Annotated in this window: 69 protein-coding genes (1 of these 69 running past the window's edge); 21 read left to right on the top strand and 48 right to left on the bottom strand. The window is 64.0% G+C overall.

Annotation, left to right across the window (positions count from 1 at the left end):
* The 6 genes from murA to ASE83_RS14060 all read right to left on the bottom strand — a co-directional run.
* Nucleotides 1–1,248: the 5' portion of a UDP-N-acetylglucosamine 1-carboxyvinyltransferase gene (gene murA, locus ASE83_RS14085; protein WP_055791441.1), read on the bottom strand. It extends 36 nt beyond the left edge of the window; 1,248 of the gene's 1,284 nt are visible here — the first part of the coding sequence; its start codon is at nt 1,246–1,248; the stop codon falls past the left edge of the window.
* 51 nt (nt 1,249–1,299) lie between these two features.
* On the bottom strand, nt 1,300–1,917 hold the full coding sequence (locus ASE83_RS14080) for a DJ-1/PfpI family protein (protein WP_055791437.1): 618 nt from the start codon (nt 1,915–1,917) through the stop codon (nt 1,300–1,302).
* Nucleotides 1,918–2,056: 139 nt separating this feature from the next.
* Nucleotides 2,057–2,500: a hypothetical protein gene (locus ASE83_RS18625; protein ID WP_055899670.1), complete on the bottom strand. Its 444-nt coding sequence runs from the start codon at nt 2,498–2,500 to the stop codon at nt 2,057–2,059.
* 22 nt (nt 2,501–2,522) lie between these two features.
* On the bottom strand, nt 2,523–2,873 hold the full coding sequence (clpS, locus tag ASE83_RS14070; RefSeq protein WP_055791430.1) for an ATP-dependent Clp protease adapter ClpS: 351 nt from the start codon (nt 2,871–2,873) through the stop codon (nt 2,523–2,525).
* A gap of 786 nt (nt 2,874–3,659) precedes the next feature.
* Nucleotides 3,660–4,454 carry a phasin family protein gene (phaP, locus tag ASE83_RS14065; protein ID WP_055791426.1) on the bottom strand — a complete coding sequence of 265 codons (795 nt, stop codon included), beginning with the start codon at nt 4,452–4,454 and terminating at the stop codon, nt 3,660–3,662.
* Between the two features lie 114 nt (nt 4,455–4,568).
* Nucleotides 4,569–6,308 (bottom strand): PHA/PHB synthase family protein, encoded by a 1,740-nt coding sequence (locus ASE83_RS14060; RefSeq protein WP_055791423.1) that lies wholly within the window; start codon nt 6,306–6,308, stop codon nt 4,569–4,571.
* Between the two features lie 75 nt (nt 6,309–6,383).
* Here ASE83_RS14060 and ASE83_RS14055 point away from each other — a divergent pair, with 75 nt between their 5' ends.
* The 3 genes from ASE83_RS14055 to ASE83_RS14045 all read left to right on the top strand — a co-directional run bounded on the left by ASE83_RS14055 (nt 6,384) and on the right by ASE83_RS14045 (nt 8,489).
* Nucleotides 6,384–7,595, top strand: a complete 1,212-nt coding sequence (locus ASE83_RS14055) for an LL-diaminopimelate aminotransferase (RefSeq protein ID WP_055791422.1) — start codon at nt 6,384–6,386, stop codon at nt 7,593–7,595.
* Between the two features lie 108 nt (nt 7,596–7,703).
* Nucleotides 7,704–8,102 carry an MAPEG family protein gene (locus tag ASE83_RS14050; protein ID WP_055791419.1) on the top strand — a complete coding sequence of 133 codons (399 nt, stop codon included), beginning with the start codon at nt 7,704–7,706 and terminating at the stop codon, nt 8,100–8,102.
* A 102-nt stretch (nt 8,103–8,204) separates the two neighbouring features.
* Nucleotides 8,205–8,489, top strand: coding sequence for a DUF2061 domain-containing protein (locus ASE83_RS14045; protein WP_082443355.1), 285 nt, complete (start codon nt 8,205–8,207; stop codon nt 8,487–8,489).
* A gap of 6 nt (nt 8,490–8,495) precedes the next feature.
* Here the strand turns inward: ASE83_RS14045 and ASE83_RS14040 are convergent, their stop codons facing one another.
* Entirely contained in the window at nt 8,496–8,966 is a 471-nt protein-coding gene (locus tag ASE83_RS14040) for a winged helix-turn-helix transcriptional regulator (protein ID WP_055791416.1), read from the bottom strand.
* Nucleotides 8,967–9,099: 133 nt separating this feature from the next.
* On the opposite strand from ASE83_RS14040, the gene ASE83_RS14035 reads away from it, so the two are divergent.
* Nucleotides 9,100–9,402 (top strand): CC_3452 family protein, encoded by a 303-nt coding sequence (locus tag ASE83_RS14035; RefSeq protein WP_156353187.1) that lies wholly within the window; start codon nt 9,100–9,102, stop codon nt 9,400–9,402.
* A gap of 52 nt (nt 9,403–9,454) precedes the next feature.
* Nucleotides 9,455–11,545 (top strand): RelA/SpoT family protein, encoded by a 2,091-nt coding sequence (locus ASE83_RS14030; RefSeq protein ID WP_055791410.1) that lies wholly within the window; start codon nt 9,455–9,457, stop codon nt 11,543–11,545.
* Nucleotides 11,546–11,835: 290 nt separating this feature from the next.
* On the opposite strand, the gene ASE83_RS14025 is transcribed toward ASE83_RS14030, so the two are convergent.
* A complete protein-coding gene (locus tag ASE83_RS14025) occupies nt 11,836–13,152 on the bottom strand; it encodes an MFS transporter (RefSeq protein ID WP_235513252.1) in 1,317 nt (438 codons plus the stop codon).
* A gap of 349 nt (nt 13,153–13,501) precedes the next feature.
* Here ASE83_RS14025 and ASE83_RS14020 point away from each other — a divergent pair, with 349 nt between their 5' ends.
* Together ASE83_RS14020 and ASE83_RS14015 are read left to right on the top strand one after the other, a co-directional pair.
* Complete coding sequence (locus tag ASE83_RS14020) at nt 13,502–15,268, top strand: sensor histidine kinase (protein ID WP_055791837.1); 1,767 nt, start codon at nt 13,502–13,504, stop codon at nt 15,266–15,268.
* The gene (locus ASE83_RS14015) at nt 15,265–16,557 is read left to right on the top strand and encodes a sigma-54-dependent transcriptional regulator (RefSeq protein WP_055791407.1); all 1,293 of its coding nucleotides are present in this window, start codon (nt 15,265–15,267) and stop codon (nt 16,555–16,557) included. Before ASE83_RS14020 ends, ASE83_RS14015 begins: the two co-directional genes overlap by 4 nt.
* Before the next feature lie 197 nt (nt 16,558–16,754).
* Here ASE83_RS14015 and ASE83_RS14010 read toward each other — a convergent pair whose 3' ends face one another.
* Nucleotides 16,755–16,982 carry a hypothetical protein gene (locus tag ASE83_RS14010; protein ID WP_055791404.1) on the bottom strand — a complete coding sequence of 76 codons (228 nt, stop codon included), beginning with the start codon at nt 16,980–16,982 and terminating at the stop codon, nt 16,755–16,757.
* Between the two features lie 120 nt (nt 16,983–17,102).
* Between ASE83_RS14010 and ASE83_RS14005 the strand changes: the two genes are divergently transcribed.
* From ASE83_RS14005 to ASE83_RS18600, 10 genes are all read left to right on the top strand, one after another.
* Nucleotides 17,103–17,375: a hypothetical protein gene (locus tag ASE83_RS14005; RefSeq protein ID WP_055791401.1), complete on the top strand. Its 273-nt coding sequence runs from the start codon at nt 17,103–17,105 to the stop codon at nt 17,373–17,375.
* Nucleotides 17,376–17,775: 400 nt separating this feature from the next.
* A complete protein-coding gene (locus ASE83_RS18620) occupies nt 17,776–18,150 on the top strand; it encodes a beta barrel domain-containing protein (RefSeq protein WP_156353185.1) in 375 nt (124 codons plus the stop codon).
* A complete protein-coding gene (locus ASE83_RS18615) occupies nt 18,147–18,317 on the top strand; it encodes a hypothetical protein (protein WP_156353183.1) in 171 nt (56 codons plus the stop codon). The genes ASE83_RS18620 and ASE83_RS18615 overlap by 4 nt, the downstream gene beginning before the upstream one ends.
* On the top strand, nt 18,314–18,709 hold the full coding sequence (locus ASE83_RS14000; protein WP_055791398.1) for a Lar family restriction alleviation protein: 396 nt from the start codon (nt 18,314–18,316) through the stop codon (nt 18,707–18,709). Before ASE83_RS18615 ends, ASE83_RS14000 begins: the two co-directional genes overlap by 4 nt.
* 178 nt (nt 18,710–18,887) lie before the next feature.
* Nucleotides 18,888–19,205 (top strand): hypothetical protein, encoded by a 318-nt coding sequence (locus ASE83_RS13995; protein ID WP_055791395.1) that lies wholly within the window; start codon nt 18,888–18,890, stop codon nt 19,203–19,205.
* Entirely contained in the window at nt 19,195–19,416 is a 222-nt protein-coding gene (locus ASE83_RS13990) for a hypothetical protein (protein WP_055791392.1), read from the top strand. Before ASE83_RS13995 ends, ASE83_RS13990 begins: the two co-directional genes overlap by 11 nt.
* Nucleotides 19,409–19,591 (top strand): hypothetical protein, encoded by a 183-nt coding sequence (locus tag ASE83_RS18610; protein WP_156353181.1) that lies wholly within the window; start codon nt 19,409–19,411, stop codon nt 19,589–19,591. Before ASE83_RS13990 ends, ASE83_RS18610 begins: the two co-directional genes overlap by 8 nt.
* The gene (locus ASE83_RS18605) at nt 19,588–20,484 is read left to right on the top strand and encodes a hypothetical protein (RefSeq protein WP_156353179.1); all 897 of its coding nucleotides are present in this window, start codon (nt 19,588–19,590) and stop codon (nt 20,482–20,484) included. The genes ASE83_RS18610 and ASE83_RS18605 overlap by 4 nt, the downstream gene beginning before the upstream one ends.
* A complete protein-coding gene (locus ASE83_RS13980) occupies nt 20,484–20,792 on the top strand; it encodes a hypothetical protein (protein ID WP_055791386.1) in 309 nt (102 codons plus the stop codon). Before ASE83_RS18605 ends, ASE83_RS13980 begins: the two co-directional genes overlap by 1 nt.
* Before the next feature lie 160 nt (nt 20,793–20,952).
* Entirely contained in the window at nt 20,953–21,126 is a 174-nt protein-coding gene (locus ASE83_RS18600; protein ID WP_156353177.1) for a hypothetical protein, read from the top strand.
* Nucleotides 21,127–22,254: 1,128 nt separating this feature from the next.
* Here the strand turns inward: ASE83_RS18600 and ASE83_RS18595 are convergent.
* The 39 genes from ASE83_RS18595 to ASE83_RS13815 form a co-directional block, all read right to left on the bottom strand.
* On the bottom strand, nt 22,255–22,416 hold the full coding sequence (locus tag ASE83_RS18595) for a hypothetical protein (protein WP_156353175.1): 162 nt from the start codon (nt 22,414–22,416) through the stop codon (nt 22,255–22,257).
* 9 nt (nt 22,417–22,425) lie between these two features.
* Nucleotides 22,426–22,656 carry an Acb2/Tad1 domain-containing protein gene (locus ASE83_RS13975; protein ID WP_055791382.1) on the bottom strand — a complete coding sequence of 77 codons (231 nt, stop codon included), beginning with the start codon at nt 22,654–22,656 and terminating at the stop codon, nt 22,426–22,428.
* Nucleotides 22,653–22,883, bottom strand: a complete 231-nt coding sequence (locus ASE83_RS13970) for a hypothetical protein (protein ID WP_055791378.1) — start codon at nt 22,881–22,883, stop codon at nt 22,653–22,655. Before ASE83_RS13970 ends, ASE83_RS13975 begins: the two co-directional genes overlap by 4 nt.
* Complete coding sequence (locus ASE83_RS13965; RefSeq protein ID WP_055791375.1) at nt 22,880–23,479, bottom strand: glycoside hydrolase family 73 protein; 600 nt, start codon at nt 23,477–23,479, stop codon at nt 22,880–22,882. Before ASE83_RS13965 ends, ASE83_RS13970 begins: the two co-directional genes overlap by 4 nt.
* Nucleotides 23,476–23,937 carry a hypothetical protein gene (locus ASE83_RS13960; protein WP_156353173.1) on the bottom strand — a complete coding sequence of 154 codons (462 nt, stop codon included), beginning with the start codon at nt 23,935–23,937 and terminating at the stop codon, nt 23,476–23,478. Before ASE83_RS13960 ends, ASE83_RS13965 begins: the two co-directional genes overlap by 4 nt.
* A gap of 21 nt (nt 23,938–23,958) precedes the next feature.
* Nucleotides 23,959–24,090: a hypothetical protein gene (locus tag ASE83_RS19045; protein WP_268794980.1), complete on the bottom strand. Its 132-nt coding sequence runs from the start codon at nt 24,088–24,090 to the stop codon at nt 23,959–23,961.
* Nucleotides 24,087–25,922: a right-handed parallel beta-helix repeat-containing protein gene (locus ASE83_RS13955; RefSeq protein WP_055791369.1), complete on the bottom strand. Its 1,836-nt coding sequence runs from the start codon at nt 25,920–25,922 to the stop codon at nt 24,087–24,089. The genes ASE83_RS19045 and ASE83_RS13955 overlap by 4 nt, the downstream gene beginning before the upstream one ends.
* 481 nt (nt 25,923–26,403) lie before the next feature.
* Entirely contained in the window at nt 26,404–29,487 is a 3,084-nt protein-coding gene (locus ASE83_RS13950) for a hypothetical protein (protein ID WP_156360201.1), read from the bottom strand.
* Nucleotides 29,488–29,739: 252 nt separating this feature from the next.
* Nucleotides 29,740–30,543 carry a hypothetical protein gene (locus ASE83_RS13945; RefSeq protein WP_055791363.1) on the bottom strand — a complete coding sequence of 268 codons (804 nt, stop codon included), beginning with the start codon at nt 30,541–30,543 and terminating at the stop codon, nt 29,740–29,742.
* Complete coding sequence (locus ASE83_RS19040) at nt 30,533–30,664, bottom strand: hypothetical protein (RefSeq protein WP_268794979.1); 132 nt, start codon at nt 30,662–30,664, stop codon at nt 30,533–30,535. Before ASE83_RS19040 ends, ASE83_RS13945 begins: the two co-directional genes overlap by 11 nt.
* Nucleotides 30,664–31,455 (bottom strand): hypothetical protein, encoded by a 792-nt coding sequence (locus tag ASE83_RS13940; protein WP_156353171.1) that lies wholly within the window; start codon nt 31,453–31,455, stop codon nt 30,664–30,666. The genes ASE83_RS19040 and ASE83_RS13940 overlap by 1 nt, the downstream gene beginning before the upstream one ends.
* A gap of 2 nt (nt 31,456–31,457) precedes the next feature.
* Nucleotides 31,458–31,895, bottom strand: a complete 438-nt coding sequence (locus ASE83_RS13935; RefSeq protein ID WP_055791356.1) for a GNAT family N-acetyltransferase — start codon at nt 31,893–31,895, stop codon at nt 31,458–31,460.
* Nucleotides 31,892–32,683, bottom strand: a complete 792-nt coding sequence (locus tag ASE83_RS13930) for a hypothetical protein (RefSeq protein ID WP_055791352.1) — start codon at nt 32,681–32,683, stop codon at nt 31,892–31,894. Before ASE83_RS13930 ends, ASE83_RS13935 begins: the two co-directional genes overlap by 4 nt.
* On the bottom strand, nt 32,680–33,096 hold the full coding sequence (locus ASE83_RS13925) for a hypothetical protein (RefSeq protein WP_055791349.1): 417 nt from the start codon (nt 33,094–33,096) through the stop codon (nt 32,680–32,682). Before ASE83_RS13925 ends, ASE83_RS13930 begins: the two co-directional genes overlap by 4 nt.
* The gene (locus tag ASE83_RS13920) at nt 33,096–34,529 is read right to left on the bottom strand and encodes a packaged DNA stabilization protein (protein ID WP_082443353.1); all 1,434 of its coding nucleotides are present in this window, start codon (nt 34,527–34,529) and stop codon (nt 33,096–33,098) included. Before ASE83_RS13920 ends, ASE83_RS13925 begins: the two co-directional genes overlap by 1 nt.
* The gene (locus ASE83_RS13915; RefSeq protein WP_055899667.1) at nt 34,480–35,118 is read right to left on the bottom strand and encodes a phage adaptor protein; all 639 of its coding nucleotides are present in this window, start codon (nt 35,116–35,118) and stop codon (nt 34,480–34,482) included. Before ASE83_RS13915 ends, ASE83_RS13920 begins: the two co-directional genes overlap by 50 nt.
* A gap of 253 nt (nt 35,119–35,371) precedes the next feature.
* Nucleotides 35,372–35,620 (bottom strand): hypothetical protein, encoded by a 249-nt coding sequence (locus ASE83_RS13910; RefSeq protein ID WP_156353167.1) that lies wholly within the window; start codon nt 35,618–35,620, stop codon nt 35,372–35,374.
* 66 nt (nt 35,621–35,686) lie between these two features.
* Complete coding sequence (locus ASE83_RS13905) at nt 35,687–36,589, bottom strand: phage major capsid protein (RefSeq protein ID WP_055791337.1); 903 nt, start codon at nt 36,587–36,589, stop codon at nt 35,687–35,689.
* A gap of 14 nt (nt 36,590–36,603) precedes the next feature.
* Nucleotides 36,604–37,182 (bottom strand): hypothetical protein, encoded by a 579-nt coding sequence (locus ASE83_RS13900; protein ID WP_055791334.1) that lies wholly within the window; start codon nt 37,180–37,182, stop codon nt 36,604–36,606.
* A 17-nt stretch (nt 37,183–37,199) separates the two neighbouring features.
* Nucleotides 37,200–37,658, bottom strand: coding sequence for a hypothetical protein (locus tag ASE83_RS13895; RefSeq protein WP_055791331.1), 459 nt, complete (start codon nt 37,656–37,658; stop codon nt 37,200–37,202).
* A 2-nt stretch (nt 37,659–37,660) separates the two neighbouring features.
* The gene (locus ASE83_RS13890) at nt 37,661–38,458 is read right to left on the bottom strand and encodes a hypothetical protein (protein ID WP_156353165.1); all 798 of its coding nucleotides are present in this window, start codon (nt 38,456–38,458) and stop codon (nt 37,661–37,663) included.
* Between the two features lie 72 nt (nt 38,459–38,530).
* The gene (locus tag ASE83_RS13885; RefSeq protein ID WP_055791323.1) at nt 38,531–38,998 is read right to left on the bottom strand and encodes a hypothetical protein; all 468 of its coding nucleotides are present in this window, start codon (nt 38,996–38,998) and stop codon (nt 38,531–38,533) included.
* Nucleotides 38,998–40,575, bottom strand: coding sequence for an SGNH/GDSL hydrolase family protein (locus tag ASE83_RS13880; protein WP_156353163.1), 1,578 nt, complete (start codon nt 40,573–40,575; stop codon nt 38,998–39,000). The genes ASE83_RS13885 and ASE83_RS13880 overlap by 1 nt, the downstream gene beginning before the upstream one ends.
* 3 nt (nt 40,576–40,578) lie before the next feature.
* Nucleotides 40,579–40,977, bottom strand: coding sequence for a hypothetical protein (locus ASE83_RS13875; protein ID WP_156353161.1), 399 nt, complete (start codon nt 40,975–40,977; stop codon nt 40,579–40,581).
* Nucleotides 40,970–41,281 (bottom strand): hypothetical protein, encoded by a 312-nt coding sequence (locus ASE83_RS13870; RefSeq protein ID WP_055791313.1) that lies wholly within the window; start codon nt 41,279–41,281, stop codon nt 40,970–40,972. The genes ASE83_RS13875 and ASE83_RS13870 overlap by 8 nt, the downstream gene beginning before the upstream one ends.
* A complete protein-coding gene (locus tag ASE83_RS13865; protein ID WP_055791310.1) occupies nt 41,256–41,510 on the bottom strand; it encodes a hypothetical protein in 255 nt (84 codons plus the stop codon). The genes ASE83_RS13870 and ASE83_RS13865 overlap by 26 nt, the downstream gene beginning before the upstream one ends.
* Entirely contained in the window at nt 41,507–43,498 is a 1,992-nt protein-coding gene (locus tag ASE83_RS13860) for a hypothetical protein (protein WP_055791307.1), read from the bottom strand. Before ASE83_RS13860 ends, ASE83_RS13865 begins: the two co-directional genes overlap by 4 nt.
* Nucleotides 43,498–45,072 (bottom strand): hypothetical protein, encoded by a 1,575-nt coding sequence (locus ASE83_RS13855; RefSeq protein WP_055791304.1) that lies wholly within the window; start codon nt 45,070–45,072, stop codon nt 43,498–43,500. The genes ASE83_RS13860 and ASE83_RS13855 overlap by 1 nt, the downstream gene beginning before the upstream one ends.
* Nucleotides 45,069–45,506 (bottom strand): hypothetical protein, encoded by a 438-nt coding sequence (locus ASE83_RS13850; protein WP_055791300.1) that lies wholly within the window; start codon nt 45,504–45,506, stop codon nt 45,069–45,071. The genes ASE83_RS13855 and ASE83_RS13850 overlap by 4 nt, the downstream gene beginning before the upstream one ends.
* 337 nt (nt 45,507–45,843) lie before the next feature.
* Nucleotides 45,844–46,005: a hypothetical protein gene (locus ASE83_RS18590; RefSeq protein ID WP_156353159.1), complete on the bottom strand. Its 162-nt coding sequence runs from the start codon at nt 46,003–46,005 to the stop codon at nt 45,844–45,846.
* Between the two features lie 3 nt (nt 46,006–46,008).
* Nucleotides 46,009–46,386: a hypothetical protein gene (locus tag ASE83_RS13845; protein WP_156353157.1), complete on the bottom strand. Its 378-nt coding sequence runs from the start codon at nt 46,384–46,386 to the stop codon at nt 46,009–46,011.
* 52 nt (nt 46,387–46,438) lie between these two features.
* Nucleotides 46,439–47,029, bottom strand: a complete 591-nt coding sequence (locus tag ASE83_RS18585; RefSeq protein WP_156353154.1) for a hypothetical protein — start codon at nt 47,027–47,029, stop codon at nt 46,439–46,441.
* Nucleotides 47,026–47,721: a ParB/RepB/Spo0J family partition protein gene (locus ASE83_RS13840; protein WP_055791294.1), complete on the bottom strand. Its 696-nt coding sequence runs from the start codon at nt 47,719–47,721 to the stop codon at nt 47,026–47,028. Before ASE83_RS13840 ends, ASE83_RS18585 begins: the two co-directional genes overlap by 4 nt.
* Nucleotides 47,721–48,578 carry a hypothetical protein gene (locus ASE83_RS18580; protein ID WP_156353152.1) on the bottom strand — a complete coding sequence of 286 codons (858 nt, stop codon included), beginning with the start codon at nt 48,576–48,578 and terminating at the stop codon, nt 47,721–47,723. The genes ASE83_RS13840 and ASE83_RS18580 overlap by 1 nt, the downstream gene beginning before the upstream one ends.
* Before the next feature lie 77 nt (nt 48,579–48,655).
* On the bottom strand, nt 48,656–49,009 hold the full coding sequence (locus tag ASE83_RS18575; protein ID WP_156353149.1) for an endodeoxyribonuclease RusA: 354 nt from the start codon (nt 49,007–49,009) through the stop codon (nt 48,656–48,658).
* Nucleotides 49,003–49,476, bottom strand: coding sequence for a hypothetical protein (locus ASE83_RS13825; RefSeq protein ID WP_156353147.1), 474 nt, complete (start codon nt 49,474–49,476; stop codon nt 49,003–49,005). Before ASE83_RS13825 ends, ASE83_RS18575 begins: the two co-directional genes overlap by 7 nt.
* Entirely contained in the window at nt 49,469–49,720 is a 252-nt protein-coding gene (locus tag ASE83_RS18570) for a hypothetical protein (protein ID WP_156353145.1), read from the bottom strand. The genes ASE83_RS13825 and ASE83_RS18570 overlap by 8 nt, the downstream gene beginning before the upstream one ends.
* Nucleotides 49,717–49,995, bottom strand: a complete 279-nt coding sequence (locus tag ASE83_RS13820; RefSeq protein ID WP_055791280.1) for a hypothetical protein — start codon at nt 49,993–49,995, stop codon at nt 49,717–49,719. Before ASE83_RS13820 ends, ASE83_RS18570 begins: the two co-directional genes overlap by 4 nt.
* Nucleotides 49,992–50,411, bottom strand: a complete 420-nt coding sequence (locus ASE83_RS13815) for a hypothetical protein (protein WP_055899655.1) — start codon at nt 50,409–50,411, stop codon at nt 49,992–49,994. The genes ASE83_RS13820 and ASE83_RS13815 overlap by 4 nt, the downstream gene beginning before the upstream one ends.
* A gap of 573 nt (nt 50,412–50,984) precedes the next feature.
* Between ASE83_RS13815 and ASE83_RS13810 the strand changes: the two genes are divergently transcribed.
* From ASE83_RS13810 to ASE83_RS13795, 4 genes are all read left to right on the top strand, one after another.
* Complete coding sequence (locus tag ASE83_RS13810) at nt 50,985–51,518, top strand: helix-turn-helix domain-containing protein (RefSeq protein WP_156353143.1); 534 nt, start codon at nt 50,985–50,987, stop codon at nt 51,516–51,518.
* A gap of 131 nt (nt 51,519–51,649) precedes the next feature.
* Nucleotides 51,650–52,156, top strand: a complete 507-nt coding sequence (locus ASE83_RS13805) for a DUF3251 domain-containing protein (protein ID WP_235515992.1) — start codon at nt 51,650–51,652, stop codon at nt 52,154–52,156.
* A 42-nt stretch (nt 52,157–52,198) separates the two neighbouring features.
* Nucleotides 52,199–52,582 (top strand): hypothetical protein, encoded by a 384-nt coding sequence (locus ASE83_RS13800; protein ID WP_235515991.1) that lies wholly within the window; start codon nt 52,199–52,201, stop codon nt 52,580–52,582.
* A gap of 52 nt (nt 52,583–52,634) precedes the next feature.
* Nucleotides 52,635–53,234: pentapeptide repeat-containing protein (locus ASE83_RS13795; protein ID WP_162236648.1), on the top strand; the 600-nt coding region annotated here is incomplete at its 3' end.

The following is a 53,234-nucleotide window of genomic DNA, read 5'->3' as shown; positions in this document are numbered from 1 at the left end:
CGCCTGCAGCTTTTCCTCCAGCCGTTCATAGCCGCGATCGAGGTGATAGACGCGGCTGACCGACGTCTCCCCCTCCGCCGCCAGCCCGGCGATGATGAGGCTCATCGACGCGCGCAGGTCGGTCGCCATCACCGGCGCGCCGATCAGCCCGGCGACGCCGCGCACCACCGCCGACCGGCCGGTGACGGTGATGTCCGCCCCCATCCGCGCCAGTTCGGGGACGTGCATGTAGCGGTTCTCGAAGATCGTCTCGGTCAGGACGCTGGCCCCGTCGGCGCGGGTCAGCAGCGCCATGAACTGCGCCTGCATGTCGGTCGCGAAGCCCGGATAGGGCGCGGTCGACAGGTTGACCGGGCGGATCGGGCCACTTGCCTCGACGAACAGCGACGTCGCTTCCTCACGCACCGCGACGCCCGCTTCGACCAGCGCGTCGATGGTCGCGCGCATGTCGCCGGGCACGACGTTCGCCAGTTCGACCGCCCCCCCGGTGATCGCGGCGGCACAGGCATAGCTGCCCGCCTCGATCCGGTCGGGCATGACGGCATAGGTCGCGCCATGCAGCCGGTCGCGGCCCTCGATGGTCAGCGTATCGCTGCCGATGCCGTCGATCACCGCGCCCATCGCGACGAGGCAGCGGCACAGGTCGACGATTTCCGGTTCGCGCGCCGCGTTTTCGAGGACGCTGGTGCCCTTGGCCAGCACCGCCGCCATCACCGCATTCTCGGTCGCGCCGACCGACACCACCGGGAAGCGGTAGCGCCCGCCGGGCAGGCGTCCGCCCGGTGCCGTCGCCTTCACATAGCCCGCCGCCAGTTCGATCTCGGCACCCAGTGCTTCGAGCGCCTTCAGGTGGAGGTCGATCGGGCGGTTGCCGATCGCGCAGCCGCCGGGCAGCGACACCGTCGCCTCACCGGCGCGCGCGACCAGCGGCCCCAGCACCAGGATCGAGGCGCGCATCTTGCGCACGATGTCATAAGGAGCAATGGTCGAGGTCAGCCGCTGCCCGCGCATGGTCATCACCCGGCCGAACTCGCTGGGGTGCGAACCCTCGATCGTGGTCGACACGCCGAACTGGTTGAGCAGATGGCCGAAGCTGTCGACATCCGCCAGGCGCGGCAGATTGCGCAGCGTCAGCGGTTCTTCGGTCAGCAGCGCGCAAGGCAGCAGCGTCAGTGCCGCGTTCTTGGCCCCGGAAATGACGATGCGGCCCGACAGGCGATTGCCGCCGCGAATGACGATACGATCCATGGAGCAGCTTCTAGTGTGTAGCGACACGCGCGCAAGGGGGCGCCGCCGCGATCAGGCCGCTACCGCCTGCGCCGCGACGAACGGTGCGATCACGCCCAGCGCGCGGTCGACATAGGTCACCTTTTCACCGACCGGCGCGACATAATGGACCGCCGCCTCCGCGTCGGCGAGCGAGGCACCGCGCGCGATCATCCATGCGGCCAGATATTGCGAGGCCATGCAGCCGCCGGCGGTCGCGACATTGCCATGCGCCACGAACGGCGCATCGATCACGTCGACCCCGGCCTCGACCACCCACGGCTTCGTCGTCAGGTCGGTGCAGGCGGGCAGGTCGCCGATCAGACCCAGCTTTGCCAGCAGCAACGTGCCCGAACATTGCGCGCCGATCAGCTGGCGCGCCGGGTCGAGCGCGAGTTGCGCCAGCAGCGCAGCATCGGTCGCGATCTCCCGCGTGGCGATACCGCTGCCGATCAGCACCGCATCCGCCTCTTGCGCGAAGGCGATCGGGCGCTGGCGGCGGACGGTCACGCCGTTCATCGACGTCACCTCTTCAGTGGGCGACGTGATCCACGCGTTCCAGCCCTGCGGCCGCATCCGGTTGAGGATGCCCGCCGCGATGAACGAATCGAGTTCGTTGAACCCGTCGAAGGTGAGGACCGCGATCTGCATGGGGAACGATCGTAGAGCGTGCGGACGGATGTGCAATCGGCGGCCGGACGCGCCGCCCCTGCATCCGTTCGGTATGCCGCCCGCCCCCTCCACCAGCCTGCGGCCGGTCCCCCTCCCCGTGCCGGGGAGGATTTGGGGATCAGCGACCGTTCAGAAAATCCGCCTCGCTATACGGTTCGAACGGGAAGGCCCGTCCTTCGGGTGAGCCGAGGTCACGCATGTAGGTGCGGCCATCGGCGCTGCGGTAGAAGGCCAGCCGCTGCACATCGCGAGCGATCCCTCCCTCCACCCGGACTTCATTGCCGACGATCGTGTAGCGGCCCTGCGGATTGCCCCAGCCGCTATAGACGATCCAGCTGCCGTCGGGGCGCAGGCACATTGGGCCGCCATCAGGCATGTAAGGCGGTGATTGCAGGCAGGACATCGCGACCCGCCGGATGTCGGCGGGCGTCATCGCCGTCAGACTGCGCGGATCGACAGGGGGTGCCGGCGGTGGCGGGGCAGTGTCGAACACGGCGAGCCTTGCCGGATCGTCCGGCGGATCGGGCTGGCAGGCGGTCAGGAGCAGTGGCAGCGCGCACATAGAAGCCGCGCCGCGCTTCACCTCACGCCTTCTCCAGCGTGCATTGCAGCGGGTGCTGATTCTGGCGGGCGAAGTCCATCACCTGCGCGACCTTCGTCTCGGCCACCTCATAGGTGAAAACGCCGCAGACGCCGACGCCGCGCTGGTGGACGTGCAGCATCACCCGCGTCGCCTCCTCCATGTTCATGCGGAAGAAGCGTTGCAAGCACAGCACGACGAACTCCATCGGCGTATAGTCGTCGTTGAGCATCAGGACGCGATAGGGCGTCGGCTTCTTGACGCGAGTCTGGGTGGCGACGCCGAGGCCGGTCGCGTGGTCGTCGTCATGGTCGCGGTCGTCACCGGCCGTCGGGATGCAGGGCTGTCGAGACATGTCGCCCCAAAATATGGCATTGCCGGGCAGTAGGGCAAGGGGGCGTCGAGGTTAACGCTTGGGTAGCCGTCGCATTGCAATGCAGCGCCCCTGCTTACCCACTTCGAAGAAAAATGATCGGGTGTTCGCGCGGAGGCGCGGAGGGCGCGGAGATGTCCCGCCCGAGGCGGCGCGGGTCCTTTCTTCTCGGGACGAAAGGAAGTAGGCTCTTGCGCGTCCCATTCGGCTCCGCTGCGTCCTCCGCGCGAACATGCGGTACCTTTTCGCTGTCAAGCTCGTCGCAGCGCTGGCGAATGCTGCTCTTCTTTCCCGCGCAGGCAGGAATCCGATAGCTGCCGACGCCCGCCTGCTGGGGAGTGACGACGGTAATGGGACGAAGCCCTGCGTGCAGCGAATCGATTGGTCGATCTGCCCTAGAGTTTGATCCATCTATGTGGAAACGTCACCCCAGCGAAGGTTGGGGTCTCCAGCGGCTCCTGCTGCGCGCTGCAACCGGAAGATCCCAGCCTTCGCTGGGATGACGCATGGTGCAAACGAGGTGGATCAAACTCTAGCGAGCGCGATTGCGGCTCGGCGGACCCCAGAACACGTCCGGGGCGACGATAGACCGGTGAAGTCGATTGGCCCCAGCCTTCGCCGGGAAGATCTGCGGCTCAGGGTCGATGGATCGGACCCCGTCCGGCTGCGGGACCGGAATGGCGATCGGCCGGGCAGCGCAACGGCCCACCAACGAAAGGGGCGGCCGCTTGCGCGACCGCCCCCTGTCCGTTCGGCTGAACCGGTCGCTTATGCGACGGTCTTTACCTTGTCGGCGGCAACCGCGACGCGGCTGCTGATCGGCTGCGCGGCGTCGCCGGCCAGCTTGATCATCATTTCGGTGGTCTTCGACGCTTCGGCGACGAACGAGTCGAACGACTGACGCACGAAATCCGACTGGAGCTTCATGAATTCGGTCGGCGACTTGACCGACGCCAGCGTCTTGGCGGTCGTGGTCGCGTGTTCGAACGACTTGCGGCCATATTCGGCCATTTCCTGGCCCAGCGATTCGAGGCCCTTGGCGGCGATGCGGCTGGCTTCGACCATCGCTTCGATGTTGCCCTTGGCCATCTCGTTCATTTCCTCGAAGCCCTTGGCGCCCTTTTCCATGGCGGCCTTGGCCTTCTCGTTCATGTCGGCCATCATCGCCTGCGCCTTGTTGGCGGCGTTCTGGGTGGTGGCGGTCGCTTCGTTGGTGACGTCCATGGTCTTTTCCTCGACTTGCGCGGTCACGGTGTCGACCGCCGCGGTGGTTTCCTCGACCGCGTTGTGCGCGGTTTCGACTACGGCTTCCGCCGCCTTGGCCACCGGTTCCGCGACGGGCGCGGGATCGACGGCGGGTAGTTCAACCTTGAAGGGCAATTCGCTTGGGCCAGCCTTTGGCTCGGCGACGAACGGCACCGGCGGTACATCCGCCTTTACCGGTTCGACGACCGGCGCGGCCGGCGCCGACACGGCAGCCTCCACCGGAGCGGTCGCGACCGGGCGGGTGGAACGGGAACTGGCGGGCTTGCGCGCGCCGGTCTTCGGACCTCTCGTAGCCACTCGGACTTCTCCATCTCTTGCTGCTGCGACGCACCAAATAGCGAAAGTCCGTGACCGTTTCAAGACGGATTTTGTGCAGCGCAACATAAATATGCTGCGCGTTTTTACCGGTACTTAGCGTGTTCGGACATACTCGCCTGGTGCGTCGCACAGCGCCGGCGCGTCGCCGCTACCCGGCACGCGCGCGCCGGTTGCCGGAACGGTCGCGCCATCGGCCACGGCGATCCACCGGCGCCAGTCCGGCCACCAGCTGCCCTTGGTTTCGGCAGCACCCGCGACGAACGCGGCCAGCGAGTCGGCCGGCGCGTCGTTGGTCCAATATTGATATTTGCCGGCCGAAGGCGGGTTCACCACGCCCGCGATATGCCCCGACCCGGCAAGGACGAAGCGCAGCGGCCCGGCGAAATGTTCGGTCACCTTCCACACGCTTTCGGGCGGCGCGATATGGTCCTCGCGCCCCGCCTGGATATAAGCAGGGGTTTTCACGGTGGAGAGGTCGATCGGCACACCGTCAACGGTCATCGACCCGGCCTGCACCAGCCGGTTATCGCGGTACAGGTCGGTCAGATAACCCAGATGCCAGTTCGCCGGCAGGTTGGTGACGTCAGCGTTCCAGTGCAGCAGGTCGAACGGCGCATAGTCGTTGCCCAGCAGATAGTTGTTGGTGACGTAATTCCAGATCAGGTCGCGCCCGCGCAACAGGTTGAACGTGGCGGCCATGTACCGACCGTCGAGATAGCCGTCCTTGCCGACCTGCCGGATCATCTTGAGCTGTTCATCATCGACGAACAGCGACAATTCGCCGGCATCGGCAAAGTCGACCTGCGCGGTGAAGAAGGTGGCGGTGGCGACCTTCGCCGCTTCCCCCCGCGCCGCCAGCAGCGCCAGCGTCGCAGCCAGTGTCGTGCCGGCCACGCAGTAGCCGATGGTATGGACCGATTCGACGCCCAGCAGCTCGCGCACCGTATCGATCGCATCGACCTGTCCGCGCACGACATAATCGTCCCACGTCACGTCCTTCATCGACGCATCCGCCGACTTCCACGACACGACGAACACGCTCAGCCCCTGCTCCACCGCCCAGCGGATGAAGCTCTTCTCCGGTGTCAGGTCGAGGATGTAGAAGCGGTTGATCCACGGCGGAAAGATCAGCAGCGGGATCGCGCCCACCGTCTCGGTCGTCGGGGCATAGTGGATCAGTTCGTAGAGCGGCGTGCGCTTCACGACCTTGCCCGGCGTGGTCGCGACGTTGCGGCCCAGCTCGAACGCGCTGGTATCGCTCTGCGTCATCTGCCCCTTGGCCATGTCGGCCAGCATGTTCTGCAAGCCCTTGAGCAGGTTTTCGCCGCGCGTCTCGATGATCTTTTCGACCACCAGCGGATTGGTGGTGGGGAAATTGGTCGGGCTCATCGCGTCGATCAATCCGCGCGTGGCGAAACGAAGCTGTTCCTTCTGCTTGGGTTCCACGCCATCCAGCGCATCGACGCTTTTCAGCATATGGTCGGCGACCAGGAAATAGCTCTGGCGGATGAACGCAAACAGCGGGTCGTCATGCCATTGCCTGGCCTTGAACCGTTTGTCGCGGGCGCGCTCGGGCGACTCGTCGGCCGGGGCGGCACCCGCCGGATCGAGGAAGCGCTGCCACAGCTTCATCGTATCGGTCCAGAAGTCGCTCTGCGCCTTCAGGATGCCGGTGGGATCGGGGATCGCCGGCGTCCGCTCCAGCAGGTCGATACCCTGCTCCAGCATCATCTGCTGCGCCCGGCCCAGCATCTGCGTCCAGTGCTGCAAATCTTCCAGCGACATCGGCGCGGACAGGCGCGCGGCGGACGGCGCATTCGACTCGGCGGTCATTTTCTTCTCCCATGGGCAGGCGGGCCTACCCGTTAGTTGCTTCCTAGCGTAAGGACGGCCCGGAAAGGAACGAGAATGTCTGACGAATTCTACCGCATGAAGCGCCTGCCCCCCTATGTCATCGCCGAAGTCAATGCGATGCGGGCGGCGGCGCGAGCGGGGGGCGAGGACATTATCGATCTGGGCATGGGCAATCCCGACCTGCCGCCGCCGGATCACGTCATCGAAAAGCTGGTCGAGGTGGCGCGCAAGCCATCGGCGCACGGCTATTCGCAGTCGCGTGGGATTCCCGGGCTGCGCAAAGCGCAGGCGAATTATTACGGCCGCCGCTTCGGCGTCGACATCGATCCCGAAACCGAGGTCGTGGTGACGATGGGGTCGAAGGAGGGGCTGGCCAGCCTGGCGACCGCGATCACCGCGCCGGGGGACGTGATCCTCGCGCCCAATCCCAGCTATCCGATCCATATGTTCGGCTTCATCATCGCCGGCGCGACGATCCGCGCGGTGCCGACGACGCCCGATGAACATTATTTCGAAAGCCTCGAACGCGCGATGGCATTCACCGTGCCGCGCCCCAGCGTGCTGGTGATGGGATATCCGTCGAACCCGACCGCCGAAGTGGTCGATCTCGCCTTCTACGAACGCGTCGTGGCATTCGCGAAGGAACATGGCCTGTGGATCATCTCCGACCTCGCCTATTCCGAGCTATATTATGACGGCTGCCCGACGCCCTCGATCCTGCAGGTGAAGGGGGCGAAGGACGTCGCGATCGAGTTCACGTCGCTCAGCAAGACCTATTCGATGGCCGGATGGCGCATGGGCTTCGGCGTCGGCAACAAGAAGCTGATCGCGGCGATGACGCGGGTGAAATCCTATCTCGATTACGGTGCCTTCACCCCGATCCAGGCGGCGGCGTGCGCCGCGCTCAACGGCCCGCAGGACATCGTCGAGAAGAACCGCCAACTCTATCACAAGCGCCGCGACGTGCTGGTCGAGAGCTTCGGGCGCGCCGGGTGGGACATTCCCAGCCCCCGCGCGTCGATGTTCGCCTGGGCGCCGCTGCCCCCGGCGCTCGCGCATCTCGGATCGCTGGAGTTTTCGAAGCAGTTGCTGACCGAGGCGAAGGTCGCGGTCGCCCCTGGCGTCGGCTACGGCGAGAATGGCGAGGGCTATGTCCGCATCGCCATGGTCGAGAACGAACAGCGACTGCGCCAGGCGGCGCGCAACGTGAAGAAATATCTCCAGTCGATGGGGGTCAATACGCCGGCCGGGCGGAACGCGGGCTGATCCGCCAATGATCGTCATTCCCGCACGGGCGGGAATGACGAAGCGAGAGGGGCGGAACCGTCCGGTCTGCCCGGCACTTTACCGCCCGCCCCCCGACGGAGCCTGCCCATGACCGACCTTCCCCTCGAACTCACCCTGCTCGGCTGGTCGGTCGTGCTGCTGGTCGTGGCGATCCTGCTGCAAGGGCAACTGGCCACGCGCGAACTGGGCGTCGGGTGGAATGCCGGCCCGCGCGACGGCGACCAGCATCCCAAGGGGGCACTGTCCGGCCGTGCCCAGCGCGCGCTCGACAATTTCAAGGAAACCTATCCCGCGTTCATCGCGCTGGCGCTGGCGCTGGCCGTCAGCGGCAGGACCGGCGGGCTGGGCGCGACCGGCGCACTGCTGTGGTTCGCCGCGCGCATCGTCTATCACCCGCTCTATCTGTTCGGGGTGCCCTATCTGCGCAGCCTCGTATGGGGCGTATCGATGGTTGGCCTGTTGCTGATGCTGATCCGGCTATTGTGACAAAGTGTTGCTTGCGCAGCCCCAGATTTTCCTCGCTACGCACCGGCGCGGCGGTGTCGCACGTCATGGCGCCCGGCATCCCGCGCGGGCGGAGTCGTCGCCATGTTCCTGTTCCAAGGTCTTGAGAGCCACCCGCGCAGTTTCGTGAAGGCCGTGTCGTGGCGCACCGTCGGATCGATCGACACCTTCGTGCTGGGCCTGTTCTTTTCCGGGTCCGCCAGGCTTGCCGGGGCGATCGCGGGGACCGAGGTCATTACCAAGATCCTGCTATTCTATTTCCACGAACGCGCCTGGTCGCTGGTCCGGTGGGGCCATCGCCCCGACGCCGCGGCAGAAACCGCGCCGGTCGCCGAACCCGTACCTGCCACCGCGACGGCGACCGGCTGACGCCGGTCAGTCGCGCACGACGTCCGCTTCCAGCGCCCAGAGCAGGTCGCTCTTGTCGAGGACTCGGCCGTCATGGCTGTGCACCGCGACGGTGGCGATCGGCCGGCGGTCGCGCGCATCGACCAGGATCGGCGTCGCCGCGACACAGGTTTCCCACCGCTCGCCCCATTGGCGCAGCGCCACCATCGTCGGCAGCAATGCCCTGCCCTTCTCGGTCAGGCGATATTCGATCTTCCGCCGATCCTCGGCCACCGTACGCCGTTCGAGAATGCCGTGCCCGACCAGCCGCGACAGCCGGTTGGCGAGGATGTTGCGCGCGATGCCCAGTTCCGACTGGAATTCCTCGAAATGGCACAGGCCATTGAACGATCCGCGCAGGATCAGGAACGACCAGCGTTCGCCCATCGCCTCCAGCGCGGCCGGAAGGCTGCATCGGTTGGCCAGTTCGCGCAGCGGTTCTCGCAGGGTCGTCGTCATTGCCTCCGGTCTAGCGCAACCCCGTGTCGAAAGGAAATAGCTGTGATCTCGCAATCGCAGCAAAGATATTCATTTGCAACTTACACCAGTGTATATTAGCTGCGATGCCAACGAATCGCTGGAGACGTGCATCATGAAGACCCTGGCTCTGCTGGCCGCCGCCCTTGCCCTGCCCTTCGGCGCTGCCGCACAGCCGGCGCGCGGGTACAGCGCGGTGCCGGCCACTGCCCCCACCATCGCCGCCATGATGACCCGCAGCACGCCGTGGAAATGCGCCGCCGATCGCTGCGTCACCAACCGGACCGAGGGCAGCCCGCTGACCATGTGCCAGCTCGCGGCGAAGGAGCTGGGTACCCTCACCGCCTTCACCGCCAATGGCGAGGCCTTTGCCGCCGAGCAGCTCGCCAAATGCAACACCCGCGCCAAGAGTGCGTAAGGCCGGTTAAAAACGGTTGCATTGGCCTACCGCCCCGCTCCATCAAGATACCATGCTGCGGCAGTATGAATTGGTGGAGCGGGTCAAGGCCTATGATCCCGACGCGGACGAGGCGCTGCTGAACCGCGCCTATGTCTTTTCGATGCACGCGCATGGCAGCCAGAAGCGCGCATCCGGCGACCCCTATTTCAGCCACCCGATCGAGGTGGCCGGCATCCTGACCGACCTGCACCTCGACGACGAGACGATCGCGACCGCGATCCTGCACGACACGGTCGAGGATACCGTCGCCACGCATGAGGAAATCCAGGCCAAGTTCGGCGAAAATGTCGCACGGCTGGTCGAGGGCGTGACGAAGCTCAGCAAGATCGAGGCGCAGACCGAGAACGAGCGCGCCGCCGAAAACCTGCGCAAGTTCCTGCTGGCGATGTCGGATGACATCCGCGTGCTGCTGGTGAAGCTGGCCGACCGGCTGCACAACATGCGCACGCTCCATCACATCTCGAAGCCCGACAAGCGCAAGCGGATCGCGCGCGAGACGATGGACATCTATGCCCCGCTCGCCGAGCGGATCGGCATGTACGAGTTCATGAACGAGATGCAGACGCTGGCATTTCGCGAGATCGAACCCGAGGCGTATGAATCGATCACGCTGCGCCTCGAACAGCTCGAGGCCGGCGGGGGCGACCGCGTCACCAAGATCGGCGGCGACCTGAAGGCGATGCTCGATCGCCACGGCATCACCGCCGAGGTATCGGGCCGGCGCAAGCATCCCTATTCGATCTGGCGCAAGATGTCGGAACGGCATGTCACGCTGGAACAGCTCAGCGACATCATCGCCTTTCGCGCGATCGTCGACAGCGAGGAGGAATGCTACCGCGCGCTGGGCATCATCCATCGCCGCTGGCCGATGGTGCCGGGGCGGTTCAAGGACTATATCTCGACGCCCAAGCGCAACGGATACCGTTCGCTCCACACCGCCGTCATCCACGCCGAGAACATGCGGATCGAGGTGCAGATCCGCACGCGCGAGATGCACGCACAGGCCGAATTCGGGCTGGCGGCGCACTGGGCCTACAAGCAGGATGCGGTGCGCCCCGATACGCAGGTCCGCTGGATTCGCGACCTCGTCGAAATCCTCGACAATGCGGAAAGCCCCGAGGAGCTGCTCGAACATACCCGCATGGCGATGTATGCCGACCGCATCTTCGCCTTCACGCCGAAGGGCGAACTGCACCAGCTGCCCAAGGGCGCGACGCCGATCGACTTCGCCTATGCGGTGCATACCGATCTGGGCGACCAGGCGGTGGGGGCGAAGGTCAATGGCGGCGTCGTACCGCTACGCACCGAGCTGAAGAACGGCGATCAGGTGCAGATTTTGCGCTCGAAAGCGCAGCGGCCGCAGGCGAATTGGCTCAATTTCGCGATCACAGGCAAGGCTCGCGCTGCGATCCGCCGCTACATCCGCCTGCGCGAACGCGAAGAGACGGTGGCGCTGGGCGCCAAGCTTTATCAGGAACTCATCGCCCGCCTGCCGGTGCCGCCGGGCAGCGACGCGCTGGGCGAAGGGCTGAAGCGGCTGAAGATCGCCGACGAGGCGACGCTGTTCGAAGGGCTGGCGCGCGGCAAGCTGACCGAGGAAGCGGTGATGGAGGCGGTCATGCCCGGCGCCATCGCCGATCCGAAGGCCGAGCCGATCCCGGCGCAGCGCGCGCCGATCGAGATCAAGGGGCTGACCGCCGGGGTCGGCTACGACCTCGCCCCCTGCTGCCACCCGGTGCCGGGCGACCGCATCATCGGCGTGCGGCGCGGGGAAGGCCGGTTCGAGGTGCATGAGATCGGATGCCGCGAGATCGAGGCGATCGACCCGCACCACTGGATCGACCTGACCTGGGGCGACAATGCCGAGGGGGCGACCGCGCGCATCGCGGTCACGCTGAAGAACGAACCCGGTGCGCTGGGCGCGGTCGCGACCGTGATCGGCGGGCACAAGGCGAACATCCTCGGCCTGCGGCTCGACAACCGCGATACGACCTTCCACACCAACACGATCGACGTGGAGGTGCGCGACGCCGCGCATCTGATGAAACTGCTCGCCGGGCTGCGCGCGGCGGATGCGGTGAACAAGGCGGAACGGATGTAGGGCGGGTCGACATTCACATTCTATTTTGTCACCCCGGACTTATTCCGGGGTCCACCGAGCCGCGATTACGATCGACAGAGCCTCACGCCGCACCGATTGCCGCGCCGTGGACCCCGACAAGTCCGGGGTGACGGGTGGGCTGGAGGCGTCGCTCGGGAACGACACCCCGAGTAGCAAGTCGATCGGCCCTAGGACCGAACGCTCTCCCCTGTCCTTGGACATACCCCCCGCCCGCGCGGGGGTACCGACTTCCGCCGTCCCGCACGGTGCGCGGAACGGCGCCCCTCCCTTCAATCCTCGGCAATCAGGCTGTCGTGGCGGGTGTCGCGCATCCGCAGATAGACGATCAGCGAAATCCCGATCATCGCGGTGACGTACCAGTAGAAGCCCTGCTCCCACCCGGCGGCCTTGAACTTCAGCGCGACCCATTCGGCGGTGCCGCCGAAGATCGTGTTCGCCAGCGCATAGGGCAGCGCGACGCCCAGCGCGCGGATATGCGCGGGGAACAGCTCCGCCTTCACCACCGCGTTGATCGAGGTGTAGCCGGTGACGATGATGAGTGCGGCCATCACCAGCAGCCCGGCGGTGAACATGTCCTGCGTCTGCGACAGGGCGGTGAAGATCGGATAGGTGAACAGCACGCCCGCCACGCCGAAGGCGATCATCAGCGGCTTACGCCCGATCCTGTCGCTCAGCGCCCCGGCCAGCGGTTGCAGGCACATGAAGACGAACAATGTGACCGCGTTGATCTGCGTCGCGGCTTCCTTGGTAAAGCCCGACGTATTGACCAGGAACTTCTGCATGTAGATCGAGTAGGCGTAGAAGGCGAGCGTACCGCCGGCGGTCAGCAGCATGACCAGCGCGGTTTCCTTCGGGTGATTGCGCAGCAGGGTGAGGAAGCCGGACTTCGGCGCGTCGGACGCCTTGGCGTTCTTGAAGCTCTCCGTCTCGGCAAGGCCACGACGCAGGCGGAACACGACGACGGCCAGCACCGCGCCGATCGCGAAGGGAATGCGCCAGCCCCATTCCTCCAGCGCCGGCTTGCTCATCACGTTCTGGAGCACCAGCAGCAGCAGAATCGCGAGCAACTGGCCCGAGATGAGCGTCACATATTGGAAGGACGAGAAGAACCCGCGCCGGTCCTTGCCCGCCATTTCCGACAGATAGGTCGCGCTGGCACCATATTCGCCGCCGACCGACAGGCCCTGCATCAACCGCGCAACGACCAGCAACGCCGGCGCCATCACGCCGATCGTGTCATAGCCCGGAGTCAGCGCGATGATGAGCGAGCCGGCGCACATCAGCGTGACCGACAGCGTCAGCCCCGCCTTGCGCCCATGGCGGTCGGAATAGACGCCCATCACCCACGCACCGATCGGCCGCATGACGAAGCCGACCGCGAACACCGCCGCCGCGCTCAGCAACTGCGCGGTCTGATCGTCGCTGGGGAAGAAGTGCGGCGCGAAATACAGGGTGAAGGCGGCATAGACATACCAGTCGAACCATTCGACCAGATTGCCGGTCGATCCGCCGATGATCGATTTCAGCCGGGTGTTGGTCGATGGTCCCGCCCCTGTCGCGGGATGGGTCAAGGGTTTCGTCGCCACATCGTCTCTCCCAATATCATGTCGTTGTAATGTCACAGGAATCGGCCTTCGATCGGGACGGATGGCCGGGCGCGATCGACCGCCGTCGATGCCACTGGCAATTTGGCGACCGGACGGGCGGCGAGGCGCCTGTCGTTACTGTCCGCGAAAGCCATGTCCGATCCTCTCTCACCCGATATTTCGGTAGGCCGTCAGGATGCAGCGCCAGGCGCGATCCGCAAAACACTTGTTTTCCGCCAATATTTTTCCGCTTTATCAGGATGTTGACGGAAATAGTGCTGCCAGCGATACATACGACTGTGCAAGATTCCGCATGACAGGCCATGGCGAATTGCAGCATCCTGCAATCATGCGGCTGCATCGCGCCTTTCCCGTGATCCTTGCCGGAGCGGTGGCCGTCGCGTTCGGACTGTTGATCTGGCTGTCGACGGCGGCGTGGCTCAACCAGTCGGCGCTGACCGACTTGCGCGCCACGGCGGACCGGGTCGCGGTGCAGCAGAACCGGCTGTTCGCCAGCGACCTGACGCAGTTCCGCCTGCTGCCGCTGGTGCTCGGCGAATATACCGATCTGGCCGAGGCGCTGCGCCAGGGCGATCCGGCCGCGCGGCGGCGGATGGATGGCAAGCTGAAGCTGCTTGCCGAACGAACGGGCGCGCCGGTCCTCTACCTGATCGACCGGTCCGGCGACACGGTGTCGGCCTCCAATGCCGATACGCCAGAGAGCTTCGTCGGACGCAACTACCGCTTCCGCCCCTATTTCGTCGGCGCGCTGCGCAGCGGCGCAACGGAATATTATGCGGTCGGGAACGTCAGCGGCCGGCCGGGGCTGTTCCTGACCCGCCGGGTCGGCACCGCCGCCGATCCGGCCGGCGTGGTCGTGGTGAAGGTCGAGTTCGACAAGCTCGTTGGCATCTGGCGCAGCGATCCGGGACAGACCTTCGTCATGGACGGGCGCGGCATCATCCTGTTCGCGACCGACCCGGCCGAGCGATTCCGTATCACCCGCCCGCTGACGGCGGCGGATCGCACGGCGATGGCCAGCGCGGCCCAGTTCGGCGACGCCGCGTTGTCGCCCAGCCGATATCGGTGGCGGGACGACGGCACTGCCCGCGCGCCGGACGGTGCCGAACTGATCGTCGAGGCGGTCGATATGCCGGTGCCGGGATGGCGGCTGGTCCACGTGACCCCGGTCGCCGACGCGCTGAGCGAGGCGGCCTATCTGGCACGGCTGACCGGACTGATCGCGGTGCTGATCGCCGGGCTGGCCGCAGGACTGGTCCTGTGGCGGATCACCCGCGCCGCCGACGCCGCCCGCGAACGGGCCGCGCTGGAGACGGCGGTCGCCACCCGGACGGCGGAACTGCGCTATGAAATCGCCGAGCGGACGCGGATCGACCGCAGGTTCCGCGAGGCGCGCGAGGAGCTGGCGCAGGCCAACCGGCTGGGGTCGCTGGGGTCGATCACCGCCGGCCTGGCGCATGAGATCAACCAGCCGGTCGCCACGATCCGTACCCTGTCCGAAAACGCGCAGGCGCATCTGGTCGCCGGACGGCTCGACCGGGTTGCCGCCAATCTCGACAGTGCCATCGCCCTGACGGCGAAGATCGGTGCGATCACGCAGGAAATGCGCCGCTTCGCCCGGCGCGGGGTGGGCGTGGTCGGACCGGTTCCGCTCGACGCGGTGGTCGCCGGCACACGGTTGTTGATCGGCGACAGGTTCCGTACGGCAGGCGTCGCGATGGACTGGCCACCACCGGGCCAACCCGATGTGATCGCGGGTCGGGTGCGGCTGGAACAGGTGCTGGTCAACCTGCTCCAGAACGCGCTCGACGCGGTAGCCGGACGGGACCATCCGCAGGTGACGCTGACCGTCGAGGAAGTGGCGGACCGCGTCGCGCTGACCGTCACCGACAATGGTCCGGGCATCGATCCGGCAATAGCGGGGCAGATTTTCGACCCCTTCGTCACCGGCAGACTCGACGGGCTGGGGCTGGGCCTGGGGATCGTGCGCGACATCGTCACGGCGTTCGACGGCACGGTGGCGGTGGTGGCGTCGCCGCTGGGCGGGGCGGCGTTTCGGGTGACGGTCGCGCGGGCCAAGGAGATGACGCGATGAAGGTGCTGCTGATCGACGATGACGACGATCTGCGCGACGCGATCGTCGATACCTTCGCCATTGCCGGGATAGCGGTGGAATCGCACGCCGATGCGCGCGTCGCGCTGCACGACATGGGGACCGATTTCGCGGGTGTCGTCGTCACCGACATTCGGATGCCGGGCATGGATGGCCATGCCGTGTTCGATGCGGTCCATGCCAGCGACCCGGACGTGCCGGTGCTGCTGATGACCGGCCATGGCGACATCCCGATGGCGGTCGCGGCGATGGAGCGCGGGGCGTTCGACTTCCTCGCCAAGCCGTTCGCCACCGATCACCTGGTCGCCAGCGTCCGCCGCGCGCTGGAGACGCGGCGGCTGGTGCTGGAAAATCGCCGGTTGCGCGCGGCACTGCCGGCGGCGGAGGAGGATTTCCCGCTGATCGGCACCACGGCGGCGATGGCCAGCGTGCGCGACGCGATCCGGCAACTGGCGCAGGTCGAGGTCGATGTGCTGATCGAGGGGGAAACCGGCACCGGCAAGGAACTGGTCGCGCGGATGCTGCACCGCTGGAGCAAGCGCCGGGCACGCGAATTCGTCGCGATCGACTGTGCCGCCCTGCCCGATCACCTGGCCGACGAGGCGTTGTTCGGCGGACGGGCGCAACAGGGGCGGATCGGCGATGCCGACCGAGGCACGCTGTTCCTCGACGAAATCGACAGCATGTCGAGCGCGTTGCAGGGCAAGCTGCTGCGCGTGATCGAGGAGCGCGAACTGCCCCCGGCGGGCGGGGGGTCGCCGCGCAGCGTCGACCTGCGCATCGTCGCCGCCGCGAAGGGCGATCTAGCGCGGGCCTGTGCCGAAGGGCGGTTCCGCGAGGACCTGCTCTACCGGCTGGAAACGGTGCGCGTGCGTATCCCGCCGTTACGCGAACGCCGCGCCGACGTGCCGCTGCTGTTCAGCTATTTCCTGCAGGAAGCCGCCGAGCGGTTCGGGCGCGACGTCCCGTCGCTCAACGCCGCGACCGAGGCGCGGCTGATGACCGACCCATGGCGCGGCAATGTGCGGGCGCTGCGCAACTTCGCGGTGCAGACCGCCCTGGCCCTGCCCGGCACCGATGGCGAGGAGGAGGCCCTGCCCCTGGCAGAACGCGTGGCCCGGTTCGAAACGGCAGTCATCGCCGAAGCGCTGACCAAGGCGTCGGGCGACGTCGCCGCCGCAGCCGAGGCGCTGTCGATATCGCGACGCAGCCTGTACGACCGCCTGCAACGCTACGGCCTGGACCCCAGCGAACATCGCCAGCCGGGCTGACCCCGCCTGCCGGCGCAGTGCATTGTCGATCTGATTGAACCGCCACTGGCGCACCCGAAGGGATTCGAACCCCTGGCCTCTGCCTTCGGAGGGCACGCCGACGCCATTCTACTCTGTGTCTTGCGTTAATTTGGCAGCTTACGACTCGCGAAAGTGACGGTGTTCGACGCACGTTGCACGGACAAAGCCCGGACAGGTCAGCGGGTACCCTCTTCGCGCTCCAGTTGCCGCATCCAGTCCACCCGCTGGTCGTCAGTCATCATCTCCCAAGCGATGATCAGCGCGATCAGGTAGCCGGGCACATCGCCAAACTCGCCGCGCATTTGCCGGCTGATGGTATTTGCGGGCTTCCCGGCGATCGATGCCAGCGCCTTTTGCGTCAGGCCCGCCTCCTTCGCGCGAATCTGCCACGGCTGATTGTCCATCGGACGCGCCGTAAACCGCCCCGCTTCGTCTCGGCAAGCCATCAACGTCACGTTGATTATTTTCCTTGCAATTATCTACGTCACGTAGAATATACGTCAGGTAGATTCTGGAGGCAAGACATGACGACCGCAACCATCACCATCACCGGTCTTGTTGACGACGCTCAGTGCCATTGCTGCGGGCGGAAGCTGCGCTACGGCATCACCACTAGCGATCTGAGCGTCATCGGTGCCGACTGCTTAGTGTCGAAGGTCATTGTGAACCGGAAGCGCTGGAATACCGGCAAGCCGACCGCTTCGATGCTGCGGGACTTCGCTAAGGCTGCAACCGGTGTCGGTCCGATGCGCGGTCGCCTCCCCGCTCACGCTTTCCGTCTGGAGGTGGCGGCATGAGCATGACCTTCGTAGCCTTACGCAACGAGATCGATACGATCCGCTGCTACGCGTCCTTATTTCAGTCGGACGCGGGATTAGTCGCAGAGCTACTAGATCTGCGCGTTTTCCGAGACACTCATCCCGTCCCTCTCGCGACATCTGAAAAGTTAGCGCGTCGACCGAAATCTTCCCTCGTTCGACATATGGAAGCGCAACTGATTTTCGGAGATTTCTGCGATCGGGAATCGCGGCGGTTAGCAGAAAAGCTGAAGCTGCTGGAAGGCGGAACTTGGACCGCTGCTGACGCGGCCAGAGACGAGAATGAGCGCGCCCGCAATGAAGCAATTGGCCACAGAGCCGTTGAGGCGGAACGACAGTCAGCTTCTCCCCCCACCCCCCTAACCCCCGGAGCCGCAGCATGAGCGACAATCCGAAGCTGGCAGTCGGAGATCGGCTATGGCTGGTCGAGAAGCTGATCCGCGGAACGCGCGAGTCGGAAGTCGTCGTGACCAAGGCCGGCCGCAAATGGGCATCGATCGCCGATGCAGAACGCCCCTCATATGAGCGGCCTCGCATTGATTTGAGCGACCTCGTTTGCGATGGCGCGGGTTACACCTCGCCGGGGCGGTGCTTTCGGTCACAGGCGGAATATGAAGAACGCCTTCGATTGGCAGAGACTTGGGATGCGTTTCGGCAGCGCATATCCAGCCTGTACCGCCGCCCCAACCATGTGACACTTGCCGACATAGAAGCCGCTTCTGTCTCTCTCCGCCTATCAGGCCCCTCGGCATGAGCAAGCCGGACTTCATTCCGATGCACAAGCTGCCGTGCTGGCTATCGTCCGAGGACGTTAAGGCGGAAATATTCAAGCTCGCCAACGAAGGCGCTGACAAGGCGGTCTGCTGGGACTTGCTTCAGGCGATCTATCGACTCGTCGAAAAGCAGGAGTACCCGGCATGAGCGGGGGTGTGCCTGCGGGCGAACTGCTGCCGTGTCCATTTTGCGGCGGAGCAGATGGCCGCCTTGTCCAGTGCTTCACGCGCGCTTCGGACGACTTCGCGTTTTGGTCGGTCGAATGCCTCGATTGCGGGGCAGAGATTGCGGACGACGAAAGCCAAGAGGCTGCTGACCGTCACTGGAACACGCGCGCCACCCCCACCCCGCCGATCGAAGGCCGGGATGCGGACGTGGAGCGCCTACGGGAGGCGTTGCTTGGCATCGAGATCTACGGGACGGACACGCTTTTCGGCAATGCCGTGGGGCCGTCCGATCGCGAATGGATGCGTGATGGCGTTCGCGAAATGCGTAACCGTGCCCGCGCCGCCCTCCAAGCCCTCGGAGAACGGGGGTGAGCGGGGTCATCTATTGGGTCGGGATGATCCACATCATCATGTACGTCCTACTCGGCGGGTCGGCGCTAATCGTCTTCGCGCTAAACCGGGCCTACAAAAACCTCAGCGTCACAGGCCGCATCCTTCAAATGCACGCGAAGGTGTTGCGCGAAGAACGCCAACAGAAGGACCCCCGCCCATGACGGACGATCTTGTGGGGCGGCACCGTGCCGCGCTTATCGAAGCTGGCCGCGAGGCTGGCGCATTCCTTGCCGACGATGTGAGCGACGACTTCCTGCTCTACGTACCGGGCGAGGTCAAAGGCCGCATTGCCAAGCTGACCGCCTGCATCGAAGCGCTTGAGGCTGCGCTGCGCAATGTAGCTGCCCATGCCACGGGCGGCGCAATCCAGAACGGTCACACGCTCAGCATCAACGACATCTGCGTCCAAATCAGCGCGCATCATAACCGCATCTGGAACGCAGCCTTAGCCAAGGACCACCCCCATGCAGACTGACGCAGAGGTCGCGGCGAAGCTGACCGACAAGCAACGCGAAGTGATGCTGAACGCGACGCGCTGGATCACTGATGAGGTCGGCGTGTGGTTCGCGCCACCTATGACGATCCGGGCGCTGGCGAGGAAAGGCGTGTGCGACTTGAACGGCATGTTCCTGCCCCTCGGCCTCCGCGTCGCCCAGCACCTGAAACAGGAGAATAGCCATGGTTGATGCCTGCATGGCGTGCGGGAAGCCGACGCCGATCCATAAGCTGGACGCGAAGCCGTCGAGCCGCATCTTCACCGAAGCTGCACTGAACGCCGCCGCACTGGCAGGCGAGCAGTTCGAGTTCCTCGCCTGTGCGGCCTGCTATGGCCCCGGCTATGTCGAAGGACAACCCGCATGACCGACCCCCGCATGACCCCCACGAACGACGCGCCGGTGACGGTGGAGCCATTGGCGCTCCGTCTTGTGATAGCGCAGATAGCATCCTGCTCTTGTGGTACCAAAACGCACGAAGCTCGGTACCACGATCAGCGCTGTCTGTATCGCGTTCTACAGGATGCCCAGACAGAAATTGATCAGCTGACCGTATTGAACGACAAGTATTTCTGGCAGGTGCGAGACACATGCACTCGCGCCGAAAAGGCAGAAGCCGCCCTCGCCTCCGCGCCTGCCGGGGATGGGGATATGCTGCCCTGCCCTAATCCATGGTGCGACAGCGAAAGCCCACCATTCATGCACCGCATTGTCAGCCATCGTGAAGAGTGGGCCGTGTCATGCGGATGCGGGTTTCTAGGGCCGATACTTGATAGTCCTGAGCGAGCGGAGGCGGCATGGAATAGCCGTCGTGGTGCTGTAGCGCCTGCCGGGGATGGGGGAGGCGCGGACGAGGATGCTGCATTACTAGCGGATGCTAATAGCTGGTATTCGCAGGCGCAGCTTGAAGAAATTGAAAGCGCCGATGATGATTGGCTGACTGCGTACCAGCTTCTTGCAAAGGCGACAGGACTTAATGCTGATCGCCACGTCACCGCAAATGACCGCTTAATGGATCGCGATACGGTAAGCACCGAACACGCCCTTGAAGCGGTCGAAGCCGCCCTCGCCCGCCCGCGCGCAGCGGTGGGGGAGCGGGAGGCGGAAGAAGTGCGCCGCATCGTGCGGTGGATCGATCAGGCGATCGAGCGGGCGGAAAATCACCGCAACACCGAAGGCATATGGCTGTTCGCGAGCCAGTGGCAAACTGTCCGCGATATCCTCGCCCTACAATCCCCGCCCGCTACGGAGGCCGTATAATGTTCGGCGACCGCTGCTACGGCGAACCGCAATGCGGGCATTCGGTCAATTGGACCTGTCCTTGCACCTGTGGCGAAAGCCCCGACCAATACGAAACGCCACGCCGCGTAGTCGTGCCGGAGCCGCAGCCGAGCGAAGTGGATCGGCTCAAGGCGAAGATTGAGGGAATGGCCTGCTACGTCCAACACGACAACGGATGCGACGCGAACGACTTGGACTATCTCGACAAATCGCCATGCACTTGCGGTTTGCGGTCGTTCTACAACCCAAAGGGCCTGCAATCCCCGCCCGCGAAGGTGGAGGGGTGAGGGTCGAATTCCACCGTTCGACTGACGACCCGGAGAAGCTGGTGTTGCCGGGCATCGTCTATTGCCGAAAAGCCAACGACGTGCATTCTGTCCACGTTATCGCTCTGGGATGGTGGGACTATCATGTGTCGCTGTTCTGGAACCGGAGATTGCGAAAGCCATGACCGACCTGACCGACACCATCGCCTTGAACACCGCCATCGCGCGGCTACAGGACTTCATCGACACCTACCCGGACGGCGACATGCCGCTGACCAAGGACGATGTGCTGATGGTGATCGAGGCGGCCAAGCGTGGGGCTGGGGTGGTCGAGGTGAAGGGGATCAAGCAATGAATGACGCCGCTACTGTAGAGGCGCTGACCGAAGTCATCTTGAGCGAGTGCCGGCGCGACGAGCTTACGCCTGTCGATTACGGTGACGCGGAACAGATCGCTCGGGCAATATGCGCGCGGTTTTTAGTCGCGGAGTTGGCCACTCCCGCCAAATCCGTGTGAAGCCCATCCTCGCAAGCCGCCAGTTCTGGGCCGGGGTGGCGTTCGCGCTGGTCGGGCTGACGGTGGTCGTTGCTGTTAGCGGATGGTGGCTCGGCTAGCAGCAACGCGGGTTGGTGATACTCAGCTAATCAGTAAGGTAGCATACATGCTAAGCATCATAGGGATTATGGCATTTGCCACGCTGGCTACCGTCCCTGCGATCCTCGCCAACCGACGGATGCGCCTAGTTGCTAAGCGTGAACGTGACTTCTTTGCAGAAATTGCAAATTGCTGCGGGCCGGGCTTGATACCGGCTCTCGGCGACGGACCCGAAGGTGATGCGGCCCTTTCGCATCCTTAGCCATCTAGCCGCCTGCGCCGGAAGGCACGCGAGCGGTTCTCGATCTGCGGGGCTTCCGGCCCCCGGCACGTCCTTCCGTGCTGCCGCAGCATTTGCCGTCTTTCCGGCTGTCAGGCCCAGCTTCAATCACAGTCGGTCCGCAAGTCCCTCAAGCAATCGGTTCTGGTCACGTCTGCCGCCCCGTCCTCACCTTGCGCGTGTGGGACAGGCTCCGGGCCGCACAATCTATGACGAGTGATAGGGCGACCGCTACCCTTCTCGAAAACGCCGCCACCAGCAACGCGCATCAAAACTACCACACCCCGCCCCGTTGACAAAGCGGAACTTGCGGTTTTGGGCGAGTCGTGTAGGGTGGTGGGGCTGCGGCGGCGTGGATGGACACGCAGAGAAGGCGATCTCGCTCAAGCTGATAATGGCTCGACGCCGCCTACGGGGCCGAAAGGTTGACCCGGGGTGTTCGCATTCGAATAAGGCAGTAGAGCAGCCGGTATCAAGCCCGGCCCGCAGCACAGGGCGGCATTTGCGCCGGATAACCCCACGGGCTTCCTTCGGGTAGCAGGCGCGAAAGCGCTGGTGTCAGTGGCCGGGGGTGCCGCCCTACCCTGTTAATGTTGGCGATCCCAACAATTACCGCTTACCCGCCACCGCCACAATGATCGGCACGACCTTGGGTGCCAGCTTGCGGAACAGGCCCGGTGCCAGCAGGCTCGCGATCGCCAGCGCGGTTTCGGGGTTCTCCTTGGCGGCCTTTACCACCGAGCCGGCTGCTTTCTTCAGGTTGATTTTCATGTCACCCTCCTATGCCGTGACGTGCTTGACGGCCCACATGACCGCTTCTTCGGTCTTGGTCGCTGCGATCGACAGTTCGCGGCTCTTGCCCGTTTCGGCGATCAGCCGCAGCAGTTCGGCCCCTGCATCCTTGATCGCAACCATCTGCGCCTTCTCGGCGTCGGACAGCACTCGGTAGGTATGGCGAACGGCATTATTCGCGGTTCGGTCGTCGGATGCACTGTGTACGTGTTCGGTCATTTTGCTTCCTCCGTTGAAATTGGATCGTTCGGCGTGCCAGCGGGCCGTGACGACGGCAGGCGCATCAGGCCGATCAGCCCGCCCGTGACAGTGCCAATGCCGAACGCCTCCATCTTGCCGATGATGACCTCGCCGGTCAGCGACGCGATCGTCATGGACCCGAGCAGGACCACGACCAGCGCGCCCAGCGTCGCGAGATAGGCGACGAGCTGTTCGCGGGCGTTCACGCCTTCCAGCCATCATATTGCCGCAGCCCGTTCGTGCGGATGATGCTCTTGATCTTATCGGCATAGGTCGGGTCGGTGGCGTAGATACGCCCCATCGTCTCGATATAGGCGTCAAGGTCCGGAAGCTTTGCGCGGGCTGGCGCATAGACCGGAGCAGTCCCCAGCAGCTTCCCATGCTCAATGAAGGCGTGACCAAAGCTGTCGAACTTCCGGAACGGCGCGTCGATATAATACGCCTGCCCCTTCTTCGGACCCGACGTGTAGACCTCGCGGGTGCGAACGGTGACGGTCGGACCAGTCTCGTTCTTGCGCGCCTTCATGCCGAACGGATTATTCGACCCCGGCGGCATCGACTTGCCGTAGCCGCTTTCCAGCGCCCATTGGGCCAGGGACACCGACGCCGGCACGCCCAACTCCTGATCGGCCTCAATAGCGCCCTCGATGTGTTCCGTTGGGAATTTTGGATGGGGCGGCGGCGATTTTATCGCGTTCGGGAATGCCTTCTCCAGCGCCGCAATCGTGTTCGGCCCGACGATGCCGTCCGCAGCCAGCCCGGCGCGGCGCTGGAAGGTCTTGATAAAATCCTCGTGTTTCATTCCCCGGTTCCTTTCACAGCAGCGCCCGCAGCGACGATCCGCGCAGCCCGCACAGTCGCCTTCTCCGCCGATGCGCTCGCGTGCTGGCGGTCCCGCATTTCCCTGATGCGCACGACATGGGCAGCCGCGTCCTCCGGCTTGCTCTCGATCAGCAGCAACAGCGCCTCGAATGCCGCCGTCACATTATTGAGTTCATGCCGCAGGATGCCGATCTCAGCTTCGTACGATACCCGCTGCTCGTCAATTTTCGCTTCCAGCTTTTCGATCCGCGAGACGCGCCGATCCCCGATTGCCATCTTCGCCCTCGTCACCGCGTCGGAAATTGCCGGCCAGCCCTTGATGATCGCGATGCCGACCAGCGCGAACAGGCCCCAGATGCCGTATGCCCCCGGCGTCATTTCGCTGAGAAAGCGGGAAGCGACGCCTTCCACGGCAGCGACTGGCTCAGTGCCGTTCATTGGGGCCTCCTTCCTGCATTATCATTCTCCTGCCGGTGGAGCGACCGGGGGCGCGTCTTGGATCGGGGCGTTCTCCGGGGCGTTGCCGGGCTTGGAGAGGTCGACAGGCCGGTCATTCACCGGCATGGGCTGGCGGATCGGATACTCGGTCATGCGTTGATGCTCCCTCCGACGCGGAACCAACTCTCGCCGATGCAGACGAATTGCACCGCGCTGTTGCCTGGCAATGTCATCGCATCCTGCATTTCGATATTGCCGGTGACAGCGAATGTCGGGTTGCCGGCGGATACGAACGTGACTTGCCGTCCAGGGGAGGGTGCAATCGTCGTGATTGTGGCTGTACCGGTCAGGGTAAACACGTCGCCCTCGGTCGGGACAGTGATTGTCGACGCAGAAGCGATCGTTCCACCTACACCGCGCGCATTGGATACCAGACCGCTGTCGCCCAGATTGACGATCGACCCGCCCGGCACCTTGGCCGCGTTCCAGCGGACGGTTGCATCCAACTTCGCACCGATCGCAATGTCACCCAGCATATTTCCAGCCATCGTGTCGTCGATATTGAGGCGCGTGACCTTGTTCGACGCGCCGTCGTTCGTCTGGACAAGCCAGCCATAGCCGATGTTGCGCGTCACGATGTTGCCCGACGACGAAAGGTCGGACTGGTAGCCCACGCCGTCGTAGGTGCCCGCGCGCAGGCCGCCCTTGCTGTCGAACGAGCCGGTCCCGTTACCATCGACGACATTGTTCTTGATCGTGATCCGGCGCGTGCCTTGGCCCGCCTGTGAAGCGAAATTGGCTTCCTCGGTGAAGGTGCCGCCCCACCGCCCGTTGCGGCGAATGATGTTGTCGGTGATGGAGAGGTCGTAGCTGTCGAGACCCGCGCTCGTCTGGAACACGCCGTCCTGTTTGTTGTCTTCGATTAGGCAGCGGCTGACGCGCACACCACGATTGCCGCGCGTGATCGCGATCCCCGCGCCTCGGCTCGCCGACTGGTTGGCAATGCCGCCGTTATGCAGATGGCTGTCGACGATCTCCAACCCGCCCAAATCGCCATAGGCCTGCGCATTGTATTGCGCGGCGTTCCGAAGCTCGACGTCGCTTACCAGCACGCGGGACCATTTCCCGCTCGGGTTGCCGCCGGTAGCGTTCAAAACGCTCAGCGGCGTCATGAACGTGTCGTCTTCGACCGCAGTTACCTGCTCTTTGCCGCCGTCGATCGTCAGCCGGCTGACCGATCCGCCGTCCGTGTGCAGGAAAGTGATGCCATTCGCCTCCGACCCGCCCGTCAGCTGGATGATGCTGTTGCCGCGACCGGTCCCGCTAATGTCGCAATCAGGCGCAGTGACGAGGAAGAATGAGCCGAACGGAAATTGCTGGCCAGGGGTGTATCGCCACGGATTACCGATGATCCGGCACCCGTCCAGCAGGATCGCCATGCGCGGGATGTTGACGAGGATCCGGCCATCGACCCGGAAGTCCGCACGCGGGAAAACGAGCTGCGATCCGGCGGTCAGATTTGCGAAAGCCTGGATGGCGCTGTTGATGGCTGCGCTATCGTCTGTAACGCCGTCGCCCTTCGCGCCGAAGTCGAAGACGCTGACGGTTTCGCGGGCTTTCGCTTGGGCAGTCCGATCAACGGCTCCAGCCCCCTCTGCGCGAAAGCCGACCAGCGCCGATCCGCCACCATCGGCGAGGTCCGCAATGGCCGTATCGCCGATCGGATCGACGTCACGGATCGGTGCCCCGGCAGCATCGGCGACGATGACCCGGTAGCGCACCTGTGGGTCAAGATAGATAGGGACGAATCGTCCCGCAGCATCCGCCGGAACAGGCGATTGCAACTCAGTCGTCAGCGCGGCATCCGCATACACCTTCGCAGGCGTCGTCGTGCCGCTGACGTAAAAGAACAGCTTTGCCCCGCTGATCGCGTTTGCGTTCGCATCAAGCGTCTGCTGGAACGGGGGCGTGAAGAGCTGAGCCATGGAGCCTTGCCGGTGCAGGACCACTCTTAGGCGGTCGGGACAATGCCACTCTTGGCAAGGCGCTCAATGGTGTAGCGATAGCAGAATCGTTCTGGTATGGGAAGGGTATGCGACCAACCCAAATGGCGGCAGTATTTGCCGTATCCACCCTTACGACGACAGCCTGCGTCAGCACGCAAATGCGTCAATATGTGGGGCAGGATCTGGCAGAAGTTATCTTGAGATACGGGCAGCCGTTTGCAGCAATCGACCTTCCCGACGGGAGGCGCGCGTTTCAGTTTTCTTATGGGGGTGGCGCAGTCCCGATCGCCGGAAACCTCACGACTACGGCCACCGTACTCGGGCCCACAGCAACTATTGAGCAGACCGGCATGCCCGCCCGTATGGCGCAAGTTCAGCCTTGCGCACTGACGTTCATCGCCTCGCGTTCTGGTGAACGATGGACGGTGACAGAGACACGTGTGCCCAAGAACCTCGTATGTTAAGGGGCCTTCTGTCGCTCGCGCGGGGCGAGCGCGCCGCCGATATTGCGCCCGGCCTGCCCGGCAACACGCCCAACACGACGGAACTCCTGCCGGCCGACGACACGCTGACGGGCCTGCGCCCGTTGAGCCGCACGCAGCAGCTCGCGGAGGACCGCAGGATCCGTCTCAGTAAGCAGCGCAGAGATGCTCTCGCGCGTTGCTTTTCCAGCCTCCCCAGCGCCGAAACGCTCCACGTCACGGAGCTTCTGCAAGCCCGTCACGAGAGCCTGCCAAGGACCTTCCTTGGCTCCCCGCAGACCAGCGTCGACCGCCGTCTCAAGTAGGCCGGTATCGCCGGTCTGAGCATCGTCCGCCAACCGCCCGGCGGTTTCCGAGCCAGTCGCTACCGACCGATACGTGCGGTTCATTGCCGCCTCGTCCTGCAAGGTTGCAACGAACCGATCGAACTGTGCTTCGCCGCCGAACAGCTGCTGTAGCACGCGGCGCTTCTTCGGTGTGCCGATCAGGGCCGACACCTTGTCGGCGCCATCAACTCGTCTCTCCAGTAGCTCGACCATCGCCTTCCGCACGCCAGCGCGGTACATCTGGCGCTCACTATCTCCCGCCAGTCCGGCAACCTGCGCTGCCACGTCATCGGGCGACATGTTCAGTGCACCGGACCCGCTTTCGAGGGCATCGCGCATGCGGGCTGGGCCGGCATAGGCCGAACGAGCGGCAGCATAAGCAGGGTTAGCGCGGTCGACACGGTTGATGAACGCCCGAAGGGTATTGTTCACGGCCCGACCTTCCGTGTCGAGGTTCAGCCTGCCGGTCGTGCCGTCGCGGTACGTCTCGACAACATCGTCCATGCCGCGCTTCATATAGTCGAGCGTTTGCCACGACAGGCCACGTTCCCGCGCGGCCTCGCCTTCTATGGGCGCAGAGCGCAAGGCGCTGGTGGCATCGCGCAACTGCTGTCGTGCATCTTCAACGCCACGTTGCGCCTTTGCCACGTTGCCATTCGGCGCGGTTCTCGCTGCTCGCAACGCCTCTTGCGCGCCGTCAAGCGCCGACCGCGCACCAGCGACAGCTTCACGCTGCGCTGTCGGTGATCCATTGAGAACAACCCGCCCGTCCTGACCGATGATGAAACCCAACGAAGCAGGGTCGCGCCCTTCTTCCTGCGCAATACGCGCTGCACGCGCCAACGCCCGTTGCATCGACGGACGTTGCATCAGATCATCAATCTTGACCGACGACGCCTGGCCCACCGCATCTGCGCCGCTGTAGAATCGATCGTATTCGGGGGCGGCGCGCTGGCGGGCTTGGGACAAAAGATCGTCACTCAGCTCGCGGATAACCGGCGTGTCACCAAGATCCCGGCGAACGGCGCCCGCTATGCGTTCTTCCTGCGCCTGCTGGCGAGGAATGACCGCCTCTCGTGCGAGGGTCCGAGAACCGCCAGGCTGCCGAGATACCGAGCCAAGCAACCCCCGCGCGTTATCGCCAGTATCTGCGATCGCCAAGGGTGAACCGCGGGAAGCGGCATCGTCCAGAATTGCGCCAACGGCGCGAGGGTTGTTGCCATCTGCCGTGATCGCATCGCCAACTACGCGACGCGCCAAGTCAGGATCGCGGCCTAGTAGCCGGCTCAAACCATCAGTGCGATTGCGGATGAGTGCCCCGCCAACGGGCAATGCCGAGCCCAGCACGCCGCCGGCAACGCCGCCCAATGTGGCGCCGGTCAAACTGCCCTCGGTGCCTTGGCCGTAACCATAGCCGGCAAGTGCGCCTTGAAGCGTGCCCACCTTCCCCGCCTCGGCAACTCGTGCCACCAAGCCGGGAGTGGCAATGGCACGCGATGCGCCGAGCCCGCCGGTCGCAAGGCCGCCAGCGAGTTCAGCAGCGGTTCCAGCCCACCCAAGGCGCTTGCGCGCGTCTTCGTCATTGATGCGAGTGGCGTCGCGGCCGATTGCGTAATTGCGACTCGTGTCCAGATCTCCAGATAGCAACCCGACACCGGCATTCACCGCACCATTGATTTCATCGCTCAGGCCGAACGTGCCGCCCTGCATAAACAGACGCTGCGTGTCGCCCGACGCATCCAATGCCGCCAGGTTCTCAGCTTCCGTCTGGACGCTTTTATCGATGTTTCCGTAATTGACCTGGCTAAACGACCCGCCCTTCGCCGCAATTTCTGCGCCGCGCTGCGCATCCTCAATGGGCAGCTCGCCGACGCCGTAGCTGTCGTACCGTGCCTTCAAAGCTTCCGGCGACGGGCGCATGCGGAAGAACTGGTCGAAGTCGGCTTCCTGTTCCGGCGTGAGGCGCGGGCCACGCGCAACGGGCGCATCCGGCAGATTAAACCCGATGTCACCAGTGCCGTCGGGAGTCGTCTGGCGCTTCGCCTGCTCGGCCGGCTGCAACGCAGGACCGATCAGGGCGTCGATCGCATCCTGACCATACCCACTCTTGATGAGATAGTCGCGATATCGGGTTAGCGCAGTGCGCGCGATATCCGCGCGACGCTTGATGTTCTCGCGCGCTACGCTCGGCGCCATATCCGGCTTGATAGTCGTGGCCGCGTACGCTTCCTTCTCACCCGCCGTCAGCGAAGCGCCGAACAGCGCGTTGCGCGTGAGATTGTCTGCCGACCTGAAATCCGCCCACCATTCGCGCTGCCCCGGGGTTCCTACACCCGTGTACTGCTGAGCGAAGTTCTCCAATCCTGCGCCGGCACCAAGATAGTCGTCGTTGAAGCCAGCAATGGCGCGGTTCAGCGATGATACCTGATCGACCGCGGACCGCAGTTCGGTTTCCTTGTTGCCTGGCAGGCGTAGGGCATTGACCGTGGCACGTTCTGCCGCTCGAGCATTCCGCTCGGCAATGGTGTTGGCGCGCTCATCCTGCGCGGTTTGACGCTCTTGCGTGCGATTGAACTGCTCACGCTGCATCACCTGATCTTCGACCGCACGCTGCTCTCGAGCCATGTCGAACGGGTCCAGCGGCTTAGGCGCGCCATAAATGCGCGCGGGCGCCTGCCCAGCTGGCGGGGCGATCGGAGCATCAAACTGGTCGAAGGGGTTGGCCTGCTGCTGCATCATCGCGCTCCTGCCGCGCCACGGCGGCCGTAATAGGGGAGGTTCGCACCCGGTAGGGTGACGTGGATATGATCACCCTCGTCGAGAAGGCGAGCGCGGGGACCGTAGTAGGCGCGAAGAGCGCTCATCGAAGCACCAGCATGGTCGACCCCTTGGCCGCTCAAATGATAGCTGGTGCGCTTACCGCCCACGGCCGCGTTTCCTTCCGCCGTTCGCCGCATCGACGTTACTCGTCCCGGCCCCTTCATCGGATCAGGGAAAGGTAGCCGGCGCACCCGGCGCCGGACCTCCCAGCACCCGCGCCGCCGAGCCCGCCCCATACTTCTGGTCGAATTCCGCCGCTAAATTGGGATTCTGCCGAAGGAAGTCGATGGCTCCAGACGCCGGTGTTGCCGGAGCGACCGACGTTGCCGAGGCAGGGCCTGTTGCTACCGGGCTCCCACCGCGCGAATACGGATTCACGTCCTCAAGATATCCACCCTGAGGCACGGACGTGTACTTCGGCTGTCGCGCCTCCACGACGCCCTTTGACATACCCGTCTGATCCAGCACAGCGTTCAGCGACTGCTCGCTGTATCGGCCGCGGTACTGCGCCATCTCCGGGAACCGCTGCGACAACCCCTCCACCGCGCTATCCCATGCCTGCGGGCGCTGATCGGGCGGCAAGAGCGAGATACGATAGGCAGCCTGCCCGATCGCGCCCATCTCCTCGTCCATCTTCTTGCGCTGCACTCCGTCGAACCTTGAGGCCATCTCGGGATCGAGCCCCCAAAGCTGCTGCTGTGCCGCCTTGTCGCCGCCTGCTGCCTGCTGTGCAATCTGGCCGATCTGCGTCGTGCGCTCCTGCGCGATACGCTGATCCCGCACCCGCAAACCCAACTGCGGCATATATGCCACCAAGGCATTTTCGGCGTTTGGATCGCCGGGGTTCTGGGCATAAGCGGCAAGCGCGTTTTCGCTCTCGACCTGGCGCCGCTGCTCGCGGCCCTGTTGGATGCCCGCTTGTAGCATGCCTCCGACGTTCGGCGTCTGGAGCAGGGACCAATCAATCGCCATTCTGTGCCTCCAGTTCGGCAATGCGCTGTTTGATCGCCTCGACATTCGCAGCGAAGCCGGGACGATCCTGCCGAGCCGCCAGCTTCTCGCGAAGAGCCGCCAATTCCTGTTCCCGGTTCATCAGTAGATCGCCCCGCTGCCAGCGATGCCGTATGGGTTGCGGCCAGCTCCACCGTAGGACGACAGAGCGCCGATCGCGTTGCCGGTAATGCCCGCAAGGCTGCCGATCAGGTTGTTGTTGACCCCTGCTTGAGCGAGCGCGCCGTTCGCAGCATTGTTGCCGTTGTTGGCGGCTATCGCCGCAGCGTTGTTGGCAAAATTCGTACCAACCCCGGCCAAAGCGTTGCCCGCTGAGAGCCCGACCTGCTGTTGCCCCGAAAGCTGAGCGAGGTAATTGCCGAACTCTTGGCTACCGGCATTCTGCCCGAACTGGATCGCAGCCTTCTGAGCCGCACCGCTGTTCAGCAAGCCGGCACCGGCATACTGATTGTTGAGCGACTTCATGCCCTCGCCAAGACGGAACTGATAGCCGGTGCTGTTCTGGTAGTTCTGAAACGCCTGCTGGAATGGCGACGACGCCTGCCCGTCGGCCGGCATGACCTGACCCAGCGCAGCGGGATTGTCCGGCGATAGCTGGCCGTAGCCCATGCTGTTGGCCGTGCCGCCGCCATTCAGCCTTAGCAGCGCACCGATCGCGTTGTTGGCCGCATAGCCCTGCTGAACGTAAGGGTTCAGGATACCCCTATTCTCGTCGCGGGCTTCGCGCTGGAACTGGAGGCCCTGCTGCGCGGCGATAGCGCTTTGATCCGCGCCGTACTTGATCGATTTCGACGAGCTTTTCGCTGCCACGGCTGACCCGCCAGCGGCGATAAGCGATCCACCGATAATTGCCGCAGCTGTGCCGATAGCCATGCCTACGCCCCGAAGACCTTGAGGAAATTGCGGTCCGAGGCGCGATAGCCGCGCCGCTCATACAACTTCGATGCCGCCTCGAAGTTAAGAGCCTCAACGGTGCTCATCATCCAGCTATCAGCACCAAGCTCGCGGGCTTTGGCTTCAAGGGCAACAAGCAGCGCGATACCCTTACCACGCTTGCCCGGATCAACCCACCAAAAAAGCTCTTGCCCGGTCGTGTGCTGCGCGTTGAACATCGCCGGGTAAATCATGCCGCCCGCGGCACCCCCGTCAGTGACCAAGAGGATTCCGGTTGGGCTGTCGATCAGATGCGCGAACAGCCGTTCCATGGTGGCCTCGTCATACCCAACCGTCTCCCCAAGCCGCAGCTTAGCGGCGAATGCCCGACCCATCCGCAGCAATTCCGGAATGTCGGTGGGCGTGGCGTCGCGGATCATACCGTTGATACCTCTTCGCGCTCTTGCCGATACCAGGGCGGGTAGCTGGGCTGCCCTTCGCTGGAACCGCCGCTTGTCGCAGGCACCGTCACCGACCCAACCTGATGGCGATAGGGATTGGACAGCGTGGCTACCGATTCCGCTTGAGCGAGTGTGCCGACATAGGCCACCGCCCCGCCGGAAAGCGTTTCGTCGTCGTAATAGACGAACACGGTCTCCCCAGGCGTTGGCCAAGGGATCGCCCCGGCGGTGACCGGGACGTCCTGAATGGGGTCGAGATAGTGTCGTTGGTGCGGGGCGATGGCGATCGTGCTGGACGTGCCGGCGGTAGACGCGGTGACGGCACCCGGATCGGCATAGCTATCGCGGACGCGGGTAAAGGTGTCGTTCGCCTGCTTCTGCGCCGCCACTTCACTTTGCGCCTGTTCCGCGGCGACCTGCGCAGCACCCGCCGCGCGCTGGGTCGCAAGCAGGATGTCCACAATATTGCGTAGGTCAATCTGTCCCGTCGCCAGCGCTCGGATCGCACCTTCGATCTGTTCGACGTTCTGTTGGTACGATTGCTGGAACTGCGCCGTCGGCTGCCCCTGTGGCGTTACCATGCTCTCCGATGCACGCAGCCGATTGAGCTTCTTGTCCTTGAGGCCATAGATGGCAAGAGCGTAATCCGTCGACAGGGCGACAGCACCCGACATAAGGCCTAGATGCGCGCCGCCAATTGCCAGCACCGACGGTGCGAACGCCACGCCGCCGCCTGTCAATCCAACGGAGGCGGGATCGACGATCATCCGACCGTGATCGCTGCCGCCGGGTCAAAATCGACGACGAACGGCTGACTGGCGGGGAGGCTGTAGGACAGCCCGTAGTCGGCGTACCCGATCAGCAGTTTGTCGGTCGAGCTGTCGTTATAGAGAACGGCATATCGGAACGGCCCCATGGCACCGCCTGACGCGGTGAACGTCACATCGCCCAGCCCGACCTTGAACGATGCTCCGTCGATCGCGCTGGCCGAAACCGTCACCGGCAAGCCGCCGGCTGTGTAACCATTTGTCGCAGCGATCTGCGTGACGTCCGCAAGCTTAGCCTTCACCGGCGTCATAGGATCATTCGTCAGCGCCACCTTGAGAGCGTCGGTGGTCAGCTTGTGCAGCCCCTTGGCGAGACTTTCGGCCAGCGTATTTACGAATACCAGCGATGCCATTAGCGCCCCCTGCCCCCAGCCTGTTCATTGATAGCAACCGCAGCCGCTGTGAACGGCACTGGATCGGTCACACGGAATTCGAATAGCCCGCCTGGCGCGTCAAACTGGCCGTTGCGCCGCCACTCGATCAGCGTGCGGTATTTGCCCTGCTGGCCGAGCGCGGTTTGGCGCCACGCGCCCCATGTCGCGCCTCGGTCGCGGGACGACCGCATTTCCACCACCGGATCTGAGGCATAGCCTGAAAGGTCAGGCGTCCGGCCGGCGTTGGTCGTCAGCCGCAGGTTGTGCGATGTGACCGAGCCGCCAGAGAGCGGGAAGCCGGCGCGGAACCGCCGTTCCAACACGCCGCCGTTATCCGAATGGCCTGCGCCGAAAGCCCAAAGCGTGCCGTTGGCGGCATCACCGAATAGCCCGCCGCGCCCTGTTTGTACGGTCCAGTTGGACAAACCGGCGCTTGTGAACTCGCACCATTGCCGGGTCGCGGCGTCGAACAGCCATGTGCCCTGCGACAGACGCAGCACAAGGAATTCGTGACCTTCGAATGTGAACGACCAAAGCGCATAGCTGGCCGACTTCGACAGCTTCTCTTCGATCCCCACGTCGGACACGCCCGTCGGCACGTTCGCCGCGACATAGACCCGTAGCGACGGCTTCGCTGGCGGAACCACGCTCTCAACCGCGCCGATGAAGGCGAACGTATTGTCATAGGCGATGGCGCAGCCGGGCGTGATGGCCCCTTTGTCAAACACCTTGCCCTGCGTCGGCGCGAACGGGATCGTCGCATCCCCGGTGCGTGGCCAGAACTCGATCGATCGCGACCCGATCAGGACCAGAACGTCATCGACGATCACGACATCGACTAGACGATCGGGCTCATTCTCTGCGTTGGCAAAGTCGAACCCATCCCACGACCGACCGTCAAGCACCTTGGAGAAATGCCACTGCTGCGTACCCTCGCGCAGGGCGATGAAGTAGCCTGCGATATAGGCGACACGCACGACGTTGGCGTTGTCAGGGAACGCGACAGTCGCCAGCCCCGCCGCCTTGTAGCTGTGGATCGTCGTGCCAGCGTTCACTAGCAGCTCGAGCGGTGAAGCTGCAAACGACACCGCGCCCGTGCCGCCGATGGTCCCTAGCGCCGCGGCGTCACGGTACAGCGTCGAGCCCGAAACCACGAACATCGCCCCGCCGAACACACCGTCGGCTTGATACATGCCCCGTATCGGGCCCGAACCAACGGCCAGAGCCGGCACCAACCCGGGGCGCGATTGCAGAACGACTGACCCCTCTTCCGTCGGAGCGTTCTCGGCGAACATGTTGATGACGGGCAGTTCTGGCAGATCGCCACGCTGGCGGGCATAGGCGCCGATGCCGAAGGGCAGCTTAGGCATAGCGGTCGCTACCCATGATGTAGCTTTCCGGTCGATCGTCATCCAGCATCGCGCGCCGCGTCTCTTGGGCGCGGGCAATCAGTTCGTCCGGCGCCGGCTGTCCGAACATGCCCGACATGCGGAGCGCCAGATTGGTCCATACCGCCTCGAGGTACCGCTCCGGCACATCGATCGTGTTGGAGGCGTCCGATACCGCCACCGGTCGACGCTGATAGTCATACTCGATGACCGCGACCGTCGACGGCACCGGCCACAGCAGCAGCGACACGCTGTCGATATTGTAGAATGACGCGAACGCAATCGGCCGCCCGCGCTGCGCCCGGTTCGGCAGCGCGCGGTAATCGTCTGCCTCCCACCGGGTCAGCGTGCGATTGTAGCCCGGCTCGACGATCCGCGCCGTAATGACCGTTCCGACCTCAGCCGGCAGGACAATTTCGCCAGCCCCGATCGCTACGGTCAGCGTGCCCGTCTCATCGCGCCAGCCTGATCCCGTCGACTGCCACGTCTGCAACATGCTCGAAAGCTTGGTCAGGCCGTCGGCCAGTTCGTCCGCTTCCGGTTGCGTGCCCGATGGCAAAACCGCAAGCTCGCGCATGGCCATGACCACAATATCACGGGCAGTCATCGCCATCTACAGGTCCTCCGGGCGAATATCGTTCACCCCTGGCACGATGAAAGTCGGCGCTGTTTCAGGCGCAGCGTTGGGCTTCGGGGCGCCCTCGCCTGCCGGAATGCGCGGCGGCGTCAGTTCCTCGGGCTTCGGGTCCCAGCAGGACCCACAGACGCGCAGCCCGGTCCACTCTTTGCGAAGGTCGCGCAGGTTTTTCTTGAACCCGCAGCGTTGGCACTCGCCTTTCGTGTAGGGGGACCACTGCATAGCGCGCCTACAGGTCGTAACGGGCCACGGTCGCCCCGTGCCGGTTCATGACGAATACGCAGGGGCGGCAAACGTCTGCCGTGCTTCCCGATCGCGACGATGGAATCAGATGACGAACGCCTTCCGGGGTTTCGTCAATGCGGATCCCGGCGTTCGCGAAGCCATCGGCGTCGCCGCGATCGGGAATATGGCGGACAGTCTCTGCGCTGTAGAGCGTTTCCGAGCCGTCGCTGTCGCGGTGCATTACGGTCAACATTCTTCTTCTCCTGCTTCTGAGTTAGGTTGCCGGGTCTTTAGGGCGCCCGGCGTTCCCTCGGGCTGATTAGGCCCCGGCGTTCCCGTACACGCCGCGCCAGTCTGCCCACCCCTGCGAGTAGCGTTCGGCCGCCTTGTGCTTGAGATTGCCCGTGTCGAAGTCGCCGTCCTCGGCAAAGCGCAGGGCCTTGCGCTGGAACGACAACAGGCCGTTCGGCACGTCGGTGATGATGAACCACCCGTCGGCGTCGTCCAGATACGGATCGACGATCACTTCCGGCGTCATCCCCATTTCGCGGATGGCGTTCGGGTTGTTCAGGTTCGCCGTGTTCGGCTGCCCGTTCGCGTTCAGAATGCGGAACGCGTTGAACATTTCGCTCGGGCTGACCACCAGCTTCACCGCACGCGGCATGATGCGGAGACCCCGGCTATCACGCGTGTTGTAGATCTGGATCATGGCGTCTTCGAGCGACGCCTCGGTCAGGTCGGCATTGGTCAGCCGGTTCGACTGAGTGCCGCCGACGACCGGGTGCGCGTTCGACACGAGCGGCTGACCGTCCGCGCCGACATACGAGCTGTTCTGCGACCGATTGAGCGTGTTCGCGTGGACCACCTCTTTCGAGATGCGCATCGAACGTGCCAGAGCGCCGGCCCGGCTGAACGCCTTTTCGCCATAGAGGTTGTCGTCGACTTCCTCTTCGGTGACGATGAAGCCCAGCGCATAGTTCGTATGCGTGAACCGCTGGGTCGGGCCTTCGATCGTGGTGTCATAGATCACCGACGACCCTTCGCCCTTCTCGGCGGCCAGGCCGAAACCCGACTCCTCGACGATTTCCTCGAACGCCCGATCGCTGGTCTGCTTCTCGAAGATGCGCGACCAGATCGCCGGGTGGTCCTTGTACTTGGTGCCGAAGAAGTCCTTGACGCCCGGAACCAGCAGCTTCGGGTGGACGGAACGAGTGATAAGCATGGCTCAGCCCTCCCTTAAATGCCGGTCGACGCGCCGTTCGGCGTCGTGGTCACGTTGTTGAGGCGGACGCGCCAGACGGCATTGACGCCCGGCTCGTTGTCGACCCGCTTGGCAAGGCCAAGGAGCCGGAGTTGCAGGCCGACGGTCGTGCCGACGGTGCTGCTGTCGATCATCGCCGCCGAACGATTGCCGGTAGCGGTGCCGAAGATGATCGAGACGTTGGCGCCAGCCTGGTCGACGCTGAGCGCGCCGCCATCGCTGTCTTCCATCATCTCGAATTCGATCAGGGGGTTGTCTTCGACCAGCACTTCGTAATCGGTGCTGGCAGGGCGATAGCCAAGCCATTCGGTCGCTCCATACGGACGGAAGCCGACAGCGACGCCGGTGATGGCGTTGCCGGTCCCAGCGGTGGAACGGGTGACGATAGCGGTGCCGTCAGCACGAGCCGCACCCGTGACGGTCACGGGATCGCCGTAGCGGATCACCGTCGCGTCAGCCGCTGCGGCCGAATAGACCGTCGCAGCGTCGGAGTAGGGCTGGCTGTACGCGCCCCGAACCGGCCGAAGGCCGAACGGCGCATTTGCGTTTGCCATGATGCAGAAACCTTGCGTTAGCGCAGCCGGTTGTTCGGGCTGGCATAGGAAACGTCGGACGGAAGAACTTCCCCGCTGACATCGTCGCCGCGACCGGCCACGCTACCATTGCGCATCTGCTCTTCCTGCTCACGCCGCGCAGCCTCTCGGGGGGCGCGGTCCTGCTCGTACCAGTCCTTGTATTTCACGCAGAGAACGTGCGGGACGGGCTTGCCCTCCGGGTCGAGCGCGCCAGGGATCTCTGTCCCCTCGCCTTCAACACGGTCCCAATCGTTCTTGTGTGCCTGGTGCAGACGCGCGGGCGTGCCTGTGAACCAGTAATACTCGAACTGCGACGGCGGGTATTTCTCGTGTACCCAATCGGGCACGGGCAGCTTCATGCCCAACGTCTCGGCTTCGCCTTCACGGCGGCGGCGCTCTCTGCGCGGTTCGGCCTGGGTAGACCGGCGTCCCTCACGGACCTGCATGTCTGCCATGCTCACGCTCCCTTACCAGCAAAGTACTGATCGGCATAGGCATCCGTGCTGGACACGAACCCCTTGGCGACCAGCTGGCGGGCCACCTCCTGCGCATCGCGCGGAAGATCGCTGAACCCCTTCTTGCGGCCGCCGATCGGCGCGGCACGGCTCGCGGGCGCACTCACCGCTGCCGGCGGTTTGGCCGGGGTCGCGGGTGCGGGGGCATATTCGGGGAAACGCTTGTGGACGGCCTGGCGGGCTGCGGCCAACTGCTCGGCTACCGACCCGCCAGCCTTGGCGATGCGGTCGGCCTCAGTGGCAGCGACAGCAGCAGCGGCCGGGTCATTCTCCATCCACGCGTTCTCACGCACGAATGAGGCGACCTCGGGCGGCGGCCCGGATTTGGCAGCCGGTGAGGCCGCAAGCTCGGCGATCTTGCCGACAGCCTGCTCAGCCCCGGCAACGTCGCCCTCTTCGACCGCTTGGCGGTGACGCTGCTGCCATTGCTGGCGCTCTTCGTCACGGGCCTTGCGCACCGCGTCCTCGGTAATCTGCGCCGTCGTGCGCACGATCTGTTCGGTCGTCGAGCGAAGGTGCTTCATGTCGCGGGTCAGGTCGCGCTGACGAGTCAGGCCGAAGGTGATGAAGCTTTCCGCATCCCGCCAGTCCGATTCATCGCCGCGATATTCGTCTTTCGGACGCCAACCATGCTCGCGGGCAATGTCCTCAAGACTTCGATGCGGCGCCTGTTCTTCAGCGGCGGGATCAAGGGCGACTTCAACGCCCTCCAATGCTACTTGCGGGTCGGCCTCAGCCATTTATGCGCTCCAACGGAATTGTGCGCCTATCCAGTTACACCGTTCGTTTGGGTCGCGTAACGGGACATTAAATCATGGCTCAAGCGCCAAGCAATGAAGGTTGATAGTCCCCGGAGTGGGGTTGATCGAGAGCGCGCCCAGCAGCAGGCCAAGCAGTCCGGTCGACTGCCGCACGACGCGGAACGTACAGTCGGTGTTGCTGACCGGTCCGACGATTTGCACGTTGTAACAGTCGGCGGCGACATTCGCGGGATCCTCTGCGATCCCGTTGACGATCGGCACGACGCCATCGGGGAATGGCGTAGGGTACGTCCATTTGTACGTCGTCGTCTTGACCGCCAGCACCCGTTGCTTGCGTGCCTTGCTGGCGTGGGTGTGATTGGCGCGGGCATATTCCTGCCGATCGCCAATGCCGCCCATGTCCGCGACACCAGGCGGCATCGTGTTCGCCGGCTGCGGGATCAACGCCTGCAACTGCGGCATCACGGCTGCTTTCACGTCGTCCACAGTCGCGACGAAAGCGGGGCTGTTGACTTCCATCAGTAAGAAGTCCCACGACGACGGATGCCCATCTGCCGGATGGTGAAATTGCACGACCCGGCGGCGCGTGCGACAGCGCGGACCTCTGCGGTCAGGTAGGGGAAAGTCCCGGTGATGGCCGGCAGAGGAAAAGGCCGCGTGGCGAGCATTAGGCTACAAGGCTCGGTGATGCCGTAATCAACCGATGCGTTCGCTGAGAACATGTCGAACGACGACATGCTCGTCGCCCCACCGCCGCTATTCTGGACAAGCGAAAGATACAGGGCAGCCAGATTAACGGGCGTCGACGTGATGTCGACCATGGCGACAGCCTGTACGATATCTCCAACGCGAAGGGCGGCATTATAGGTCCCTCCGTTTGCGCTGCTGCCGTTCAGATCCTGACGCAGCCGGGCAACGTCGCCATTGCCTGCGAAGGTAGCGGCGATCGTGATGTCGTTGCCGAGGCCATTAGCGCTTGGCACGCTATCTATGATCGCAGTCGCGCCGCCGCCGACTGCCCCTACATAACCAGAAGGGACGATTGTAGCGTTTACCGCCACCCCGGTCGCGGTGGCGGTGGCATTCACAGCGCTCCCGGTAGCGGTCACCATCGCATACGTGCCGGCGGTGCCAGTCGTATTGATAAAGGTATTGGCTGGAATACCAGCGCCGGTAACTTGCGTCCCGCTCGGCACGGTACGGCCGGCGGTAACGACCAAGGAACTGCTGCCCGACGTAATATTGGCGGTCAGCGTAGCGGTGCTAAATCCGGTACCGGCGGTCCCGCCACTCGCGGTCGCAAAAAGTGGGTTGGTCAACAGCTGCCGTCGACCATTCCCCGACGCCTCGGCGATATTCTGGATCATGATTGAGCCACGTGCCGGCGGGATCAGGCGATCCAGCAGCGTCGCCAAGCTCTTGCCCCACAGGTATGCACCAAGCGCGTTCGGGTGGGTGACGTCATAGACGAGCGTCGGACGGAGAGTGATGCCGGTCGCCGATGCGGTCGGGTTGGTGATGATCGCGAAGGCATCATGGACATAGACGTTCGGCGTCGTCTCGCCAAATTCCGTCAGCATCTGTCGAAGGTCCATCAGCGCGGTCGTCTTTTCGACCGAATTGATACCGTTCGCGCCGACTTCGTTCTCGATGACGACTGTCATGCCGGCGTCAAGCGCAAGCTGGGCGATCGCCCTGATATTCTTCGCGGCATTATCGGCCACGGTTGCAATCGTGATCGTGGCGCCGCTTACCACGTCCGTAAAGGTCGCGGGGCCGGTACTGGACGTCTGCGCGATGTCGTTCACGCCGGCCTGTACATAAAGAAGGCCGGCATTCGTCTTGCGCGGGTCGCCTGTGCCATCGATCATGCGCTTGAGAATCTGATCGGTACGCTCACCCGACACACCAAAAGTCGGTCCGACGACGAAACGCTGACCCAGTAGCGCCTTTGCGACGACCAACGGCGATCGGGCGCCGTATGTCAGCTTTGCCGGGTCGACGTAGATTGCATCAACGCGGCTGTCACCAGTCGCCGAAATGACATCGCGAGGACGTACGGCAGACGCCGGAGTGGTAGGAAATCCAATCTCCATCGCTCAGCCCTCCGTCGCCGACCATGCCTGGCCGGTCGTAGCGCCCCAGATGGACACCGCCTGGTTGGTGTTGATGCCGAAGGTGCCGCCCGCCGGAATGCGGAACGATGGCGATGCCGCCGATGCCGTGCCGCCCACTTCATTCAGCCACAGATCGCCGGTCGACAGGTTCTGGCCGCGCAGATAGCGCCGATTAGCATTTGCCGGGGCCAGCTGCTGCGCCGGGGCGCCTGCTGCGATCGTGCCGCTGCGGTCGGTGCCGGTGGGGAGCATCGGCCCATTGTTGACCGAAGGGTTGCCCGAAGCGTCGAGCGCCTGGACGCCCATCACATAGGCATCGCCCGCCGGAGTGCTGACCCTGCGGCCGAGCATCCGGTCAGAACCACGGAAAATGTCAGGCATTGAACACCCCCTTCACGTCCTCGTCGTAGAGGATCCGATAATCCTCACCATCCGCACCCTTGACCGTGGTGCCCGCATATCGGCCGAACACCGCCTTGCGGCCCGCCATGTCAGGTAGGCCGTAACGAGCGTCGGACGCCGCAATGACGATGCGACCCATCATGTTCGCCAGACGATCGCGCTCCTTGCTGTCGCCAGGCATATGCAGCCCAGACGCAGCCATGCGCTTCTCCGTCTCGCTCTTCTCGACTTCCACCACGAGGTGTCCGCCGATGGGCTCAATCCCGCTCGGGTTCGTCACCATTCCAGATGCTCCATGTTTCGAAATCATTGGCGACGACCTCACCAAAGGCGTCGTGTCGGGTGCGCAGCTCGATCAGCGCGGCGGGGCTTACCTGCCCGTTGGGCGGTGCGGCTTCCCACGAGATACGCATCCACTCGGCCTGCTCCTGGGCTCGAGCCTTTTCGAGCGCGGCGAACACCCAGCGGGTGACCGGGTTTGCCTGCCACAGGTCGAACTCGTCGCGGGTCATGCGACCAGTCCGATTTGCTGGCCGGCGCCGAACGCAGAAGCGAGCGTATCAAGTTGCAGCTGCTCGCGCTTGGCCTTCTCGGTCTGCGCCTTCTCCATGTCGAGAACGGCGCCTGCCTGTAGCTTCTCGCCCTGCGCCACGTCCTTGGGGTTCGGCTGCGGCGGCTGCATCGGCACCAGCAGGTCGTCGATGTCCTCAACATCCGCCGCTTCCCATGCCCGACGCATGATAGCCTGCGGATTGACGCCCGGCGCGCTGACGAACTGCATCAGGAACTGCGCCCGCGCCATCTTCTGCATCTTGGTCACGGCGGCCGGATCGCTGATCGGGCGAATGTCCATGTCCTCGGCGTTGAAGTCCGCGTCGAAGTCGGCGGCGGGATCGTCCAGAAGGTCGCGATAGTCCTGCTTGATAGCCTCGCTGGCATAGCGACCAACGTTGCCGAAGAGGATCGTGTACTCCTTCTTCAACGAACGGTAGATGCGCTTGTAGATCGCGGTGAAGACCTGCAATCCCTGCTCGATCAGCGCCAGCGTAGTCCCGACCTGCCCGTTGGTCGATCCCTCGCCGGTAATCACGTCCTTCACGCTGGAAATGTCCTTGGCCGCCGAAAGGATCATGTCGAGGACCTGGAACATCACGGGCGACGCACCGGGCGACGTGCGCTCGTAGATGCCGGCACGCAGCTGATCGGCGGTCGCATCCACAGTCTTGTACTCACCCGGTCCGAAGCGGATCGTGCCGGTACGCTTATTGCCCGTCAGCCGCACGCCCGACGCAATGAACCCGCCGCCTGCGACCTGTGCCGTGCCCGCGTCAATCATCTGATTGAGCGCGGTATCCACCACGCTGCCCATCTGCTTGAGCAAATGCCCCAGCCCCGAGCCATAGAAGCCGCCGTCGAACGCCGGGAAGAAGTCGTACTTCACCCAATAGCGGCCGGCGCTGATCGACAGCACCGCGCCAGTTTCGTCCGCCTCGATACCCTCCGGGCCGAAGTTAGGCTCGACGCGCAGCACTTCCCGCGTCTCATGGTCGACGGTGACGACGTAGGGCTCAGGCACCCCGTCCTCGTCCAAGTCCAACAGCCGATACTGCTCGAGCAACATGCGCGGATCGCGATCAAAGCTGCTGACCCGCTCCGACGCGCCATCGGTGTACAACCCGTACAGGTCCACATCGCGATAGAAGCCCGACCGCATCTTGGCGAGAATGTCGACCGGGTACTGGTCCGGCACTTCCTCGGTCAGGCGCGGCGTGGTGTCGACGCTCTTGGCACCCTTCGGCGCGAACACACGCAGCGCCGGCACCATCGCAGCGCAATGCTTGCGGCGAGCCACGTCATACCAGACCTTGCGGAACACGCTGCCCACGATCGGCAGTTGCAGCAGCAGCGCGTCGGTATCCTCTTCCCAATCCTCCATGCGATAGAAGATCGTGGTGTTGAGGTAATCCCGGACGCGGCTTGCGCGCGAAGCCTTGCCGCCAGGGGGCACGAGGAACACCGGCTGCGGCTGACCATCGGGGCCTTGCTGCATCACGGGCTGGCCGTCCTCGCCCATCAGAGGGCGACCGTTGTCCTTGCCGACGATCTTGATGCTGACCGCCTCGTCGCCCTTGACAATGGCGGGATAAGCGCGGGCGTTAAATTGCAGCGCCGCGACCGTCAGCAACGGATAGCTGATGTTCGAAGCGTTCGGCCACGGATAGTTCTTCGTCTCGCCCTTGGCCTCCTGCGCGGCGGCCTTGAGCGCCTCCTTGACGATCTTCTCCCAATCCTCGCGATCGGTGCGGTCCTGCTCGTAATCCTCAACGACGCGCGCGCCCAGATCGCGCAGCGTGTCGGCGTCGATGACATTCGAAATGTCGCCGGTCGCCGCCGCCAGCATCGCCAGCTTCTCGGTTGCTGACGGCTCTTCCGTCTCGCCTTCGATCGCCTCATGGACGGGGCCTTCGGGCAGCGGGGCTTCAAGGAGCGTTTCTTCCATCAATACCCCGTCACGCTGTCGCGCCCACGCTCTTCGTAATCGTCATCGTGCAGCGCCGGGCTGATCGGTGTGGCAAAGGTCAGCGCCATCGCGTCGCCAAGATCGGGCGAGAAACCGAGCCGCTTGCGAATGGCGTCCTTCGGCTCTATGACCAATTCGTTGTTCGACTTATGCCGGGTGGCGCCACTGCCCCAGACCGGCGCGGTCAGATCGCCATGCACCGCATCGGCGTCGGGAATCTGCACGCCCGCCGGGTCATTGAACCAATCCCGCAGCGTGTCCCACATTTCGGCACGGCGGTTCTCGTACAGGTCTTGACCCGTAGGCCCCCGCCCAATGGGATTAGAGCCGAAGTTGACGGCATAGACTTCTCGGTAGCCCAGTTCGCGCAACCGGTCGTACACGCCCGCCCCAAGGCCTCCCACGTCGATGTTCACGGCATCGGGCCGGTGAAGCTTGATGAGGCCGACGATCCGACCAGCGAGGACCATGGTGTCGTCCACGTCCCACAGGTCGCACAGCACCTCACCGATGCGCCGGCCACGACGCGACACGACGCCCGTCTTGTCTCCACCACCGCGCGCCGGATCTACGCCGATGATAAGCGGCCCCTGCCCCAGCACTTTCGCTTTGCGGGCGGCGGCCACCTTGTCCGACGGGATGAAGCTGTTGCCGGCGGTCTGGAACGCCTCGTCCGCGTTGGCCGGGTATTCCTGCTTGAACTTCCAGCAGGGCCGATCCGTGGGCTGACCGGTCGCGGTCGCCATGTCGTGGTTCTTGAGATAGGCCCAATATAGCTGTTCGATCGTCAGCCCGTACTGAACACCGTAGTCCCACCATTCCTTGCCCGCGTCCCAGCCATCGGGTGCCGGCTTGCTGTAGCCGGGATCCCAGAACCACGGCATGAAGATCGCCTGGTATTCACCATCGCCGCGCTGTGCTGCCGCGTACCGGCGCTGGAACACGTTGCCGATGCCATAGGCTGTGCTTTCGAACACCGCTTCCGTGCCGTCGGTGTCGGACAACGCCTGCCCCAGTCCGGCTGCGTGGTCCTCAGCATTCGGCCAGAACGCGACCTCCGAACCGTGGAACAGCTGGAACGTCGCGGAACGGCCCGTCTCCTTGGAACCCGCCGTCGCCACCATGTACGCACTCTCGCGACCGGAAAAAGACAACTCGTTCGCGTTGGCAGACTGCGTGTCGTGCGCCAGCCCCGGCGGCATGTTCTCGTGATAGCGCTTGGCCATCCCGAACAAATTGCGGGTGGCCTTGTCCTCGTGCGTCAGGATGAAGGCGGTCAGCCCCTTCCGCCCCCACAGGCGCCAATAATACCGCGCTTCGATGTAGGTGGACGCGCCCATCTGGCGGCCCTTGAGGATGATCGCGCGGACCTTGCCGGTGCGCTTTCGCTGCTCCTCGAGGCGATCGTGCAGAACCGTCTGCGCTTGGTTCATCTCGAAGGGCACCACCTTGCCCTCCTTCGTCCGGATGCGCAGGCAGCACTTGGCGAAGTAACCGAAGTCGTCGCGGAGGCGGTCGAGCTTGGCCGCTTGCTTGGCGGTCAGGCTGCTCATTCCGGCAGCTCGTCGAGTGCAGCGCCCAGCGTGATGTTGCCGCTGTGCTCGATCTGCTGCTTGTCGCCGTAGACCTTCGGCCGGAGCTTCCCGGCCATCCACTTACGCGCGTCGATGCGGATTTTCGAACGGTTCAGCGCCTCACCGTTCTCTCGCCACCCGATGTTGCCGCCTTCGTCGTCGTGGCGCTCCATCCAATCGTTTGAGCCGTCGTCAGCGATGTCGAGGATTTCATCAAACAGCGCATCCGCCTGAGCCTCACGTGCGCGCGCGTACTGCTGCGCGAATGTCTCGCTCTCACGAAGCCATTTGAACACCGTCGTTTGGCAAGGCATCGCCTCGTCAAGGCAGATCGACCGCAGCGACATGCCGTCGGACAGCCGAGCGCAAATCTCGTCTGCAATCTCGGTAGTGAGGGCGAGCGCGCGTGCCATAGCGCCATACCATCTACAGCACGCGGCACCCCGACATAACGGGACATTTATTCCCCGATCGTCCTATGCTGTACCATAGCGACCCTACACAAACGCCCCAACCATCTCGCGCAGATCACGAATAATCCGCCTGGCACTGCGCCGGTCGACGTCCAGCTTGCGAGCGACGGCGGCCACCATGATCGGCTCCCCCGCTGCAATACGGTCTTGGATGATCCCCCACGCCTTTAGCCGGAGGGGCGTCATCGTGCCGCGCGGCCTACCTCGTGCGTTCACCTATTCCTCCATGCGTTGAGATAGTCGCGGGCGTGATCCGCGCGGATGCCGTACTTGGCGGCTACGACATGACCGGCTGCCAACTGGCGATCGGCATCCCCGCGCACCGTGCGCCGAGCCGCCAATCGTACTTGCTCGGATCGCGGTTGCGGCAGACCCACCCGTTCACCAAACGCAGGTCGACGCGCTCGTGCGGCGGTGGCGTGCCGGTGTTGCGCGGCATGGGTCACGCGGCCTCGTCCTTACGCGTCAGGCGGTCGTAGTCCTCCTGACGCACCCAGCCCTGCGACCTTCCCAAGCTCAGCAGGGCAGGCGACATGGACTTGATCTGGTCGAACGGCAGCGGCGAATTGTCCTCAATTGCCACGGGTTCGGGAGCGGCCGGCGCAGCAGGCGCGCGGTTGTGCTTCTTCCGCCAATCCCAGTCCTCGCCAATAGCCTTGATGATTTCTCGGACGATCTTTGACGGATGATCGGCAGTGCGGAGCGCAGCCTTGCAGCCACGGCGCAACAGCGCGATCGGGATACCCTCCAGCGCCATGTAGGCGATCTCGAACCATGCGGCCTGCGCATCCTCGTCCATCCCGACCGGTGCGACCAGCATCAGGCACGGCGTGATTTCGGTGATGAACTCAACACTGCTGACCGGGGTCAGGTCAGTGATGTCCGCGAGCCTGGAGGAAACGCTGGGCAGCGTCGCCGGTGCGACCGTAGCCAGTCCGCGATCCGTGCTGCGCCGTGGGTTGTTGCTGACGATTTGCATGTTTCGGTATCCTTTCGTCGGCTTGTCTCAGCCAGTTTCGCCACGTCGCCTGCCAGTCGGATTTGACCCCTCCGGCTCCGGCCTTGGCGGCCCAGAAGTCGCGGAATTTCGCCATTTCCCGATCAACGGTGCCCGGTGGCCATGGCGCAACGATCGCCTCAACCTCACTGCCGAGCGGTCCCGGCTGCCAATCAGCGGGAAGCCGGGTCCCCTTACGTGCGCGCGGTTCGTTTCCGGGGGTGTGGGTGGGGTTGTTGGAGGGGTCTGGGGAGGAAGAAGGGGAGGGAGAGGGGGTGATGTCTGCGACATCCGCGATGTCACGTGACGTCACGTGACGACGCGCTGCCTGGCGGTCGCGATCCTTGGCGCGGCGCGTCTCGATCGCCTCACGATCCACCTCGGCACGAGCCGCCAGCATCGCCACTTCGGCGATCAGATCAGCGGGAGTGCCAGCGGCAATCAATCGGGCGATCAGGTCGCTCATCCGGCTGACCTCGCACGGTCGAACACAGGGCCACCTTCCATTTGGTCCATAGCAATGGCGCGTGCCTCGGGGCTGGCGCGGTTCCATGCCGCGACGATCGCGTTCGCCTGCATGAGGATCACATCGTCCTGCGAGCGGGCGGCGAGCGGCACGACCTCGGCTACTGGCTTTGGGTTGAGGGCGCGCTGCACGGTACGAACGCTAAGGCCGGTGTCGTCAGCAACTTGCGAGGCAACCCCCCTCACCTGAGGCGGCGGTTTACCGTAGCCGATTTCAGGTGCGTCATTTTGACGCGGCTGAATTATCGCTGTTGCGCGTAGCGCTTCGATCAACGCTGCATAGCGCCGAATGTGCTGGTCGCGCTGGTCCTTAGTCAGATCAAGCCGATGCAGATTCTCCGCGATCTCCCACATTTCGGCCTTGATCGCGTCGTCATCAATTTCGATGCAATCGATGTGCGACCAGCCCAACGCTCTGGCAGCAGCGAGCCGATGTCGGCCTGCAACCAGAACAGGCGCACCGGCCAATAACGCGCCGTCCACCTCCATTTCATCGACCAACCGGACGCTAATTGGTTGCATCAGGCCAAGTTCGCGCATCGAAGCAACCAAGCGGGTAACGGCATCGTCGGAGAGCGCGCGATGGCGCTCTCCGATCTGGATGTCGTCAACATGGATCGAATGCTGTCGCATCAGAAAACTGCCGGGAAAGGCAGGCTTGCCGGGAGGTTGGTCGGAGCGACCGAGCGATTGCGCCGGTAGAACGTCCACCCTCGGAGAATAACGGACACCTTTTTGTCCCGCTGCTTGCCTTCATTCAGCAGCCTCTCTCGAACCGAATGTGCGGGATCATTGCGCTTGAGGTTTTCCCCCATGCACACCTTATCCAGATATTCGTGGGCAGCGTTCAGATCGATGCGCGACAGAATGTAGAAGCAGAAGCCGATAGCTGAACCGCCGACATACTTCTTCGCATACCGAGTTTTGGTGGTGGCGTAGGTAGCAGCCGCAGCAATCGCCGGATCGGCATGTACCCGCGCCTTCGATTCTCCGCTCGTTATGTACTTGGAATGGTGTAGATTCTGGCCGCTCGAACGCTCATAAGCCAGCACCATGTTCGCAATTGCTGCGGACAGCGCGGCGTTAGCGACGCCTTCCATCGATAGAATATCGGAAAGGGTGCGGACCTTACCTAGATCCACTGTCGTCCGTGTTTCACGCTCAACCCCGAACACCATAACGACATCAATCGGAGTGTTCGCATCAATAACGGCCGAAGCACGATGCTGACCATCGTTGAGCTTGCCATCCTTCGATACGATGATCGGTTCACCATTTAATGCCCAGCGTCCGGCAACGATGTCGGCGCTGTATTTCGCCACAAGAAGGGGCGAAACATGACGGTTGCCCTCGTTGTTCTTCAGCATCTCATTCGCCAACTCAGGCGTTAGACGGACCTGATGGAACGCTATTCCGTCACGGGCGGAGGTGGCCGCGGTATGGAACCAAGCGGGGCTGCCGTAAGGTGGTTGGAACAACTGAGTAGCCATGGTAGTATCCTCGTCGACTGTTGAGCGGGCCGTGCTTCGCTGTCCTCGGAGCGCGGCCCAAACCGCTCCGGCGAACCTCATGCGATGATCTCCACCACCACCCGTCCCGGCTTCTCCGGCTCGGCAAACTCGTACGTTGGGCGAAAACTATGGTCGTCGACGCCCAGCGCGTCCGCGATCCCATCGCGGCCATGCTTGAAGGCGCCAATCATCCCGTCGTCGTCGCGACGCCTGTGATCGGGCGGTACGAAGCGGATGGTCATGGAGAGCGGTACGGAGCCGGCCGGCAAGCCAATGCGCGCGGCCTTGACCAGCCAAGCACAGTCGGCGCGGTATTTCTTCGCGATCGGACGGTACTTCGTCCAATGCGACCGACGTTTCGAGTTCGGTGTGAGTGCCGAAGGAGGCCATGGTAGCGTCACGCTCAGCATGGCCGCACCACGGGGTCACCGAACGGATTGGCGTAATAACCCCGGCGGTAGCGGGCGCGGGCGATGTGCAGCGCCTCTTCGACCCATGTGATTGCCCGTTTGCGAGCGAGGGTCAGACCGACGTGATAGTTCGTCGACTGGACGAAATACTCGCACTTTATTCGCTCGGACGGCTTGATGCGCTGGCCCGGCGCTGGCTGCCACGCAGCGTCCATGTACGGGGCTGCGCGGTTGATCTCGACCAGCACGGCGTCGGCGTCCTCACTTGGATCACCCCACCCTTCCGGATCGCACTTGTGGCAGCCAAGCTTGCAGGAACAGGCCAGCTCAGCGACGCCGATAGCGTGACCGCGCAGCCAAGCGGCGGCGTGCGGCGTTTTGGCAGCAAATGGGTTCTCGGACAGGACCGCTGACCGCAACGCGGCCATATGACCGTCCTGCTTGGCCTGTGCGATGTAGTCAGCCATGGGCGCAACGCACCGCCCGATGATCCAGCACCAGAAGCTTAGCTTCAGCAGCCTTGAAGCCCTTGCCGTCGCGCAGGTCCTGATACAGAGCAATGTCATCGGCCGACCAGTCACCCCACCGAGTGATGCGGCGGCGTGCGATCGTTAGCGGGTCGCTGTTCCGAGCGATGGCAGCGCAGGAGTTGCACCGCGTCGCGCGCTTGCCGGATTTGAGGGGAGCGCCACAGGCGCATAGCTGGCTCACGCCGCCGCCCTCCGCAGCGGAAGGCACTTGGCGCAGCCGAAGGTGAGCGGGGCGTCCGACCGAGTGTTGCAGTGGCCACAGGTCCAGCGACCCGATGCCGGTATGTCCACAGCCTCACCGCGCCGAAGCCCTAGATTGTAGCCGCGCTTGGACACGCTACCGATGGGCAGCCCGAGGGCCAGCGCGATTTGGTGATAGGTCTTGCCGACCGCGAAAAGGTTGCGGATCGTGTCGTCTTCGGCGGGCGACCAATCGTGCGGAGTGAAGGCTTTCATCCCGCCACCTTCAAGGCCACAGCCTTCACCGCGAGAGACGCACTCTCGCACCCGCTGATTTCACGACCGCCGGGGCTATCGGGCCGATGCGCCTTGCCCTTCTCAGCGAGGTAATCGCGGCACATTTCCTCAAAGGCATCGTGATCGATGTCGTCGGGGACCTGCACGATGGACCGGCCCTCCGGCAGCAGCACCGAGAGCAGCTCGTCAGGGATGACGCCGACCAGCTTGTACAGCGCGTCGAGCGGCATCATCACCGTCGCGCCGCTGTTGCCGGCGTACGACCGAAGTGTGCCGTACGGGATGCCGCTGTCGAGACTGATCACCTTGAGCGTCAGCCCGTTTCCGCCCGCAACCCGAAACACCAGCTCCTGGTTCTTTCGGATGATGCCACCGATGTCGCGATCAAGCGCCATGATCTTGCACCTCACGGTTCGTATACGGTCCGTTATGGACAGAACGCCCGCTGCACAGGTGAAAACCGCTGTCGTCCTCCCATCCATAGGGAGCGGACCAGAAGGCGTACGCCAGCGGCAGGGCGGTGGCGGCTGCGACGATCGCGCACGCCTGAAGAAGCACGGTCATCTACTGTACCTCGCTGTGTGGGGTGTGGGGCGGGCGCTGGGCGGTCGGATCAAAAAGGTCCGACTGGTCAGGCTTGCGGGGCCTCCACACATGCGCGCATGGCTCAGGCGCGAAAATGATCTTGCCGTGGTCGTGCCCGACCACGCGGCGCAGGACGCCAGTATCTCGACAATACGGGCAGTCTGGTACGACGCGGCTCACCTCCCCGCCTCCCCGCGTTGGGGGCGGGGGGTGGTGGCGGCGGCAACGGCCAACTCTTCAACCGAGGCAATCCCAGCCTTGGATAGGTCGAACCAATGTTCGGCCGGGATGCTGTTACGCTGCGCCCAAGAGCGTGCTGTATGCAGCGAAACGCCACGCAAAGCCGCCAAACGGGCTGGCGTAGCGGCGCTGACGATCTCTGAATGCGTCCTCATAATGCGATGATGCATTATGCACTATCAGAAGGCAAGTGCCTTTCGCATCATGCTCGCCGCTATTCGTGGTGCATGACAACGCCTAACGAACGCCTAAAGCAAATCCGCGCCGCCCGGTATGAGACCGCCGTCGAGGCTGCCGAAGCGATGGGCATCAAGCCCCCGACGTACATTCAGCACGAGAATGGCATACGTGGGTCAGGTAGCATTCCGCGCGCAGCCGCCGAGCGCTACGCCAAATTCTTCCGTGTCTCCTTGGACTGGCTGCTATCTGGTAAAGGCGATGAGCCGGACCTTGCCAGCGAACCTACACAGGCTGACATCGAACAAATGATCCGAGAGGTCATTGAAGCGGAAGTGACGATGCAGACCCGGCTCTCGGACTTACCGCGAATCGTCGCGCCAGCGCTTCATGAGCAGCTAGAGCGCTTTCGATCTGATCGCGCCCGTCTGGGCCAAGCAAACCCATCGACCGCTCACAGTAAAGGCGCTCAATCTCTCGTTGCCACCAAGCGAGTCTAGCCGGCAGTATAGCGCACCACATTAAGCAGCCATTACATCCTACCTCACACGCAGGTTCGCGCAATCTCAAAGGGGGATTTTTCGAGGCCATGTTCCAGATATGTTCCTTCAAATCCAATAAGTCTATCCCTTTGATCGTATTCGGTTTGGCACTATCTGGGTGCAACCAGCAGGCGCCAGACAGCGCCGCCGGTCCCAGTGTGGCCAGCCTGCAAAAGGAGATTAACGATCTGAGGGGTGATCTCATTCAGCGCACGATGCGTACAGACAAGGCAATCGAGCTGACGCCTACCGAGAAGGAGTTCCAGTTCCTCGATACGCCAGCGGGCAAGATGGCGTTTAGCGTCGAGTCGATCGCTGCACAGGGCGACGGCAGCGAGCTAACTCTGAACGTGGGCAACCTATCCGCAGCAACCGTTAACACGCTCAAGTTTGAAGCGGAGTGGGGCGCAGTTGATGCGAATGGGTTTATGATCCGTCCTGGTTCGCGGACTGGGCAGAAGACGATTTCCAAGCCCTTGCTGCCGGGCACGTGGAATACGGTGAAAATGTCCTTTGCGGGTATCCCGCCGTCAGGCTTCGGCCGCCTATCTATCGAGAACCCCGAGGTTCCCAACCTGTCGATGCACACAAACTAAAAATAATGCAGGCATGATGCATTTTGCACTTGCCTTAACGTGATGCATTATGCATTCTTCTCTCAACAGCCCACCTTGGGCACCGGGAGACGACAAGTGCAGCACGGTATCACCTACGCAGACCTCAAGGGCCTCCGCACTCCGGCGCTGAACCGCATCTACGCCGCGTCGCGTGACGCTGTAGTCGCTGCCGGCAACATCACCGCCGATCGCTTCGACGCGCTGACCCGCTCGTTCTGCGGCAGCGACAAGCCGCGCGATCTGGCGCTGTCGGCTCTCTCCTTCGTGTCGAATTTGGGCGGCAAGGTCGCGGAAGCTGTCGCCAGCCCGCAGACCCTCGCCGAGGGCGGCTTCATGGGTTCGGACCCTGTGTACACGCCGGGCCACGGTCCCGCGCTCGCCCGCCAGATCATCGCCGCCGCCTGAGGCTCCCGGACCCTGCCCCGTGGCAGGGCGAGGATAGCTTCAGGAGGTCAAAATGACGCAGCATGTCGAAAAGCTCGAGGTACGCAACCGCTGGAGCAATCGGGTCCAGTTCACGGCAGAGATTACCGTAGCGCCTGACGCTACCATCGGCGTGAAGCTCGGACTGGCGGTTCGCTGGGCACGGCGCAACGATGCCGACCTGAGCGGTGCCGTCCTGAGCGGTGCCGTCCTGCGCGATGCCGTCCTGAGCGGTGCCGTCCTGAGCGGTGCCGACCTGAGCGGTGCCGACCTGAGCGGTGCCGACCTGAGCGGTGCCGTCCTGAGCGGTGCCGACCTGAGCGGTGCCGTCCTGAGCGGTGCCGTCCTGCGCGATGCCGTCCTGAGCGGTGCCGTCCTGAGCGGTGCCGACCTGAGCGATGCCGTCCTGCGCGATGCCGTCCTGAGCGGTGCCGTCCTGAGCGGTGCCGACCTGAGCGGTGCCGACCTGAGCGATGCGCCCGTCATTGAGAACATCCATCAGAAAGTCTACGCTGCGGCGGCTGCGCCCGGCGCGGATGACGTGACCCCCGCCTTTCATCCAGCTGCGACCAGAGACCGACCGTTGTTGTCGCGCAGGAGCGCGGGTGAAGCAACGGTCAGGTTTAAACCCGAC

This window comes from Sphingomonas sp. Leaf32 (assembly GCF_001421765.1).
Lineage (GTDB): Bacteria > Pseudomonadota > Alphaproteobacteria > Sphingomonadales > Sphingomonadaceae > Sphingomonas.
Note: the sequence above shows the minus strand (reverse complement) of the source record. Positions and strands in the feature narration are given on the sequence as shown.

Bases quoted from the DNA above. Each gene is read 5' to 3' on its own strand.
- ASE83_RS14080 (WP_055791437.1), bottom strand. From the start codon at position 1,917: ATGCAGATCGCGGTCCTCACCTTCGACGGGTTCAACGAACTCGATTCG.
- ASE83_RS18625 (WP_055899670.1), bottom strand. From the start codon at position 2,500: ATGTGCGCGCTGCCACTGCTCCTGACCGCCTGCCAGCCCGATCCGCCG.
- clpS (WP_055791430.1), bottom strand. From the start codon at position 2,873: ATGTCTCGACAGCCCTGCATCCCGACGGCCGGTGACGACCGCGACCAT.
- ASE83_RS14060 (WP_055791423.1), bottom strand. From the start codon at position 6,308: ATGACCGCCGAGTCGAATGCGCCGTCCGCCGCGCGCCTGTCCGCGCCG.
- ASE83_RS14055 (WP_055791422.1), top strand. From the start codon at position 6,384: ATGTCTGACGAATTCTACCGCATGAAGCGCCTGCCCCCCTATGTCATC.
- ASE83_RS14050 (WP_055791419.1), top strand. From the start codon at position 7,704: ATGACCGACCTTCCCCTCGAACTCACCCTGCTCGGCTGGTCGGTCGTG.
- ASE83_RS14045 (WP_082443355.1), top strand. From the start codon at position 8,205: ATGTTCCTGTTCCAAGGTCTTGAGAGCCACCCGCGCAGTTTCGTGAAG.
- ASE83_RS14040 (WP_055791416.1), bottom strand. From the start codon at position 8,966: ATGACGACGACCCTGCGAGAACCGCTGCGCGAACTGGCCAACCGATGC.
- ASE83_RS14035 (WP_156353187.1), top strand. From the start codon at position 9,100: ATGAAGACCCTGGCTCTGCTGGCCGCCGCCCTTGCCCTGCCCTTCGGC.
- ASE83_RS14030 (WP_055791410.1), top strand. From the start codon at position 9,455: ATGCTGCGGCAGTATGAATTGGTGGAGCGGGTCAAGGCCTATGATCCC.
- ASE83_RS14020 (WP_055791837.1), top strand. From the start codon at position 13,502: ATGCGGCTGCATCGCGCCTTTCCCGTGATCCTTGCCGGAGCGGTGGCC.
- ASE83_RS14015 (WP_055791407.1), top strand. From the start codon at position 15,265: ATGAAGGTGCTGCTGATCGACGATGACGACGATCTGCGCGACGCGATC.
- ASE83_RS14010 (WP_055791404.1), bottom strand. From the start codon at position 16,982: ATGGACAATCAGCCGTGGCAGATTCGCGCGAAGGAGGCGGGCCTGACG.
- ASE83_RS14005 (WP_055791401.1), top strand. From the start codon at position 17,103: ATGACGACCGCAACCATCACCATCACCGGTCTTGTTGACGACGCTCAG.
- ASE83_RS18620 (WP_156353185.1), top strand. From the start codon at position 17,776: ATGAGCGACAATCCGAAGCTGGCAGTCGGAGATCGGCTATGGCTGGTC.
- ASE83_RS18615 (WP_156353183.1), top strand. From the start codon at position 18,147: ATGAGCAAGCCGGACTTCATTCCGATGCACAAGCTGCCGTGCTGGCTA.
- ASE83_RS14000 (WP_055791398.1), top strand. From the start codon at position 18,314: ATGAGCGGGGGTGTGCCTGCGGGCGAACTGCTGCCGTGTCCATTTTGC.
- ASE83_RS13995 (WP_055791395.1), top strand. From the start codon at position 18,888: ATGACGGACGATCTTGTGGGGCGGCACCGTGCCGCGCTTATCGAAGCT.
- ASE83_RS13990 (WP_055791392.1), top strand. From the start codon at position 19,195: ATGCAGACTGACGCAGAGGTCGCGGCGAAGCTGACCGACAAGCAACGC.
- ASE83_RS18610 (WP_156353181.1), top strand. From the start codon at position 19,409: ATGGTTGATGCCTGCATGGCGTGCGGGAAGCCGACGCCGATCCATAAG.
- ASE83_RS18605 (WP_156353179.1), top strand. From the start codon at position 19,588: ATGACCGACCCCCGCATGACCCCCACGAACGACGCGCCGGTGACGGTG.
- ASE83_RS13980 (WP_055791386.1), top strand. From the start codon at position 20,484: ATGTTCGGCGACCGCTGCTACGGCGAACCGCAATGCGGGCATTCGGTC.
- ASE83_RS18600 (WP_156353177.1), top strand. From the start codon at position 20,953: ATGACCGACCTGACCGACACCATCGCCTTGAACACCGCCATCGCGCGG.
- ASE83_RS18595 (WP_156353175.1), bottom strand. From the start codon at position 22,416: ATGAAAATCAACCTGAAGAAAGCAGCCGGCTCGGTGGTAAAGGCCGCC.
- ASE83_RS13975 (WP_055791382.1), bottom strand. From the start codon at position 22,656: ATGACCGAACACGTACACAGTGCATCCGACGACCGAACCGCGAATAAT.
- ASE83_RS13965 (WP_055791375.1), bottom strand. From the start codon at position 23,479: ATGAAACACGAGGATTTTATCAAGACCTTCCAGCGCCGCGCCGGGCTG.
- ASE83_RS13960 (WP_156353173.1), bottom strand. From the start codon at position 23,937: ATGAACGGCACTGAGCCAGTCGCTGCCGTGGAAGGCGTCGCTTCCCGC.
- ASE83_RS19045 (WP_268794980.1), bottom strand. From the start codon at position 24,090: ATGACCGAGTATCCGATCCGCCAGCCCATGCCGGTGAATGACCGGCCT.
- ASE83_RS13955 (WP_055791369.1), bottom strand. From the start codon at position 25,922: ATGGCTCAGCTCTTCACGCCCCCGTTCCAGCAGACGCTTGATGCGAAC.
- ASE83_RS13950 (WP_156360201.1), bottom strand. From the start codon at position 29,487: ATGCAGCAGCAGGCCAACCCCTTCGACCAGTTTGATGCTCCGATCGCC.
- ASE83_RS13945 (WP_055791363.1), bottom strand. From the start codon at position 30,543: ATGGCGATTGATTGGTCCCTGCTCCAGACGCCGAACGTCGGAGGCATG.
- ASE83_RS19040 (WP_268794979.1), bottom strand. From the start codon at position 30,664: ATGAACCGGGAACAGGAATTGGCGGCTCTTCGCGAGAAGCTGGCGGCT.
- ASE83_RS13940 (WP_156353171.1), bottom strand. From the start codon at position 31,455: ATGGCTATCGGCACAGCTGCGGCAATTATCGGTGGATCGCTTATCGCC.
- ASE83_RS13935 (WP_055791356.1), bottom strand. From the start codon at position 31,895: ATGATCCGCGACGCCACGCCCACCGACATTCCGGAATTGCTGCGGATG.
- ASE83_RS13930 (WP_055791352.1), bottom strand. From the start codon at position 32,683: ATGATCGTCGATCCCGCCTCCGTTGGATTGACAGGCGGCGGCGTGGCG.
- ASE83_RS13925 (WP_055791349.1), bottom strand. From the start codon at position 33,096: ATGGCATCGCTGGTATTCGTAAATACGCTGGCCGAAAGTCTCGCCAAG.
- ASE83_RS13920 (WP_082443353.1), bottom strand. From the start codon at position 34,529: ATGACGATCGACCGGAAAGCTACATCATGGGTAGCGACCGCTATGCCT.
- ASE83_RS13915 (WP_055899667.1), bottom strand. From the start codon at position 35,118: ATGGCGATGACTGCCCGTGATATTGTGGTCATGGCCATGCGCGAGCTT.
- ASE83_RS13910 (WP_156353167.1), bottom strand. From the start codon at position 35,620: ATGTTGACCGTAATGCACCGCGACAGCGACGGCTCGGAAACGCTCTAC.
- ASE83_RS13905 (WP_055791337.1), bottom strand. From the start codon at position 36,589: ATGCTTATCACTCGTTCCGTCCACCCGAAGCTGCTGGTTCCGGGCGTC.
- ASE83_RS13900 (WP_055791334.1), bottom strand. From the start codon at position 37,182: ATGGCAAACGCAAATGCGCCGTTCGGCCTTCGGCCGGTTCGGGGCGCG.
- ASE83_RS13895 (WP_055791331.1), bottom strand. From the start codon at position 37,658: ATGGCAGACATGCAGGTCCGTGAGGGACGCCGGTCTACCCAGGCCGAA.
- ASE83_RS13890 (WP_156353165.1), bottom strand. From the start codon at position 38,458: ATGGCTGAGGCCGACCCGCAAGTAGCATTGGAGGGCGTTGAAGTCGCC.
- ASE83_RS13885 (WP_055791323.1), bottom strand. From the start codon at position 38,998: ATGGAAGTCAACAGCCCCGCTTTCGTCGCGACTGTGGACGACGTGAAA.
- ASE83_RS13880 (WP_156353163.1), bottom strand. From the start codon at position 40,575: ATGGAGATTGGATTTCCTACCACTCCGGCGTCTGCCGTACGTCCTCGC.
- ASE83_RS13875 (WP_156353161.1), bottom strand. From the start codon at position 40,977: ATGCCTGACATTTTCCGTGGTTCTGACCGGATGCTCGGCCGCAGGGTC.
- ASE83_RS13870 (WP_055791313.1), bottom strand. From the start codon at position 41,281: ATGGTGACGAACCCGAGCGGGATTGAGCCCATCGGCGGACACCTCGTG.
- ASE83_RS13865 (WP_055791310.1), bottom strand. From the start codon at position 41,510: ATGACCCGCGACGAGTTCGACCTGTGGCAGGCAAACCCGGTCACCCGC.
- ASE83_RS13860 (WP_055791307.1), bottom strand. From the start codon at position 43,498: ATGGAAGAAACGCTCCTTGAAGCCCCGCTGCCCGAAGGCCCCGTCCAT.
- ASE83_RS13855 (WP_055791304.1), bottom strand. From the start codon at position 45,072: ATGAGCAGCCTGACCGCCAAGCAAGCGGCCAAGCTCGACCGCCTCCGC.
- ASE83_RS13850 (WP_055791300.1), bottom strand. From the start codon at position 45,506: ATGGCACGCGCGCTCGCCCTCACTACCGAGATTGCAGACGAGATTTGC.
- ASE83_RS18590 (WP_156353159.1), bottom strand. From the start codon at position 46,005: ATGCCGCGCAACACCGGCACGCCACCGCCGCACGAGCGCGTCGACCTG.
- ASE83_RS13845 (WP_156353157.1), bottom strand. From the start codon at position 46,386: ATGCTGGTCGCACCGGTCGGGATGGACGAGGATGCGCAGGCCGCATGG.
- ASE83_RS18585 (WP_156353154.1), bottom strand. From the start codon at position 47,029: ATGAGCGACCTGATCGCCCGATTGATTGCCGCTGGCACTCCCGCTGAT.
- ASE83_RS13840 (WP_055791294.1), bottom strand. From the start codon at position 47,721: ATGCGACAGCATTCGATCCATGTTGACGACATCCAGATCGGAGAGCGC.
- ASE83_RS18580 (WP_156353152.1), bottom strand. From the start codon at position 48,578: ATGGCTACTCAGTTGTTCCAACCACCTTACGGCAGCCCCGCTTGGTTC.
- ASE83_RS18575 (WP_156353149.1), bottom strand. From the start codon at position 49,009: ATGCTGAGCGTGACGCTACCATGGCCTCCTTCGGCACTCACACCGAAC.
- ASE83_RS13825 (WP_156353147.1), bottom strand. From the start codon at position 49,476: ATGGCTGACTACATCGCACAGGCCAAGCAGGACGGTCATATGGCCGCG.
- ASE83_RS13820 (WP_055791280.1), bottom strand. From the start codon at position 49,995: ATGAAAGCCTTCACTCCGCACGATTGGTCGCCCGCCGAAGACGACACG.
- ASE83_RS13815 (WP_055899655.1), bottom strand. From the start codon at position 50,411: ATGGCGCTTGATCGCGACATCGGTGGCATCATCCGAAAGAACCAGGAG.
- ASE83_RS13810 (WP_156353143.1), top strand. From the start codon at position 50,985: ATGCGTCCTCATAATGCGATGATGCATTATGCACTATCAGAAGGCAAG.
- ASE83_RS13800 (WP_235515991.1), top strand. From the start codon at position 52,199: ATGCATTATGCATTCTTCTCTCAACAGCCCACCTTGGGCACCGGGAGA.